General features: G+C 71.4%; 54 protein-coding genes and 1 pseudogene (2 of these 55 only partly in view). 10 read left to right on the top strand and 45 right to left on the bottom strand.

From position 1 onward, the window contains the following. Positions 1–942, top strand: a pseudogene (locus OHT74_RS31140) (AAA family ATPase); its annotated part reaches 1926 nt to the left of the window's first position; the annotation flags it as partial. 14 nt (positions 943–956) lie between these two features. Here OHT74_RS31140 and OHT74_RS31135 read toward each other — a convergent pair. Next, the gene (locus OHT74_RS31135; protein ID WP_328621991.1) at positions 957–1598 is read right to left on the bottom strand and encodes a sigma-70 family RNA polymerase sigma factor; all 642 of its coding nucleotides are present in this window, start codon (positions 1596–1598) and stop codon (positions 957–959) included. Between the two features lie 209 nt (positions 1599–1807). After that, positions 1808–3250 carry a GuaB1 family IMP dehydrogenase-related protein gene (locus OHT74_RS31130; protein WP_328621990.1) on the bottom strand — a complete coding sequence of 481 codons (1443 nt, stop codon included), beginning with the start codon at positions 3248–3250 and terminating at the stop codon, positions 1808–1810. A gap of 231 nt (positions 3251–3481) precedes the next feature. Between OHT74_RS31130 and OHT74_RS31125 the strand changes: the two genes are divergently transcribed. Continuing rightward, positions 3482–3847, top strand: a complete 366-nt coding sequence (locus OHT74_RS31125) for a hypothetical protein (protein WP_266668970.1) — start codon at positions 3482–3484, stop codon at positions 3845–3847. Between the two features lie 36 nt (positions 3848–3883). Continuing rightward, a complete protein-coding gene (locus OHT74_RS31120) occupies positions 3884–5083 on the top strand; it encodes a serine hydrolase domain-containing protein (RefSeq protein WP_328621989.1) in 1200 nt (399 codons plus the stop codon). Positions 5084–5140: 57 nt separating this feature from the next. On the opposite strand, the gene OHT74_RS31115 is transcribed toward OHT74_RS31120, so the two are convergent. The 27 genes from OHT74_RS31115 to OHT74_RS30985 form a co-directional block, all read right to left on the bottom strand. Beyond that, positions 5141–6298 carry an XdhC/CoxI family protein gene (locus tag OHT74_RS31115; RefSeq protein WP_328621988.1) on the bottom strand — a complete coding sequence of 386 codons (1158 nt, stop codon included), beginning with the start codon at positions 6296–6298 and terminating at the stop codon, positions 5141–5143. Continuing rightward, complete coding sequence (locus OHT74_RS31110; protein ID WP_266668964.1) at positions 6298–7626, bottom strand: IS701 family transposase; 1329 nt, start codon at positions 7624–7626, stop codon at positions 6298–6300. Before OHT74_RS31110 ends, OHT74_RS31115 begins: the two co-directional genes overlap by 1 nt. Positions 7627–7697: 71 nt before the next feature. After that, the gene (locus tag OHT74_RS31105) at positions 7698–8345 is read right to left on the bottom strand and encodes a TMEM175 family protein (protein ID WP_266668962.1); all 648 of its coding nucleotides are present in this window, start codon (positions 8343–8345) and stop codon (positions 7698–7700) included. Positions 8346–8462: 117 nt separating this feature from the next. After that, positions 8463–8804: a nuclear transport factor 2 family protein gene (locus tag OHT74_RS31100; RefSeq protein WP_266668960.1), complete on the bottom strand. Its 342-nt coding sequence runs from the start codon at positions 8802–8804 to the stop codon at positions 8463–8465. Positions 8805–8816: 12 nt separating this feature from the next. Continuing rightward, positions 8817–10319 (bottom strand): ATP-binding protein, encoded by a 1503-nt coding sequence (locus tag OHT74_RS31095; protein WP_328621987.1) that lies wholly within the window; start codon positions 10317–10319, stop codon positions 8817–8819. After that, positions 10316–11581 carry an MFS transporter gene (locus OHT74_RS31090; RefSeq protein WP_266668956.1) on the bottom strand — a complete coding sequence of 422 codons (1266 nt, stop codon included), beginning with the start codon at positions 11579–11581 and terminating at the stop codon, positions 10316–10318. Before OHT74_RS31090 ends, OHT74_RS31095 begins: the two co-directional genes overlap by 4 nt. A gap of 25 nt (positions 11582–11606) precedes the next feature. Beyond that, positions 11607–12431, bottom strand: coding sequence for an FAD binding domain-containing protein (locus OHT74_RS31085; protein ID WP_328621986.1), 825 nt, complete (start codon positions 12429–12431; stop codon positions 11607–11609). After that, positions 12428–14833 carry a xanthine dehydrogenase family protein molybdopterin-binding subunit gene (locus tag OHT74_RS31080; RefSeq protein ID WP_328621985.1) on the bottom strand — a complete coding sequence of 802 codons (2406 nt, stop codon included), beginning with the start codon at positions 14831–14833 and terminating at the stop codon, positions 12428–12430. Before OHT74_RS31080 ends, OHT74_RS31085 begins: the two co-directional genes overlap by 4 nt. Before the next feature lie 5 nt (positions 14834–14838). Beyond that, on the bottom strand, positions 14839–15381 hold the full coding sequence (locus OHT74_RS31075) for a (2Fe-2S)-binding protein (protein ID WP_328621984.1): 543 nt from the start codon (positions 15379–15381) through the stop codon (positions 14839–14841). 2 nt (positions 15382–15383) lie between these two features. Beyond that, positions 15384–15998, bottom strand: a complete 615-nt coding sequence (locus tag OHT74_RS31070; protein WP_267000535.1) for an NADPH-dependent F420 reductase — start codon at positions 15996–15998, stop codon at positions 15384–15386. Between the two features lie 54 nt (positions 15999–16052). Then, positions 16053–17537: an aldehyde dehydrogenase family protein gene (locus OHT74_RS31065; RefSeq protein ID WP_266668949.1), complete on the bottom strand. Its 1485-nt coding sequence runs from the start codon at positions 17535–17537 to the stop codon at positions 16053–16055. Positions 17538–17568: 31 nt separating this feature from the next. Then, positions 17569–18309, bottom strand: a complete 741-nt coding sequence (locus tag OHT74_RS31060) for a type 1 glutamine amidotransferase domain-containing protein (RefSeq protein ID WP_266668948.1) — start codon at positions 18307–18309, stop codon at positions 17569–17571. 71 nt (positions 18310–18380) lie between these two features. Beyond that, positions 18381–19124 (bottom strand): MinD/ParA family ATP-binding protein, encoded by a 744-nt coding sequence (locus OHT74_RS31055; RefSeq protein ID WP_328621983.1) that lies wholly within the window; start codon positions 19122–19124, stop codon positions 18381–18383. Next, complete coding sequence (locus OHT74_RS31050) at positions 19124–20389, bottom strand: PP2C family protein-serine/threonine phosphatase (protein ID WP_266668946.1); 1266 nt, start codon at positions 20387–20389, stop codon at positions 19124–19126. The genes OHT74_RS31055 and OHT74_RS31050 overlap by 1 nt, the downstream gene beginning before the upstream one ends. Continuing rightward, on the bottom strand, positions 20371–20835 hold the full coding sequence (locus OHT74_RS31045) for an ATP-binding protein (RefSeq protein WP_266668945.1): 465 nt from the start codon (positions 20833–20835) through the stop codon (positions 20371–20373). Before OHT74_RS31045 ends, OHT74_RS31050 begins: the two co-directional genes overlap by 19 nt. A 5-nt stretch (positions 20836–20840) precedes the next feature. Next, the gene (locus tag OHT74_RS31040; protein ID WP_266668944.1) at positions 20841–21152 is read right to left on the bottom strand and encodes an STAS domain-containing protein; all 312 of its coding nucleotides are present in this window, start codon (positions 21150–21152) and stop codon (positions 20841–20843) included. A gap of 52 nt (positions 21153–21204) precedes the next feature. Continuing rightward, entirely contained in the window at positions 21205–23340 is a 2136-nt protein-coding gene (gene glgX / locus OHT74_RS31035) for a glycogen debranching protein GlgX (protein ID WP_266668943.1), read from the bottom strand. After that, complete coding sequence (locus tag OHT74_RS31030; RefSeq protein WP_266668942.1) at positions 23337–23714, bottom strand: STAS domain-containing protein; 378 nt, start codon at positions 23712–23714, stop codon at positions 23337–23339. Before OHT74_RS31030 ends, glgX begins: the two co-directional genes overlap by 4 nt. A 37-nt stretch (positions 23715–23751) precedes the next feature. After that, complete coding sequence (locus tag OHT74_RS31025) at positions 23752–25572, bottom strand: AGE family epimerase/isomerase (protein WP_267000531.1); 1821 nt, start codon at positions 25570–25572, stop codon at positions 23752–23754. A gap of 1 nt (position 25573) precedes the next feature. After that, on the bottom strand, positions 25574–26020 hold the full coding sequence (locus OHT74_RS31020; RefSeq protein ID WP_266668940.1) for a VOC family protein: 447 nt from the start codon (positions 26018–26020) through the stop codon (positions 25574–25576). Further along, complete coding sequence (locus OHT74_RS31015; RefSeq protein WP_328621982.1) at positions 26020–26631, bottom strand: DJ-1/PfpI family protein; 612 nt, start codon at positions 26629–26631, stop codon at positions 26020–26022. Before OHT74_RS31015 ends, OHT74_RS31020 begins: the two co-directional genes overlap by 1 nt. Next, positions 26624–28237: a GMC family oxidoreductase gene (locus OHT74_RS31010; protein ID WP_328621981.1), complete on the bottom strand. Its 1614-nt coding sequence runs from the start codon at positions 28235–28237 to the stop codon at positions 26624–26626. The genes OHT74_RS31015 and OHT74_RS31010 overlap by 8 nt, the downstream gene beginning before the upstream one ends. Positions 28238–28250: 13 nt before the next feature. Then, positions 28251–28631 carry a nuclear transport factor 2 family protein gene (locus OHT74_RS31005; RefSeq protein WP_266668937.1) on the bottom strand — a complete coding sequence of 127 codons (381 nt, stop codon included), beginning with the start codon at positions 28629–28631 and terminating at the stop codon, positions 28251–28253. A gap of 13 nt (positions 28632–28644) precedes the next feature. Further along, positions 28645–29100, bottom strand: a complete 456-nt coding sequence (locus OHT74_RS31000; RefSeq protein WP_266668936.1) for a nuclear transport factor 2 family protein — start codon at positions 29098–29100, stop codon at positions 28645–28647. 29 nt (positions 29101–29129) lie between these two features. Continuing rightward, positions 29130–29561, bottom strand: a complete 432-nt coding sequence (locus OHT74_RS30995) for a nuclear transport factor 2 family protein (RefSeq protein ID WP_328621980.1) — start codon at positions 29559–29561, stop codon at positions 29130–29132. Positions 29562–29614: 53 nt separating this feature from the next. Further along, positions 29615–31258, bottom strand: coding sequence for a thiamine pyrophosphate-binding protein (locus OHT74_RS30990; RefSeq protein ID WP_328621979.1), 1644 nt, complete (start codon positions 31256–31258; stop codon positions 29615–29617). 59 nt (positions 31259–31317) lie between these two features. Further along, positions 31318–32142 (bottom strand): type 1 glutamine amidotransferase domain-containing protein, encoded by an 825-nt coding sequence (locus OHT74_RS30985; RefSeq protein WP_267000521.1) that lies wholly within the window; start codon positions 32140–32142, stop codon positions 31318–31320. 267 nt (positions 32143–32409) lie between these two features. On the opposite strand from OHT74_RS30985, the gene OHT74_RS30980 reads away from it, so the two are divergent. From OHT74_RS30980 to OHT74_RS30960, 5 genes are all read left to right on the top strand, one after another. Next, the gene (locus tag OHT74_RS30980; protein ID WP_266631123.1) at positions 32410–32682 is read left to right on the top strand and encodes a UBP-type zinc finger domain-containing protein; all 273 of its coding nucleotides are present in this window, start codon (positions 32410–32412) and stop codon (positions 32680–32682) included. Further along, a complete protein-coding gene (locus tag OHT74_RS30975; RefSeq protein WP_266668932.1) occupies positions 32679–34400 on the top strand; it encodes an FAD-dependent oxidoreductase in 1722 nt (573 codons plus the stop codon). The genes OHT74_RS30980 and OHT74_RS30975 overlap by 4 nt, the downstream gene beginning before the upstream one ends. 68 nt (positions 34401–34468) lie before the next feature. Continuing rightward, positions 34469–34996 (top strand): hypothetical protein, encoded by a 528-nt coding sequence (locus OHT74_RS30970; RefSeq protein WP_266668931.1) that lies wholly within the window; start codon positions 34469–34471, stop codon positions 34994–34996. A gap of 83 nt (positions 34997–35079) precedes the next feature. Then, positions 35080–35415 carry a putative quinol monooxygenase gene (locus OHT74_RS30965; RefSeq protein ID WP_030871660.1) on the top strand — a complete coding sequence of 112 codons (336 nt, stop codon included), beginning with the start codon at positions 35080–35082 and terminating at the stop codon, positions 35413–35415. Further along, positions 35412–35891, top strand: coding sequence for a group II truncated hemoglobin (locus tag OHT74_RS30960; protein ID WP_328621978.1), 480 nt, complete (start codon positions 35412–35414; stop codon positions 35889–35891). The genes OHT74_RS30965 and OHT74_RS30960 overlap by 4 nt, the downstream gene beginning before the upstream one ends. Before the next feature lie 52 nt (positions 35892–35943). Here OHT74_RS30960 and OHT74_RS30955 read toward each other — a convergent pair whose 3' ends face one another. From OHT74_RS30955 to rpe, 5 genes are all read right to left on the bottom strand, one after another. Further along, positions 35944–36318: a barstar family protein gene (locus OHT74_RS30955; protein ID WP_328621977.1), complete on the bottom strand. Its 375-nt coding sequence runs from the start codon at positions 36316–36318 to the stop codon at positions 35944–35946. Further along, positions 36315–36761, bottom strand: coding sequence for a ribonuclease domain-containing protein (locus tag OHT74_RS30950; protein ID WP_328621976.1), 447 nt, complete (start codon positions 36759–36761; stop codon positions 36315–36317). Before OHT74_RS30950 ends, OHT74_RS30955 begins: the two co-directional genes overlap by 4 nt. Positions 36762–36831: 70 nt before the next feature. Continuing rightward, positions 36832–37053: a CarD family transcriptional regulator gene (locus tag OHT74_RS30945; RefSeq protein WP_053788968.1), complete on the bottom strand. Its 222-nt coding sequence runs from the start codon at positions 37051–37053 to the stop codon at positions 36832–36834. Between the two features lie 115 nt (positions 37054–37168). Beyond that, positions 37169–38182, bottom strand: coding sequence for a sugar-binding transcriptional regulator (locus OHT74_RS30940; protein ID WP_443047738.1), 1014 nt, complete (start codon positions 38180–38182; stop codon positions 37169–37171). Between the two features lie 124 nt (positions 38183–38306). Further along, a complete protein-coding gene (gene rpe / locus OHT74_RS30935; protein WP_266668927.1) occupies positions 38307–38993 on the bottom strand; it encodes a ribulose-phosphate 3-epimerase in 687 nt (228 codons plus the stop codon). A gap of 133 nt (positions 38994–39126) precedes the next feature. On the opposite strand from rpe, the gene OHT74_RS30930 reads away from it, so the two are divergent. Further along, positions 39127–40374 carry an MFS transporter gene (locus tag OHT74_RS30930; RefSeq protein WP_328621975.1) on the top strand — a complete coding sequence of 416 codons (1248 nt, stop codon included), beginning with the start codon at positions 39127–39129 and terminating at the stop codon, positions 40372–40374. 1704 nt (positions 40375–42078) lie between these two features. Here OHT74_RS30930 and OHT74_RS30925 read toward each other — a convergent pair. Together OHT74_RS30925 and fmt are read right to left on the bottom strand one after the other, a co-directional pair. Then, positions 42079–43539, bottom strand: a complete 1461-nt coding sequence (locus tag OHT74_RS30925) for an RsmB/NOP family class I SAM-dependent RNA methyltransferase (RefSeq protein ID WP_266668925.1) — start codon at positions 43537–43539, stop codon at positions 42079–42081. Positions 43540–43673: 134 nt separating this feature from the next. Then, positions 43674–44618, bottom strand: a complete 945-nt coding sequence (fmt, locus tag OHT74_RS30920; protein ID WP_266631102.1) for a methionyl-tRNA formyltransferase — start codon at positions 44616–44618, stop codon at positions 43674–43676. Between the two features lie 297 nt (positions 44619–44915). Here fmt and OHT74_RS30915 point away from each other — a divergent pair, with 297 nt between their 5' ends. Next, a complete protein-coding gene (locus OHT74_RS30915; RefSeq protein ID WP_328621974.1) occupies positions 44916–45434 on the top strand; it encodes a hypothetical protein in 519 nt (172 codons plus the stop codon). A 204-nt stretch (positions 45435–45638) separates the two neighbouring features. Here the strand turns inward: OHT74_RS30915 and OHT74_RS30910 are convergent, their stop codons facing one another. The 9 genes from OHT74_RS30910 to carB all read right to left on the bottom strand — a co-directional run. After that, the gene (locus tag OHT74_RS30910; RefSeq protein WP_328621973.1) at positions 45639–47771 is read right to left on the bottom strand and encodes a primosomal protein N'; all 2133 of its coding nucleotides are present in this window, start codon (positions 47769–47771) and stop codon (positions 45639–45641) included. A gap of 93 nt (positions 47772–47864) precedes the next feature. Continuing rightward, a complete protein-coding gene (gene metK, locus OHT74_RS30905) occupies positions 47865–49073 on the bottom strand; it encodes a methionine adenosyltransferase (protein WP_266631096.1) in 1209 nt (402 codons plus the stop codon). A 195-nt stretch (positions 49074–49268) separates the two neighbouring features. Next, on the bottom strand, positions 49269–50483 hold the full coding sequence (coaBC, locus tag OHT74_RS30900; protein ID WP_328621972.1) for a bifunctional phosphopantothenoylcysteine decarboxylase/phosphopantothenate--cysteine ligase CoaBC: 1215 nt from the start codon (positions 50481–50483) through the stop codon (positions 49269–49271). Positions 50484–50582: 99 nt separating this feature from the next. Next, complete coding sequence (gene rpoZ / locus OHT74_RS30895; protein ID WP_004948662.1) at positions 50583–50855, bottom strand: DNA-directed RNA polymerase subunit omega; 273 nt, start codon at positions 50853–50855, stop codon at positions 50583–50585. Between the two features lie 61 nt (positions 50856–50916). Further along, positions 50917–51480, bottom strand: coding sequence for a guanylate kinase (gene gmk / locus OHT74_RS30890; protein ID WP_266631092.1), 564 nt, complete (start codon positions 51478–51480; stop codon positions 50917–50919). A gap of 61 nt (positions 51481–51541) precedes the next feature. Next, on the bottom strand, positions 51542–51865 hold the full coding sequence (locus tag OHT74_RS30885; RefSeq protein WP_008740406.1) for an integration host factor: 324 nt from the start codon (positions 51863–51865) through the stop codon (positions 51542–51544). A 312-nt stretch (positions 51866–52177) separates the two neighbouring features. Beyond that, positions 52178–53011, bottom strand: a complete 834-nt coding sequence (gene pyrF / locus OHT74_RS30880) for an orotidine-5'-phosphate decarboxylase (RefSeq protein WP_266673203.1) — start codon at positions 53009–53011, stop codon at positions 52178–52180. 26 nt (positions 53012–53037) lie between these two features. Next, positions 53038–54147: a quinone-dependent dihydroorotate dehydrogenase gene (locus OHT74_RS30875; protein WP_328621971.1), complete on the bottom strand. Its 1110-nt coding sequence runs from the start codon at positions 54145–54147 to the stop codon at positions 53038–53040. Positions 54148–54230: 83 nt separating this feature from the next. Beyond that, positions 54231–56577, bottom strand: the 3' portion of a protein-coding gene (carB, locus tag OHT74_RS30870) for a carbamoyl-phosphate synthase large subunit (RefSeq protein WP_328621970.1). 962 nt of this gene lie beyond the right edge of the window; the window shows 2347 of its 3309 coding nt (coding positions 963–3309); its start codon lies beyond the right edge, outside the window; the stop codon is at positions 54231–54233.

Here is a 56577-nt window from a genome sequence, read left to right as displayed (position 1 = left end):
ACGGGGCGCCTCGTGGTCACCGAGGCCCGGCTCGCCGAGTTCCACTACCGGCTCGGCGACTGGGACACGGCGCTCGCCGGGGTGGCCCGCGCGGACGGGCTGCCGGTCTCGGACGGCTGGCTGCCGGTGGTGGTGCACGGGCTGCGGGCCCTCGTACTCGGCCACCGGGACGAGCGCGAGGCGGCGCAGGCCGAGCTCGCGCTGCTCCCGCCGGACGCGTTCGCGGTCCCGGCGGCCCGCCGCTACAGCGGGCACGTGCTCCTGGCCCGCGCCCTGCTGGCGGAGCGCGCGGGCCGCCCGGCCGACGCGGTGCGCGAGCTGCTGCCGGCGCTGGCGGACAGCCCGGACGAGGCGGGGGCGTACGAGCGCCCCTGGGTGCTGTCGGAGATCGTCCGCGTGGCCCTGGACAGCGGGGACACGGCCACGGCCCGGGCGGCGGTGGCGGCCTGCGGGCGGGCGGCGGCGGCCCTGCCCGAGTATCCCGGCCCGGCGCTGGCGCTGCTGCGCTGCCAAGGGCTGTTCGCGCAGGACCCGCAGCTGCTGGCGCAGGCGCTTGAGCGGGCGGAGCGCGGCGGCTGGCCGCTGGTGCTGGGCCATGCGTGGGAGGACCTCGCGGTGGCCCGGGCCTGGCACGGCGACCTGGCGGCGGCGCGGGCGGCGCTGACGCGCGCGGTGGCCGCGTACGAGGACCTGGGCGCCCGGTGGGACACCGCCCGGGCCGACGCCCGGCTGCGGAGCCTGGGCGTCCGGCGCGGCAGCCGCTCGGCGCGGCGGCGGCCGGCCAGCGGCTGGGAGGCGCTGACTCCCGCGGAGCTGAAGGTGGCCCTGCTCGTCGCGCAGGGCCGGTCGAACCCGGAGATCGCGGGCGCCCTCTTCCTGTCCACGCGGACGGTGCAGACGCACGTGTCGCACATCCTGGCGAAGCTGCAGGTCCGCTCGCGGGCGGCGGTGGCCGCTCAGGCGGCGGCGCGGCGGTCGGCCGCGGAGCCGGTACGGGGGCCGGGAGCGGAGCCGGTACGGGGGCCGGGAGCGGAGCCGGTACGGGGGCCGGGAGCGGAGCCGGTACGGGGGCCCGGGCCGTAGCCGGGCATGGCCTCCCGGAGGGCGCGCAGGGCGTAGTAGGTACGCGACTTGACGGTCCCGGCGGGCACCCCGAGCGCCTCGGCGGCCTCGCACACCGACGCCCCGCGGAAGTAGATCTGTACGAGCACGGCGCGGTGCTCGGGGCTGAGTAATCTCAGCGCGTCGCGGACGTCGAGGACGGCGACGGCCTGCTCGGTGCGGTCGTCGGCGACGGGCATGTGGGCGTCCAGGGCGTCCGGCCCGACCTCGGCGGGCCGGACCTGGCGGGCCCGCCGGGCGTCGATGGCGAGGCGCCGGCCGACGGTGTAGAGCCAGGGCCGCATGGACGCGTGGCCGCTCTCCAGCGCCTCGGGGTGTTTCCAGGCACGGAACAGGGTCTCCTGGAGGAGGTCCTCGGCGCGGTGCCGGTCGCCGAAGGTGAGGCCGAGGAGGAACCCGTAGAGGGCTTTGCCGTGTTCGCTGTGCAGTCGCGCGAGGGCGTGCGCGTCGGTGCGGCGGCGGAGGGTACTGGCCACGGGGTGCCCCTTCCAGGTCGGATGACCCGAGCGTGACGGACCCGGCGCCCGGAGTTATCCGCCGCTTGGCGTATCCGCCCGCCACCTGCGCCGACCGGTCGAACGGCACGGCGAACGGTCCCCGGCTGCCAGGGGCCCCGGCGCCGCGAACGCCGGTGGCCCCGGGCCCGTCCGTGGGGACGGGCCCGGGGCCACCGGAAAAACGGGAACTAGCTCCAGCTGGCGTGCAGCGGCTTGCCCTCGGCGTAGCCCGCCGCCGACTGGACGCCGACCACGGCCTTCTCCTCGAACTCGGCGAGGGAGCCCGCACCGGCGTAGGTGCACGAGGACCGCACACCCGCGATGATCGAGTCGATCAGGTCCTCGACGCCCGGACGGGCCGGGTCCAGGAACATCCGCGAGGTGGAGATGCCCTCCTCGAACAGGCCCTTGCGCGCCCGGTCGTACGCCGACTCCTCCGACGTGCGGTTCTGCACGGCACGCGCCGACGCCATGCCGAACGACTCCTTGTAGAGACGGCCGTCGGCGCTCTGCTGGAGGTCGCCCGGGGACTCGTACGTCCCGGCGAACCAGGAGCCGATCATCACGTTCGCGGCGCCGGCGGCCAGCGCCATCGCCACGTCGCGCGGGTGGCGGACACCGCCGTCGGCCCACACGTGCTTGCCGTACTTCTTCGCCTCGGCCGCGCACTCCAGCACCGCGGAGAACTGCGGGCGGCCCACGCCGGTCATCATGCGGGTGGTGCACATGGCGCCGGGGCCCACACCGACCTTGATGATGTCGGCGCCGGCGTCGATGAGGTCCTTGACGCCCTCGGCGGCCACGATGTTGCCGGCCACGATCGGGACCTGCGGGTCCAGCGCGCGCACGGCCTTGATCGCGTTGATCATCGACTCCTGGTGGCCGTGGGCCGTGTCGATGACGAGCGTGTCCACGCCCGCGTCGAGCAGCTGCTTGGCCTTCTGCACGAAGTCGCCGTTGATGCCGACGGCCGCCGCGATGCGCAGCTTGCCGTTGGCGTCCGTGGCCGGGCTGTACAGGGTCGCGCGCAGCGCGCCCTTGCGGGTCAGGAGGCCGACGAGCTTGCCGTCCTTGTCGACGGCCGGGGCCAGCTTGCGGTGGCCGGCGTCGAGCTTGTTGAACGCCTCGCGGGGGTCGATGTCGGCGTCGATGAGCAGGAGCTCCTTCGACATGACCTCGGAGAGCTGGGTGAAGCGGTCCACGCCGGTCAGGTCGTGGTCGGTGACGACGCCGACCGGGCGGCCGTCGGCGTCGACGACGACACCGGCGCCGTGGGCCCGCTTGGGCAGCAGCGACAGCGCGTCGGCGACGGTCTGGGTGGGCGCCAGCGTGATCGGGGTGTCGAGCACGAGGTGGCGGGTCTTCACCCAGGCGATGACGTCGGTGACGACCTCGATCGGAATGTCCTGCGGGATGACCACGATGCCGCCGCGGCGGGCGACCGTCTCGGCCATGCGGCGGCCCGCGATGGCGGTCATGTTCGCGACGACGAGCGGAATGGTGGTGCCGGTGCCGTCGGGCGAGGAAAGGTCCACGCCCTGGCGGGAACCGACCGCGGAGCGGCTCGGCACCATGAATACGTCGTCGTACGTCAGGTCGTACGGCGGCTTCTGGTCATTGAGGAAACGCACGTGCTGAACATCCCAGTCGATCGAAGGATCCGTCTACGGCCTCGACAGGCAGGGCAGCCGAGGAAACGCACGTACTTCATTCTCCCATGACCCGGCATTAATGCCGCCCGGGCTGATCGTCCAGGACATACCGGGCCCTGTGGTCTGTTCCTACGGGACCCTGGTCCCGTAGGCGGGCGGGACGCGCCGGACGAGCGGAGAGTGGAGGAGGAGAAAGAGAGGACGGACGCCATGGCTGGAGTGACGCGCAACGAGACTCCCGTGGTCATCGAAGGCGGTGGTCTGGAGGTCCGCGCCGAGGAGATCGGCGGCGACCTCACCGTCGGCTTCTTCCGCCTGCCCGCGGGCACGGACATGACTGCGGCGGTAAAGGGGCTGCCGGACGACATGTGCCCGTGCCCGCACTGGGGCTATCTCCTCAAGGGCCGGCTGATGATGCGCTCCGAGGACGGGGACACGGTGTACGAGGAGGGGCAGGCCTTCTACTGGGCGCCGGGGCACGTCCCCGTGGCGCTCACGGACACCGAGTACGTCGACTTCTCCCCGACCGACGAGTTCCGCAAGGTCCTCGAGCACGTGAAGGCCCAGGCCGACTAGCAGCTCCCCCGCTCATCCCGAGACGAGGCGTCCGACATGCGACGCAATCCCGCCCGGGCGTTCGCCGCAGCATTGCTCCTCGTCTCGGCGCTGGCCCCGATCGCTTCTCCGGCCGCGGCCGCCCGGGCTGCGCTGCCCGTGGCGGTCTCCGACCGGTACGGGGACGACTGCCCGCCCGGCGCTCTCGCCCCCGAGCTGAGTGCCCGGCTGGACCGGGCCGTCGAGCGCACCCGGCAGGAGGCCGGCGTGCCCGGAGTGATCGTCGGGCTCTGGATGCCGGGCCGGGGCTGCTACGTCCGCGCCACGGGCGTCGCCGACACCGCCACCGGCGAGCCGATGCAGACCGGCCTCCGCATGCGGATCGCCAGCGAGACCAAGACGTTCACGGTCACCGCCGTGCTCGAACTGGTCGACGACGGCCTCGTCGGACTCGACGACCCGGTCTCCAAGTACGTCGCCGGCGTGCCCGACGGCGGCCGGATCACACTGCGGCAGCTGGCCGGGATGCGCAGCGGCCTGTTCCCGTACACCGCCGATCCCGACTTCGTGCAGGCGCTGGTCGCCGATCCGCGGCGGCAGTTCACGCCGAAGGAGCTGCTCGCCTACGGTTTCCGGCACCCCAACACCTTCGGGCCCGGAGAGAAGTTCCAGTACGCCAACACCAACACCGTCCTGCTCGGCCTGGTGGTGGAGAAGGTGAGCGGGCTCAGCCTCGCCGACTTCATCCACCAGCGGGTTGACCGTCCCTCGCAGCTGGGCCGCACGCTCTTCCCGCCGGCCGCCGAGTTCCCGTCCCCGCACGCGCACGGCTACAGCGACCTGACCCCGACCGGCAGGACCGCCGACGCCACGGACTGGAATCCGAGCTGGGGGTGGGCGGCCGCCGCGATGATCTCCGACCTGCACGACCTGCGGCGCTGGGCCCGGATCCTCGCCACCGGCACCCTCCTGTCCCCCGCCACCCAGGCCGAGCGGCTGAAGATGCTCCCCACCGGCCTCGCCGGCAACGAGTACGGGCTCGGCATCTTCGACAACCACGGATGGATCGGGCACAACGGCTCGCTGCCCGGATACGAGTGCGTGGCCGTCCACCTGCCCTCCCGGCGGGCGACCCTGGTCGTCCTCATCAACACCGACATCCATCACCGGGGCAGCGAGCCGAGCACGCTCCTCGCCAAGACGATCACCGGCATCGCGACCCCGGACCACGTGTACGACATCCCGCCCCAGGGGTAGCACCGGCGGTGGGCCGCAGCGGCCCTCTTCCGCGGGCAGGCCGGGCGCCGGGCTTGCTCATCCCCTGCCGGCCGCCCGGGCGACCAGTCCCGCTCGCGCGTGCACCGGACCCCGGCGCTGCGCCAGGGGGGTGACGGACCCGCCGTACCGGACCGCCGTGAACTCGGCGGCGATGGACAGGGCCGTCTCCTCGGGGGTGGCGCCGCCCAGGTCCAGCCCGATGGGTGAGCGCAGCCGGGCGAGCGCGGCCTGCGGCACCCCCTCCTCGCGTAGCCGCTGCTCGCGTTCGGCGTGGGTGCGCCGCGATCCCATGGCTCCCACGTAGCCCAGCGGCAGCCGGAGTGCGAGGGCCAGCAGGGGTACGTCGAACTTGGTGTCGTGGGTGAGGACGCAGACCGCCGTACGGGAGTCCAGCCGGCCCGCCTCCCATTCGGCGGCCAGGTGCCGGTGCGGCCAGTCCACGACCACCTCGTCGGCGTCGGGGAAGCGGGCCGGCGTCGCGAAGACGGGCCGGGCGTCGCAGACGGTGACCCGGTGCCCCAGGAAGGCCCCGATCCGGGCCAGGGCGGAGGCGAAGTCGATGGCCCCGTAGACGATCAGCCGGGGCGGTTCGGCGGCGGATTCGACCAGCAGGGTGAGGGGCTGCCCGCACAGCCCGCCCGCCGTGCCGAGCTCGGCGGTCCCGGTGCGCCCGGCCAGCAGCAGGTCCCGTATGTGCCCGGCGGCGGCCCGGTCCAGGGCCGGCTCGCCGCCCAGGCAGCCCTCGTAGGATCCGTCGGGGTGGACGGCGAGGGCCCGGCCGAGCTGCGGCGCCGGGCCGGAGACCACCCGGGCCAGCGCGGCCCGGGCGCCTGCGGCGGCGGCCTCGAGCACGGAGCCGAGGACGGGCCGCACCGGGTCGTGCCCGCGCACCGGGGTGACGAGCACGTCCAGGACTCCCCCGCAGGTCAGGCCGACGGCGAAGGCGTCGTCGTCGCTGTACCCGAAGCGGTGCACGCCGCCTTCGCCGGAGGCGATCGCGTCGAGGCACAGCTCGTGCACGGCGGATTCCACGCAGCCCCCGGAGAGGGAGCCGAGCGCGGTGCCGCCGGCGTCGACGGCCAGGGAGGCGCCCGGGCCGCGCGGCGCGCTCCCGCTGACGGCGACCACGGTGGCCAGGGCGAATTCGCGGTGCGCGGAGCACCACGCGCGGAGTTCCTCGGCGATGTCGAGCATCAGCGGATGTACTCGCGTCTCGCGCTCTGGCCGGGGATCAGCGGCCGCGGCGGCAGCACCGGCGGCGGGCCGGTGCGCGCCACGGAGCCGGGTGCTCCGGTACGGGACACGGGCCCGGGCGCCCCGCCGAGCGGGGGCCGAACGTGCCCGGGGAAGCCGTCGGGGATCCTGTCGCGCGCACCGAGCAGCATCGACGCGTGGGCGACACTCGCGAGCGTGGCGTGGTGGTGCCAGCCACGGAAGGAGCGGCCCTCGAAATCACGGATGCCTACGGGTTCGCAGGTCTCGGTGAAATCGAGGGATACCCGGTCGGTGAGTTTGGCGAGGAGGAAGAGCTGGGCCAGCGGCCGGTCGCCGATGTTCGTGATCCAGAACTCGGAGGGCAGCAGGGCGGCTTCGGTCCAGGCGCCGACGAGCAGCAGCGGGGTGGGCGGCAGGGGTACGGACCTGTCCTCGCCGGGGGTCGCGAGGATGGCGGCCGAGGTCAGCAGGGTCACTGCCCCTTCGGCGCGGCCGTGGCGGGTCCATTCGACAACGCGCCGCTGGGAGCGCAGGGAGTCGATGAGTTCGCGGGCGGGCGCGGTGTGCGGCCCGGGCTTGTGCCGGCCGGCGCCGCCGAAGGAGACGGGCAGCGAGCCGTCGACCTTGAAGACGAAAGGGATGTCCTGCAGGGCGAAGGACTCGATGCTCTGCGGGATGTCGGTGTTGGCGACCTCCATCACCACGGGCCGGCGCTGGAGTTGCCAGCTGGCGGCCATCCGCTGGACGGCGTGTACGGCGTCCTGGGCGGGGGTGAGCGAGCGTGCCGTGTCGGGGATGCCGGCCCGCCGGCGCCGCAGCAGCTCGCTCGTCCAGGGCCCGGGGAGGGTGAGGGTCCATTCGACGGGGAAGCTGGCCTCGCTGGAGGCGAGCCAGATGCCACTGGCCTGCTGGCAGTTGGCGGTACGGCCGAGCTGGGGGACGAACTGCCGGCCCACGCCGACCGAGCGGTCGCCGGCCTTTTCTATCACCATGGGCTGGACCACCCAAGCCAGCGGGCGCTGGGCGGTGCGTTCGAGGTACTGGGCGAGGGAGCGGCGTACGGGGGTCCAGTCCCAGGGGGACTTGCTGATGAACTGCTGGAGGCTCTGCTCGACGGAACTGGCCCCGGTTCCGGCGATGTTACGGATTGTTTTCTTCCCGCTGGTCCGCACCAGGCCGTTGAGATAAACGCGGGCCCAGTTTCGCTGGTCCCGCCGGGGTAAGGACTCGAAAAAAAGAGAGATCAGGACGTCGATCAATTCGGAGATTTCCTTCGTGGAATCCTCCGGAAGGACTACGCGAGCCATCTGGGCCTCCCCCGCGACCACTAGATCCAATACCCTACTTGACCGTGCAGAACGGCCGTAGGCCACGGCGGCTACTTCCTGAGGTCGCTGGCAGATTCGAGCCGCTCTTCCTCTACCACGAGGGGGATGGGGATCTGGTTCGCCGCATAGTAGATCGCGATGAGGAAGTGTGCGACGAGAGTGAGCGGTGCGGAGTAGAAGGACAGGAGAACGGTCAAGGGGTAGGCCACGGCGCCGAGGCCGAAGCGTACGCGGGTGGCCCGGGCGCCGTCTTTGTCCACCCGTTCGTGGAACAGGTGGCCGACGCGGGTGACGTACCACCAGAAGGCCAGGAACGCCAGCGCGTAGACGACGGTGACCGAACTGTAGAGGATCGCTGCGGCGTTGGCGGAGCCGCCCTCCTCCACGAGGTGCTCGGCGAGCACGGTGGTGGTGTACGGAATCACCGACACCACCATCAGCACCATGAGATTCAGGAACAACAGCGGCCGGTCGACCCGCTTGAGGTGACTGAAGATGGTGTGGTGGTTCACCCACATCACGCCGATGATGAGGAAACTCACCACGTATGCGGCATAGTGCGGCCACTGTTCCCAGACGCCGTGCCAGAAGTCGGATCCCGTTTCCTCCGGAACCTTTAGTTCCAGAACGAGAATCGTGATGACGATGGCGAATACCCCGTCACTGAATGCCTCGACACGCCCGGTTTCGCGTTCCATGACCTCCCCTTTGCCATTTCACCAGCCAGGCCCTCGCCGCGGTCTCCGGCGGGGCCTGCGTGTGCGGGAAGGGCGCTGCCTTCGCCCTTCCCGCACACGCTACCCAGATATCGGTGGTCAGCTGCCGAAACCGGCGGTCTGGCGCCAGATCCGGCCATCGCGGACCACAAGTGTCCCGAACGCGTGCTCCGGTTCGCCGTTCAGATTCATGATCGCGCGGTAGAAGATCGTGTCCTCGGTCTCGATGTACTCCTGGAGTTCCACCAGCGTGGGCTTCACCGTCAGGTAGCCCGTGAACGTCTCGCGCACGGCTTCGATCCCGACCGAGACCCCCTCGAAGCGCAGCAGGACGGCGTCGTCGGTGTAGTTCTTCATCACCGCCTCGATGTCCAGGGCTGCCAGCGCCTCCATCTGGCGGACGAACACCGGGTGCAGCTTGGAGATGTCGTACTTGGCCATGTCGACTCCGTTTCAGTGGGTGGAGGTGGGTTCATCAGGTGTTTCGGCGCAGGCGGCGGCCGCGGTGAGTGGCAGCCGTACGACCATCCGGGTCTCGCCGGGACGCGAGCGGGCGGTGATCGAGCCGTGGTGGCGCTGGGTCACGATGCGGTAGCTGAGGTGCAGTCCGAGGCCCGTGCCCTTCCCCACGTCCTTGGTCGTGTAGAAGGGTTCGAAGATCCGCGGCAGGGAGTCCTCGGGGATGCCCCGGCCGGTGTCGGCGATCTCCACGACGAGGCAGACGCCCTCGGCGCGGACCCGCAGCGTGAGCGTGCCGGCGCCCTCCATGGCCTCGGCCGAGTTGTCGACCAGGTTGGTCCACACCTGGTTCAACTCGCTCGGGTAGCCCGTCAGTTCGGGCAGGCCGGGTTCGTACTCACGCACGATGGTGATCCCGGAGAGCTTGGATCGCAGCACGACCAGCGTGTTCTCGATCCCGTCGGCCACTGCGAAACGCTGTTCGGGCGCCCGGTCGAGATTGGCGTAATCCCGGGTGGCGGCGACCAGTTGGGAGATCCTCGGACCGGCCGCGCGCAGTTCCGCGGCGAGCGAGCGGATCTCCAGCAGGGCCGCCAGGTGGTCCAGGGCCGCGGGCAGGGCCGGCTCCCCGACCCCTTCCAGCCGCTCCAGCAGCCAGCCCAGTTCCAGCCCGAGGTCCGAGATCCCCGAGCCGAGCAGCCCGGGCCGTTCGGTGCCCGCCTCCTCGGCCCAGTCGGCGATCTCCTCCTCGGCATCGGCCTGGGCGAGCGGATCGGTGGTGACCGGCGGCGGCAGCTTGTCGAGCTCCTCGGCCAGCCGGTCGAGTACGGAGCGCTCCGCGCCCGTCGCGGCGGCGCCCCAGGCCTGGGCGGTCCGGGTGAGCCCCTCCAGAGCCGGTGCCAGCTCCTGGGCGGCCCGGGCCACGGCGGCCGCCGGGTTGTTCAGCTCGTGCGCGAGGCCGGCGGCCAGGGTGCCGAGCGCCTCGACGGTGGCCCGCTTGCGGGCCTGCACCTCGGAGGACTTGATCCGCCAGGCCAGCACCGGGATGAGCACGGCCGCCACCCCGTGGCAGCGGGTCAGCATCTCGAAGAACACCGGCTTCGGGTACGCGACGACGGTGGTCGCCGGCCCGCTCGCGGCGGCGGTGGCCACGTACGCGCCGTCCGTCAGCAGCGGCAGCTCGCCGGTGAAGCGGTGCGCGGCGGAGGGCTTTCCGTCGTGCTCCTCGGCGGCGGCGCTCTCCTCCTCGGTGGAGTGCCGGGTGAGCACCTCCTCCCGGCCGTCCACGACCTTGGTGACGACCAGCCCGCCGGCGAGCAGGACGTGGAAGCCGGTGGCCTCCTCGCCGTCCCGGAAGAGGACCTCCCCGTCGGCGAGCACCCGGGGCTCGGAGACGGAGGCCAGCCAGTCCAGCTGGTCCTCGGTGAGACCGGCGAAGACCTCCAGCCCGAGCAGGGCCGACCGCAGCTCTGCGGCGCTCATGTCGGCAGCCTTCATGTGGTGCTCCCTTCGGCCCGGGTGCGGGCGGCGAGCCGCAGCGTGACGAACAGGGCCAGCGCGCACACCCCGGCGACGGCGGCCATGAAGCCGACGGAGGTGCGGTGCAGTCCGTGGATGTTGGTGAGCATTCCGGCGAGCACCGCCGGCACGCTCATCGCGAGGTACGCGAAGACGTAGACGGCGGCGGTCAGTTCGCCGCGGTGCGCCGGCTCGGCCAGCGCGCTCAGCGCCCGGAAGGAGCCGAGGAACGCCGCGCCCCAGCCGCTGCCGAGGACGGCCGTGGCCACGAGGAACACCGGCGCCGAGCCGAGGCCCAGCGCGAGCAGGACGAGGCCGAGCCCGGCCAGCAGGCCGCACAGGCCCAGGACTGCGGTGCGCAGCGCCTCGGTGCGGCCCAGCAGCAGCTGCGCCGCGGTGGCGGCGCCCGCGAGCAGGGCCACGGTGGCCCCGCCGACCAGGTAGTTGGTGCTGTGGAGGAGCGAGAGGGCCAGGTGCGGCCCGAGGGAGAGGTAGAAGCCGCCGACCGACCAGACGGCGACGATGGTCAGGACGAGGATCGCGAACCGGCCCCGTACGGCGGCCGGGACGTGGATCCGGCGTGCACTGATCCGCATCCGGCCGCCGGAGCGGGCCTCGGGAGCGCTCTCACGCATCCTGAACACCCCCACCAACATCACCGCGAAGGCGGCGACCAGCAGCAGGTAGCTGAGCACGGTCGGGGCGGGCGCGTACTGGACGAGCAGCCCGGCCCCGATCCCGCCGAGCCCGATCCCCACCGTCGGCCCCGCGCTGTTGACCTGGGCGCCGAGCGCCGGCCGCGAGCGGGGGGTGAGTTCGAGCAGGGCGGCGCCCATCGCCCCGGTGGCCAGGCCCACCGCGAGCCCCTGCACGGCACGGGCGGCCAGCAGCAGCCCGAGCCCCTGGGCCCCGGCGAACAGCCCCATGGAGACGATCGCCAGGACCAGGCCGACGCCCAGCACGGGGCGCCGGCCCAGGGTGTCCGAGAGGGACCCGAACAGCAGGAGCCCGATCAGCACGGTGACCGCGTACAGCGCGAACACCACCGTGATCATGCCGGAGGACAGGCCCCACCTCTCCTGGTAGAGCACGTAGAGGGCGGAGGGTACGGACGAGGAGAGCATCAGCAGGACGAGGACCGCCCCGACCACCCAGAAGCCGGAGCCTCTGGGTGCCGCGGCCGCCGCCTGGGCGGCCGGTGGTGACGGAACCCCCGTGGTCGTCCTGGACAATTCGGCCACTGCGTCAACTCCCCGTTGTGGGCGGTCAGGCGAGGGCCTGGTCTGCCCTCTGCAGCGCGCGGGCGGTGAGCACCCCCGCGAGGTGGCCGAGGTACTCGGCCGAGGTGCCGCGCCCGGGGACGAACAGCTCCCTGGGCTCGGCGCGGAAGGCCGCGAGCACGGCCTCCGTCGTGTACGGGCCCCCGCGCAGCCGGTCTTCGACCCCGCGCAGCCGCAGCGGGCGGGCGGTGGCCCCGGTGACCGCGATGCGCGGCCCGTCGGGGGTGATCCGTACGGCGGTGGCACAGACCGGGTAGCGGGTCGCCCGGTCGGCGGTCTTCTCGAAGGCGGCGGCCCGCCCGGCGGCGGGCACCAGCAGTGCGGTGACCACGGCCCCGGCGGGCACCCCGGAGGCGGTGAACTCCTCGGCGCTCACGCTCGACCGCCCGCCGGGTCCGGCCAGCTCGACCCGGGCGTCGGCCGCGATGGCCGCGACCGGCAGGTCGGTGGCGCGCCCGCCGGCGGCGAGGTTCCCGCCGGCGGTGCCGAGGTTGCGGACCTGGGGGTCCCCGTTGGCCCGGGCGGCGGCCGCCACCTCCGGGGCCTCGGCGAGGACGGCCGGATGGGCGGCGAGCTGCGCGAGCGTGGTGAGCGCACCGATCCGGATCCCGTCGGCGGTCCTCTCGATGCCGCGGAGCTCCTCGAGGTGGCGTACGTCGACGAGGAGCCGGGCGGTGTCCTCCCCGGTGCGCAGCCCGGGCAGCAGGCTCTGGCCGCCGGCCAGCACCCGGGCGCCCCGGGCGGCGGACAGCAGGGTCAGCGCTTCGGCGAGGCCGGCGGGCCGTACGTAGTCGAACTCGGTGAGGATCACTCGGCTTCTCCTCGCAGGCGGCGCCAGACCTTCTCGGGGGTGAGCGGCATGTCGATGTGCTGCACGCCCAGGTCGGACAGGGCGTCGACGACCGCGTTGACGACGGCCGCGGCGGGCGGCACGGTGGCGATCTCGCCGGCGCCCTTGGCGCCCAGCGGGTTGTGCGGGCTGGGCGTGGTGGTCTTGCCGAGGGTGAAGAACGGCACGTCCGCGGCGCGCGGCAGGGCGTACTTGGTCAGGTCGGAGCTGACGAGCAGGCCCTGTTCGTCGTAGACGGCGGCCTCCATCAGCGCCTGCCCGAGGCCGTGCGTGATGCTGCCCTCGATCTGGCCGAGGACGATCTTCGGGTTGCCGATGTTGCCGGCGTCGTCGACGGCGGTGTACGCCACCACCTCGGTCTCGCCGGTGAGTTCGTCGACCTCGACGACCGCGACGTGCGTGCCGAAGGGGTAGTTGAAGTCCGGCGGGTCGAAATGGCTGGTCTCGTCCAGGGCGGGCTCGATCTCCGGGGGCAGCCCCCAGCCGTACCACATGGACATCGCCAGCTCGGCGAACGTCTTGGTGTTCTCCTCGTTGCCCTCTTCGTAGACCTTGCCGCCCCCGTAGACGACCTTCTCCTCGGGGACGCCCAGGAACACGGCCCCGGCCTTGACCAGCTTGGCCTTGATCTTCCGGGCGGTGATGGCGACGGCGGGCGCGGCCATGCTGTAGGAGCGCGAGCCGTACGTGCCCTGCCCGTAGGGGGCCTTGAGCGTGTCCCCCTCGTACACCTGGACCAGGGCCGGGTCGATGCCGAGCTCGTCGGCGGCGACCTGCGCGAAGACCGTGTGATGGCTCTGGCCGGTGGAGGCGGAGCCGACGGTGACGGTGACCTCGCCGGTCGGGTGGACGCGGATGTTCGCGCTCTCCCAGGTGCCGCCGAGCATGCCCTCCTTGGACATCCGGGTGGAGGGGCCGACGCCGCAGATGGCCACGTAGGTGGCGAGGCCGACGCCGAGCCGCTTGCCGCGGGTGCGGGCCTCGGCCTTGCGGGCGGGCATGTCGGCGTAACCGGACAGCTCCATCGCCTTGTCGAAGTTCAGCTGGTAGTCCCCGGAGTCGTACGTCCAGCCGAGGCCGTTGTCGTACGGGAACTTCTCCTTCGGCACCAGGTTCATGCGCCGGACGGCCGCGGGGTCCATGCCGATCTCGGAGGCGTACCGGTCGACGAGCCGCTCCATCAGGAAGGCGGCCTCGGCGCGCCCGCTGCCGCGCTGGGCGCCGAGCGAGACGGTGTTGGTGAAGGCGGCGTAGACCTCGCAGAACGCGGCGGGGATGTCGTACATGCCGCTGATGGAGCGGCCCATCAGGGCGGTGGCGACACCGGGGCCGATGGTGGAGGGGTACGCGCCGAGGTTGGCGTAGCTGGTGGCGCGCAGGCCGGTGATGCGGCCGTCGCGGGTGCCGGCGAGCACCACGTGCTGGCGGTGGTCGCGGCCCTGGACGGTGGAGTTCATCAGACCGGTGCGGGTGTCCACCCATTTCACGGGCCGGCCGAGCGCCTTGGAGAGCAGCAGGACCAGCGCCATGTCGGGGTAGAGGTAGCCCTTGGTGCCGAAGCTGCCGCCGACGGTCGGGGCGATCACCCGGAGCTTGTTGAACGGGATCCCCAGGACCAGCGCGGCGAGCAGGAAGCGGTGGTTGTGCGGGCCCTGCGTGGAGGCGTAGAGCGTGTACTCGTCGGTGGCGGCGTTGTAGTCGCCGACCGCGCCGCGGGGCTCGATGGGGCTGTTGATGGTGCGCTGGTTCACCAGGTCGAGCTCGACGGTGACCTCGGCCTCGGCGATGGCCGCGTCGGTGCGGTCCTTGTCGCCGCAGGTCCAGTACGCGTTGAGGTTGCCCGGTACCGCCTCGTGCAGCTGGGGCGCGCCCTCGGCGAGTGCGTCGTCGGCCCGGGTGACCACGGGCAGCGGTTCGTACTCGACGGCGATGGCGGCCAGCGCCGCGGTGGCCTGGCGCGGGGTCTCGGCGACGACCACGGCGATCGGGTCGCCGACGTGCCGGACGGTGTCGCCGGTCAGGACCGGGCGGGCGCCGGGAAGTCCGTACGGGTGGGGCGGGAAGTGGCTCTCGACGCCGCCGGGGATCCAGATGCAGGGCAGCGGCATGACGCCGGTGTAGTCGGCGGCGGTGGCCACCTTCAGCACGCCGGGCATCTGCTCGGCGGCCTTGGTCTCGATGGAGAGGATCTTCGCGTGGGCCACCGGGCTGCCGAGGATCGCCATGTGGGCGGTGCCCGGCAGGTTGATGTCGGCCACGTACGTCGCCTCGCCGCGCAGCAGCTGCGGATCCTCGCGGCTGTCCAGCGGCTGTCCGAGCACGCCCGATCCCTGGAGGGGAACCTCCCCCGTCACTGCGGTCATCTCCCTCACACCTCCTTGCCGGACGCGGAGGCCGAGCCGGACGCGGCCGACGCGGAGACGGCGGCGCCCTCGCTGATCTCATCGGGGATCTCGGCCCGGGCGGCGGAGCAGGCGCGCTGCACGCCCCGTACGACGCTGTGGTAGCCGGTGCAGCGGCACAGGTTGCCGGTGAGCCACTCGCGGATCTCGGGCTCGGTGGGTGCCTCGCGGTCGGCGGTGTTCTCGACGAGCTCGCCGAGGGCCATCACCATGCCGGGGGTGCAGAACCCGCACTGGGTGCCGTGCTCCTGGCGCAGGGCCTCCTGGAGGCCGGTGAGTTCGCCGCCCCGCTCGGTGACGCCCTCGATGGTCGTCACCCGGGAGCCGGCCGCCGATGCGGTGAGGATCAGGCAGCTCTTGACGGACCGGCCGTCGAGCTGGACGACGCAGGTACCGCACTGGCCGGTGTCGCAGCCGACCTTGGTGCCGGTCAGCCCGAGGCCGTCACGGAGCCGTTCCACCAGCAGTTCGTTCGGCTCGGCCGAGAACTGCTCGGGTCTTCCGTTCACGTTCAGTGAGATATCCATGCCAGCGCCTGCGCTTCCGTGAGCGGCCGGTTGAAAAGGGGCCCGCCGGGCTGCTGGAGAATTCCTCCGGAGTGCAGCGGGCCGGTGTCGACGGGGGCGAATCCCAGATCCGTGATGATTCCCGCGACGATTTCCTTTGCCTTCTCGTCGTCGCCCGCCGTGAAATGGGCCAGGCGTTCGCCCCCCGCGCTGCCGGCGACGGCGAGAGTCTCGAAATGCATGGTGTTCAGGGATTTCACGACGCGGGCGCCGGGATACCACTCGGCGACCAGTTCGCTGGAACTGCGGTCGCCCAGATCGGCGGGTGCGCCCGCGCCGCCGAACGCGTTCGTGGCGTCGACCAGCACCTTGTCCTGTACGGCCGCGGGCGGAAGGAGCCCGCGGATGGTCGCGTACGGCACCATCAGCACCAGCAGTTCGGCCTGGTCGGCGACCTCGGCGGGGTGCGCCGCCGAGGCCGCCGGGCCCAGTTCGGCCAGTAACGGGCCGATGGACCGGGGGCCGCGGGCGTTGGCCAATAAGACCTCGTGCCCGGCCGCCACCAGGATCCGCGCGAGGGTGGAACCGATCCGCCCGGTGCCGATGATGCCTGTGCGCATTGCCGCTCCTACTCGGTCAGTCGGTCGCGAGTCAGTCGGTCGGTCGTCGGTCGGTCAGTCCATGCCGATCCAGACCGACTTGGTCTGGGTGTAGCTCTCGAGGGATTCCGGTCCGCACTCGCGCCCGTATCCGGAGGCCTTGTAGCCGCCGTACGGGACGGAGGGGTCGTACTGGTTGTAGCAATTCACCCAGACCGTGCCGGCCTTGATCTGCGAGGCCACCCGGTGGGCGCGCCGCAGGTCCTTGGTGTGGACGCCGGCGGCGAGGCCGTACGCACTGTCGTTCGCGATCCGGATCGCGTCGTCCTCGGTGTCGAAGGGGATGATCGACAGAACCGGCCCGAAGATCTCCTCCTGGGCGATCCGCATGCCGTTGTCGACGCCGGTGAAGATGGTCGGCAGGAAGTACAGGCCCTGGCTGGAGGCCCCCTCGGGGGTCCAGCCGGTGCCGCCGGTGCGCAGCAGGGCGCCTTCCTTCTCACCGACCTCGATGTACGAGCTGACCTTGTCGAACTGGCCGCGGTGGGCCAGCGGCCCGAACAGGGTTTCCGGGTCGCGCGGGTCGCCGGGCTTGAGGGCGGCGGCGCGCCGGACCAGGCGTTCGACCAGCTCGTCGTGGATGGGGCGCTGGAGCAGCAGCCGGGAGCCGGCGGTGCAGATCTCGCCCTTGTTGTAGTAGATGCCGAAGAAGGCGAGCTCCTCGGCGGCGTCCAGGTCGGCGTCGGCGAAGACGATGTTGGCGGACTTGCCGCCGAGCTCCATCGTCACCTTCTTCAGGGTGCCTGCCGCCTTGCGGATGATCGTCTGGCCGACCGAGGTGGAGCCGGTGAAGGCGATCTTGTCGATGTCGGGGTGGCCGGTGAGGGTCTCACCCAGTTCCACGCCCGGACCGGTGATGACGTTCAGCACGCCGTCCGGGATCTCCGCCTCCTGGAAGAGCTCGGCGATCTTCAGGGCGGTGAGCGGGGTGGCCGGGGAGGGCTTGTGGACGACCGTGTTGCCCGCCGCGAGCGCCGGTGCGATCTTCGTCATCGACAGCAGCAGCGGGAAGTTGAACGGGGTGATCGCGCAGACCACGCCCAGCGGCTCGCGCAGGGTGTACGCGAGCTGTCCGCCGGCCGGGGCCCGCGAGGAGCCGTCGACGCGGGTCACGGCGCCGGCGTAGTAGTGCATGAGCTGGGCGGCCATGGGGGCGTCGACCGTGCTGGAGAAGGCGAACGGCTTGCCCATGTCCACCGTCTCCAGCAGGGCGATCTCCTCCAGGTCGCGCTCGATGAGCTCACCGACCCGGTTCAGCCGCAGCGCGCGCTCCTGGGCGGACAGTCTGCTCCAGGGACCCTCCTCGTACGCCTGGCGGGCGGCCGCCACGGCTGCGTCCGCGTCGGCGGCGGTGGCCTGGGCCACCGGTACGATCTCCTGTCCGTCCACGGGGCTGATGTCCGGCTCGGTACGGCCGTCCTGGGCCGAGACCCATGTGCCGCCGATGAACAGCTTCCCGGGGTTGGCCAAGGGCTGGTCGCTGAGCGCGCGCTTGGTCATGGCTGCCTTCCGTGTCGGATGCGGGGGCGTTCTATCCCTTTGCGAGCTGTGTCAGGAACGTCTCGGCAAGGGCCTTGGAGGAGTACGGGTTCTGGCCGGTGGTGAGCTTGCGGTCCACGACCACGTGCGAGTCCCAGATCGCCTCGGCCTTCTCGTAGCGCGCGCCGAGCCGGGTGAGCTCGGCCTCGAGGATCAGCGGGAGCCGGCCGGCCATGTTGGTGACCATCTCCTCGCTGTGCGAGAAGGCCGTCATCCGGTAGCCCTCGAACGGCCAGTGGCCTTCGCCGTCGCGCAGGGCGAGCAGTGAGGTGTGGCCGTGGCAGACGGTGGCGAGCGGTTTGTCCGCGGCGATGGCCCACCGCAGGATCTGGGCGAGCTCGTCGGACTTGGGCAGGTCCCCGATCGCGCCGTGGCCGCCGCTCACGTAGACGCCGTCGTAGTCGGCGATGTCCTTCTCGGTGAGGGATTCCAGTGCGAGGGGGTTCTTGAGCTGGGGGGTGTTCTCGATGACTCTGACGTACTCGGCGGCGTTGGCCGCGTCCTCGTCCGGTGAGCCCTGGGGGCGGACCCACTGGAGGAACTGGGGGTCGATGCTGGTCTGGTCGACGGTGGGGGCCTGGCCGCCGATCGTCGCCACGTCCACGGTGTGGCCTGCGGCCTTGAAGAGGGTGTAGGGAACGACGAATTCCTCGGCCCAGAATCCCGAGGGGTGCTGTTCCCCGTCCAACAGATGGAGCGTTGCCTTGGCCGTCATGACGACGAGAATCTTCATGACTTCTCTCCTTGTTCTGGAATCGCTGCCGATTCAACACGCCCCCCGCAGGGGGCGTAAGGGGGGGAGCGTCAGGCGCGCGATACTTCGTGAGGTGCGTCCAACGCGGAGATGATGGTGCGGAATTCACCGACCAGGGGGTGGTCGGGATGAGCTTCGGCGAATATGCGTTCACCGCACAGGGCGGCCATTTCCGGCACATACGGAAGGATTCCGGCCAGGGGGGCGCCGTACACCTCCTCGCAACGCCGGCGGACCGTTTCTCCGTCGATGCCCTCGGGGGCCATGCTCATGACCAGGGTCCGCCGGCAGGGCAGCCGCCCGGCCAGGGCGATGGTCTCCTCGACACCGGAGAGGTCGATGCGGTCGGCCCGGGCCATGATCATCAGTACGTCGGCGCTCGCCATGGCGGTCACCGACTCGTTGTTGAGCCCGGCGTGGGTGTCGAGCAGCAGCACGTCGAGCTCGTAGTGCTCGGCCAGCCGGTCGAAGCCCTCCGGCAGCAGCCCCACGTCGTAGCCGCTCGTCATGAGCTCGCGCAGCGCCGCCGTCCCGGTCCGGGCCGGTACGACGTACAGTCCGGGCACGCCGGCCTGCTGGGCCGTGGCCTCGATCTCGCAGCGCCCGAGCAGGTAGTCGGCCAGGGAGGGGCCCGGGCCGAGCCGGAAGAGCAGGTCCAGGGTGGGCGACTGGATGTCCGTGTCGACCACCCCCACCCGGCGCCCCTCGCCCGCGATGAGCAGGGCCAGGTTCGCCAGTACCGAGGACTTCCCGGTACCGCCGCGGTGCGAGTGCACCACGATGGTCCGGGCCATCAGGCCACCGCCGTACGGGCCGTCGCAGGCCGGTCCGCATGCGGCCCCCGCGCCGCACGTGGCCGGTGCAGGGCCAGCATGGTGACATCGTCGTGCTGTTCGGCCGTGCCCGTGTGCTCCCGTACGGCGGTGTCCATCCGGTCGACCACCTCCCTGCCGCTCACCCGGGGGCCGGCGAGCAGCTCCAGCATCCGCTCGTCACCGAGGAAGCTGCCGGCCGGGCAGCGGGCCTCGGGCACCCCGTCGGTGAACGCGAAGAGCGTGTCGCCGGGGTTCAGCTGGGCGTAGCCGAGGGTGTACACGCAGTCCGGCAGCACTCCGACGGCCGGCCCGGTGACCTCCAGGGCGAGCGGGTCGCCGCCTTCGGCGCGCAGCAGCAGTGGCGCGTTGTGGCCCCCGTTGATGTACACGAGGCTCCCGGTCAGCGGGTCGAGCACACCGAAGAACAGGGTGGCGAAGTAGCCCTGTCTCAGGTGGTTGCGGGTCAGGTAGCCGTTGGTGGCGGTGACCGCGTTGAGCAGCGGTGTCGCGCCGACCACGGGGACCCGCCGGCTTCCGCCGGGCCGCCCGGCGGCCACCAGGTGCTGCAGTCCGCTGTTCTCCGCGGTGTGCCGCAGCAGCGAGCGGATGAGCGCCATGAACAGCGCGGCGCCGACCCCCTTGTCGCAGACGTCGGCGACGACGAAGGCGAGGCGGCGGCCGCGGGAGATCTCGAAGACGTCGTAGAAGTCCCCCGCGACCTGCCGGGCGGGCCGGAACCGGACGTCGATCTCCCAGCCTTCGGGGACCGGCAGCGATTCGGGCAGGAAGCCGGCCTGGATCTCCCGGCCGATCTCCAACTCCTTCTCGTATCCCATGAGTTCGGCGCGGGCGTCGGCTTCGCGCAGGGTGCGGCCGAGTCCGGCGCGCTCCGAGCAGCTGTGCAGCCGGGCCCCGACGAGGGCGGGCAGGAAGGGCGGTACGAGGTAGTCGTGGCCGAGCCGGACGTGTTCCTCCAGGGCGGCGAACTCCGTCACCGTCCAGACGACCACGATGGGGGCTCCGCCCCAGCGGCGCAGCCGCCGTACCGCGAGGCGCACCGACTCTCCGTCGGCCTCGGCCGGGGCGAGCAGCACGTCGGCGGCGGGCAGCCCCTCCAGCGGGCCGGTGCGCAGCTCCTTCAGGGTGCGGGCGACGAGTTCCGCGTCCATCGACCGCAGCGCGTCGAGCAGCTCGGGCGGAGGCGGCGGGTACTCGTCGAGGATGATCACGGTCGTGGAGGGCATCGGTCCGTCCCCTCAGCCTTCACAGTCAGCGTGCTGATGTTGCGGCCGTCCCTGCGTACGTAGCTGAATTCGTCCACGCTGGTCAGCGCCAGGTGGATGCCGAGTCCGCCGACCCGCCGCCGCTCGGGGGGAACCCCGGGGGCGGGGGGCAGGCAGCCCTCGACGGGGTCGAAAGCCGGCGCGGAGTCCGCTATGGAGATCTGCACCCGGCCGGGACCGGAGCGGCCGCGGACGGTGATCCGCCCGTCGCCGCCCCGGTACCCGTGCATCACGATGTTCGTGGCCAGCTCGTCCACGGCCAGCCGGATCCGGTACGCGGCGCCCTTGTCCAGGGCCGCCCGGCCGGCCAGCCGCAGGACGAACGAGGCGATGTCGCCCAGTGCCCCCACGGTGGCGGGCACCTCCAGTTCGGCGGGCGTCCTCGCCAGTTCGACCATGTCACTCATGCGATTCACTCATCGGAGAGCACGATGCTGCGGTCCAGCCCGGCCGTCCGGATGGTCCGGGACACGGGCTCGATCGCGCCGACCACCTTGATGGTCACGTGGTCCGCCACCTTCTGCTGGGCGAAGACCAGGGACCGCAGTCCGGCACTGGCCATGTAGCCGACGCCGGCCATCCTGATCTCGACCGTGCCGGTGCCGTGCCCGGCGGCCTTCTCGATGGTCTGGTGGAAGTCCGGCGCGGTCTTGGCGTCCAGCTCGCCCGCCAGCTCGATCACGGTGGTGTCGCCCTCGATGCTCAGGGACACGGAAAGCGGCATGTGAGGTCTCCTTCGGCCGTACGGTGGGAGCGTTCGGTCAGGGCAGGTGCGGCTAGAGCTCGGGATCGGGCGTCCGGCCGACGAGGATCACGACCGAGCGCGGACCGATCAGGTACTTCCCGGCGTTCTCCAGCTCGGGCTCACCGCCCGGGGTGCGGATGTCGTGCGGGGCCTCGGCCCCGGTGTCCGCGAACAGGTGCCAGCTGCGCCCGTGCGGCAGCGCGGGCAGCTCCAGGTCGTGCGGCTCCCAGTGCGAGTTCATGGCCACGTACACCACGTCGTCGTCCCCGGTGCCGCAGCGGGCCACCGCCAGCAGCCGGCTCTCCGCCGACCAGTCGGGCTGCCAGGCCCGCTCGCCGTGCCAGCTGATGTCCGGCAGTCCGAGGCTTTCGCGGACCTGGCCGGTGGGGTGGGAGGTGGAGCGCAGTTCGCGGTGGTGCCCGCGGAACGCGATCATCTCCCGGGTGAACCGGAGCAGTTCGGCGTTGTCGTCGACCTGGCTCCAGTCGAACCAGGACAGCTCGTTGTCCTGGCAGTACGTGTTGTTGTTGCCCTGCTGGGTGCGCGCGACCTCGTCCCCGGCCAGCAGCATCGGGATGCCCTGGCTGGTGAAGAGGATGGCCAGGGCGTTCTTCATCTGGCGCGTCCGCAGCCGGTTGATCTCGGGGTCGTCGGTCGGCCCCTCGGCCCCGCAGTTCCAGCTGGCGTTGTCGTTGCCGCCGTCGTTGTTGCCCTCGCCGTTCGCCTCGTTGTGCTTGTCGTTGTACGAGACGAGGTCGGCCAGGGTGAAACCGTCGTGGGCGGTGAGGAAGTTGACCGAGGCGGAGGTGCCGCGGCTGGAGTACAGGTCGGGCGAGCCGGCGATCCGGGTGGCGAGCTCCCCGGTCACCCCGGGGTCGCCCTTGAGGAAGCTGCGCACGGTGTCGCGGTACTTCCCGTTCCACTCCGCCCAGCGGCCGTACGCCGGGAAGTTGCCGACCTCGTAGAGGCCGCCGGCGTCCCAGGCCTCGGCGATGAGCTTGGTGTGCCGCAGGACCGGGTCGTAGGCGAGCAGCTCCAGCAGCGGCGGGTTGGGCAGCGGAGTGCCGTCCAGGGCCCGGCCGAGGATGGCCGCGAGGTCGAAGCGGAAGCCGTCGATGTGGTAGTCGGCGACCCAGTGGCGCAGGCAGTCGAGCACGAAGTTGCGCACGACGGGGTGGTTGCAGTTGACCGTGTTGCCCGTGCCGCTGAAGTTGAAGTAGTACCCCTCGGGCGTGAGCATGTAGTACGTGGCGTTGTCGAGCCCCTTGAAGGAGATCGTCGGGCCCTGCTCGTTGCCCTCGGCGGTGTGGTTGAAGACGACGTCGAGGATGACCTCGATGCCGGCCGCGTGCAGGTCCTTGATCAGGGTGCGGAACTCGTCGCCCTGCATCCCGTAGCGTCCGGTGGCCGCGTAGCCGGCCTTGGGCGCGAAGAACGAGACGGTGTTGTAGCCCCAGTAGTCGAAGAGGTGCTCGCCCGTCTCCGGGTTGGAGCGCATGTTGTCGCTCTCGTCGAACTCGAACACCGGGAGCAGCTCGATGCAGTTGATCCCGAGCTCCTTCAGGTACGGGATCTTCTCCCGCAGCCCCGCGAACGTGCCGGGGGCGGTGACCTGCGAGGACGGGTGCCGGGTGAAGCCGCGCACGTGGGTCTCGTACACGACGAGGTCCTCGGCGGGGAGCCGCAGCGGCGTGTCGTCGCCCCAGTCGAAGTCCTGGAGGCAGACGCGCGAGCGGTACTGGTAGCCGCGGCTGCGGTCCGGCTCCACGCCCCACACGTCGCGGCCGGCGATCAGCCGGGCGTACGGGTCGGAGAGGATCTGCCGGGCGTCGAAGCGGTGGCCGGTGACCGGGTCGTAGGGGCCGTCGGCCCGGTACCCGTACTCGATGTTCTCGTGGTCGAGGCCGAAGACCGTCATGGCGAAGACGCTGCCGGTGCGGAACTCCTCGGGGAATTCCAGCTCGGCCATCGGCTCGGGCTCTCCGCGCTTGAAGATGACCAGGGTCATGGAGGTCGCCTGGTCGGAGAAGACGGAGAAACTGACCCCGCCGGGGACCACGTTGGCCCCGAACGGGAACGGCTTGCCCGCGCGGACGCGGTACCCGCCCACTTCGTGGGTCGGGTACGCGTCGACGCGCAGGACCTGCTCGGACTGGGCCTCGGTCATCGCGCGACCACGTCTTGCACGGGAGCGGCCTTCAGCGCTGCCTTGGACTTGGACTCCGCGGCCGCTGCCTCGCCGGTCTCGAAGAAGTCGAGGAAGCCGGTGGCCGACATGACGAACCGGACTTCCTCGCTCACGCCGTACAGGGTGACCGCGACCCCGGCGTGCTGGGCCTCGCGGTAGACGACGAGCAGGGTGCGCAGGCCCGCGCTGGACACGTAGGTGACGGCCGTGAGGTCGATGCGCAGCGGCCGGCCCTCGCGGACCAGCGGCAGCAGGGCCTGCAGCAGCTGTCCGGAGGTCTCACTGTTGATCTCGCCGGTGGCGACGAGGACGGTACCGCCCTTGTTGCGGCGTTCCTTGACGTTCAGAGACATTGCTTTCCCCTCTAGTCGGGGCGCCCCCCGTTGAGCGCTATGAAGTCACCGGGCGCAGCCGGACCTTGACCTTGACCCGCCCCTGGACGTCGGGCAGCCGGACGGTGAGACCGTCGGCGTCGAAGTCCCGGTACGGCTTCTCGTCGATCTCGACGGACGCGATCTGCACCGAGCCCGCGGGCAGCAGGTCGGGCGAGACGCGCAGCACGCGGTCGGGCAGGTTGGTCGGGTCCGGCTTGAAGTGGAAGTCCATTTCCCGCCCGTTGATGAGCAGGTTGTTGTAGACGGCGGACAGGTAGCAGAGCTCCGCCGAGTGGTACATGGACATCGAGTGGCTGCCCTTGAGCCGCTCCGTGCCGAGCAGGTACGGCGTACCGCTGGCGAGCACGTTGAAGTAGACGGCTCCCTCGTCGTGGTCGAGGAAGAACGTGTTGTAGAAGGCCTCCGCCTGCCGGGCCTCGCGCAGGAAGGCGTCGCCGCCGACGGTGCCGTTCAGGATGAGGTAGGCGAGGATCGCCTGCTCCTGCTGCCACCAGGCCTTGCGGTCGTGCCAGGCAAAACGATACGCCTCCTGGTTCCCGTCCTTCACACGCTCCACGACGTCGTACCAGCCGCCGCGCTGGACGTCGCTGCCGACGGCCGGCATGATCTCGCCGATCTTCTTGGCGAGCTCCTCGTACGCCGGCTTGGCCTTCAGCGAGTTCATCCGCATCAGGTTCCAGGCGATCTTCAGGTTGTGCCCGACGACCGCGCGGTTCTGCTGCCAGCTGTGCGCGGTGTCGTGCGACCAGTCGCGGAAGAAGCGCTCCTGGACGAACGGGCTGTTCTTGTAGTCCGGGAACTTGTCCGCGATGGTGTCGAAGGTGTACTCGAGGAAATCGGCGTACTTCTGGTCGCCGGTCGCCAGGTACAGGTTGATGAGGTACGCGGGCGCGTGGTCGCCGACCGAGTTCCAGTTCTTGCGCTCGGCGTTCTCGCCGAGGGACTCGTGGTCCGCGCTGAACAGGATCGGGTCGATGTGCGAGTAGTAGCCGCCCTGCTCCGGGTCCTTGAAGAACTTGTCGAACAGCCGGATCGTGGCGTCCGCGTCGTTCTTGATCCGGATGTCACCGGTGACGCGGTAGGTCTGGATCGGGCCGGCCAGCGCGTAGATCTGCTCGTACATCGGGATCGCGTCGTAGTCGTCGGAGAACTCCGAGGTGAACAGCTTGCGTTCGGAGTCCCCGTCCACGCTGATGCCGTGGTACCAGAAGACCACGTCCTCCTCGCTGTCCACGACCCGCATGTGCTTGCGCAGGTACTCGGTGCCGCGCTCGGCGACCTCCAGGTACTCGTCCTTGCCGGTCAGCAGGTAGGCCGAGGCCATGCCGTAGACCAGGCGGGAGATGGTGTCGGTCTCCTGGACGTGGCTGGCGGTCTTGTCGCCGCCGAGCCGGATCTCGGTGCGGTACTCGGTGAAGTCCACCGGCCCGTCACCGAACTGCGCCCGGATGTAGAAGTCGGCCAGCGACTCGATCTGCTTGACCCACCAGCTGGCCTCCTCGAACCGGTAGTCCTCGGCGCCGCGGCCCAGGAACACCAGGCGCTTCGCCTCGAAGCGGCCCCCGTGCTCCGGATAGTGGACGCCGTAGACGAAGAGGAACCGGCCCGGCGAGAGCATCTCGTCGATGTGCCCGGAGGCGTCGATGTACGGCTCGTCCAGGTTGCGCACCAGCTCGGCACTCGGGTCCCCGGCGAGGGAGACGTCGAACTCGCGGCCGTCCGAGGTCTTCAGCCGCAGCAGGCGGGACTCGGAGTCGAAGCGGCCGACATAGCCCGCGATGGTGTCGGAGAAGGAGAAGCTCACGGCGTCCGCCATGTCATGCACCGTCCTTGTCGTGTGAGCGGTCGTCCTCGAATCCCTGGCTGACCTCGACGATCACCCCGTCGGGATCGCGGACCCACACGGTCCGCCAGCCGCAGATGAAGTCGTCGAAGTCCAGCGGGCCCAGGGTCACTTCGGCAGCGTCGCCCAGCTCGGCCAGGAACGCGTCCACGCTGTCGGTCTGAAATGCCAGGTGGCGCATCCGGCCCGGGGCCTGCGGACCGTCTTCGTTGGCCTGGCGGGCCGGTTCGGTGCCAGCCGCGAAGAGCTCCAGGTACGCGTCCCCCTTGCGCAGGAACACGATCCGGGCCTCCCCGAGATCGACCACCCTGGCCCGGGTGAAGCCGAAGTACCGGGTGTAGAACTCCTCGGTGGTCTTCTGGTCCGTGCAGTTCAGGCCCACGTGCGACCAGACCATCACGCGCTCCCCGGCGCCGGGCATCAGGCGGTCCCCCGGCCCCGCCCCGCCGCGATCAGCTCGATGATCCGGCGGGCGAAGAGGTGGTGGTGGCCGCCGGTGCGGCCGGTGACCAGGTCACCGTCGACCACCACGTCCTCGTTGACGTACTCGGCGCCCATGTTCCGGACGTCGCCGATGAGGTTGTTGTGGCAGACCACCTTGCGGCCCTGGATCTTGCCCGGGATCGAGGCGGCCAGCCACATGCCGTGGCAGATGATCCCCTTGAGGACCGTCGGCTCCTCGAAGGCCCGGCGCAGCAGCTCGGTCGCCGGCGCGAGGACGTCGACGTCCTCGGTGTAGCGCAGCCGGTCGGCCACCATGCCCGAGGGCACGATGATCGCCGCGTACCGGCGCAGGTCCTCGTCGCTCAGCCCCTCCAGGGACTTGTCGGCGGTGAACGGCGCCCGGTACTCGTGCCCGGAGAAGGTGATGGAGTCGTTGCCCCACAGCCGGGTCAGGAAGTCGACCTCGGCGCCCTCCTCGGCGAACCGGTGCTGGTAGTAGAAGATCTCCGGCTCGTAGAAGTCGCTCTCGACCAGGACCGCGATCCGGGTCCCGCTCAGCGCACCCTCGCGCAGTACGGCGTCAGGCACGGGACACCCCCTTCAGGAAGTCCGCCGCGCGCTCGGCGATCATCGCGATGGCGGTGTGGCAGTTGCCCGACGGCACCGCGGGCATCACGCTCGCGTCGACGACGCGCAGGTTGCGTACGCCGTGGACCCGCAGCTCGGGGTCGACGACCGAGAGGTCGTCGATGCCCATGCGGCAGGAGCCGGCCTGGTGGTGGTAGCTCTCCGACTTCTGCTTCGCGAAGGTCCGCAGGTCCTCGTCGGTGCCGTAGCCCGGACCGGGCTGGAGCTCCTGCTTGTACCAGGGCGAGAAGGCCGAGGTCGCGAAGATCTCCCGGGCCAGCTTGATGCCCTGCACCATCCGCTCGAGGTCCCACCGGTCGCCCAGGTAGTTCGGGTTGATCAGCGGGTGGGCCAGCGGATCGGCGCTCGCGAGCCTGATCCAGCCGCGCGAGACGGGCCGTACGACACCGGGCAGGATGCTCACCGTATTGGGGTGGTCCTTGCCGACGATCACGTCGAACGGCACGTGGACGAAGGCGATCTGCAGGTCGGGCGCGGGCAGACCGGGCTGGGACGAGAGGAACAGAGCGCTCTCCGACAGGTTCTGCGCCGGCGGCGGGAGTTCCTGGGTGACCTCGGCCATCAGCCCGGTCAGGACGTGGTTGTGGAAGTTCTCGCCGACCCCGGGCAGGGCCGCCGTCACCGCGATGCCGTGCTCGCCCAGCTGCTCGGGGTTTCCGATGCCGGAGAGCAGCAGCAGCTTCGGGGACTCGATCGCCCCGGCCGCCACGATCACCTCCCGGCGGGCCCGTACGGAGTGCAGCCCGGGCTCCGCGGTGGCGCTGTGGCCGTCGCGGACGGTCCGGCCGGGGAACCCGGCGGGCGGTGCGAGCTGCATGTACTCGACGCCCGTGCAGGTGTCGCCGTCGAAGAGCAGCCGCGTGCTCTGGGCGCTGGTGCGCAGCGTCAGGTTGGCCCGCTCCAGTGCCGGCTCCAGATAGGCGGCGAGGGTGCCCTGGCGGCGCCCGTCGGCCACGTCGATGTGGTGCCAGCCGGTGCCGAAGAGGCCGCGGCGGGGTCCGTCGGTGTTGAAGTCGGCGATCTCCTGGTGGCCGAGTTCGACGGCCGCGTCGATGAACGCGCGGGAGACCGGGTTGGGGCCGTGCTGCCCGGCGTTGGTGATGCGCTGCGGGCCGCGGGTGCCGGTGGTGGGCGCGGTGGCGTCCTCCTGGCCCTCCAGGAGGGCGAAGTACGGCAGGACGTCCTCGTAACCCCAGCCGGCGGCGCCCTGGTAGGCCCAGTTGTCGAAGTCCGAGGCGTGGCCCCGGATGTGCATCATGATGTACAGGTTGCTGCTGCCGCCGGGGGCCTTGCCGCGCGGTTCGTACGTACGGCGGCCGTCGAGCCCGGGCTGCGGGACGCTGGTGTAGCCCCAGTCGACGGGCCCGCCGAGCAGTTTGTACCAGGAGGACGGGTCGTCCACCTCGGGCGGGATGCGGTTGCCGCCCGCCTCCAGGACCAGGACGGAGACGTCCGGGTCTTCGGAGAGCCGGTTTGCGAGGACGCTGCCCGCGGTACCGGATCCCACGATGACGTAGTCGTACTCTTCTCTCTCGGCGATCGCCACGAGTCGGCCTCCCTCAGCCCTGGCTCAGCACCTGGAAGGGGACGGTGTCGTGGTAGTTCGCCATGTAGGCGATCTTTCCGTCCACGATCCGGAAGAAGTTCATGACCTCGGCCTCGATCGCCTCGCCGGAGGCGCTGACGGCGCTGAGGTGGGAGACGGCCGCGGCCTTCTCCCCGTCGACGAGGAAGTGCACGGGCTTGTTCTGGAAGACGCGGTACATCGTCCCCATGCCCTTCATCATCGAGCGCAGGACCTCCAGGCCCTCGATGTGTCCGGCGAGCTGCTCGTCCATGACCTGGTCGTCGGCGAACAGGTCGCACCAGCGGTCCCAGTCCCCGGCGTTGGCGTACTCGTAGTACTTCTCAAGGATCTGTCGTGCGTCCACAGCGCTCATCGCGCTCCTCCCCCTATCGGTCCCGGCGGGTTCCGTCGGGCGCGAACGGCGCCCAGAACTGGCTGAAGGCGGTCGCCGAGTCCCCGAAGAGCCCGTCGCGGCCCTCGACGATCCGGCCGTCCTGCCACCGCATGAAGTGGAAGACCGGGTAGTCCATGCGCTCGTACGGGGACCGGCTCCCCTGGTCCGCGCCGTCGCGCAGGGCGACGTTGCGGCAGACGTCGGCGCTGCAGTCCTCGCCGACGAGGACGGACTGGATGTCCATGCGGAAGGTGCCGCCCGTGAGCTTGTGGGTCTGCCCCATCAGCTCCAGGAAGGCGTCCAGGCTCTCGTACCAGCCGGCCAGCGGGTGGTTGCCCGGCACCAGCCAGCGCAGGTCCTCGGAGTAGTACTCGAGGATGCGGGCGCGGTCGCCGGAACCGAGGGCGGCGTACGCCGCCTCGACCCGCTCCCGTGTCACTTCGGTCATCGTCGCTTCTCCTTCGCCGGCGCCCGTGCTCAGAGCGAGCCGGAACCGGGCATCGGGGCCAGGTCGTTGACGGTGTACTGCTTGATCAGCGGTCCGTCGGGACCGGCCACGACCGTCCAGGTCTGGTCGGCGTCGAAGCCGAGCCACTGGCTGCGGGCGCCCGGCGGATCCCAGATCTTGGCCTGCCAGTTGACGAGGACCCGGACGATCGCCCGGTCGCCCTCGATGACGGGCTCCACCTTGGTGACGGTGTGGACCTCGTCGAAGAAGCGGTTCGTGACCGCCGCGTACCAGCGGCCGAAGCCCTGGTGTCCGAGGAAGGTGTCCTCGGGGACCTTGAACTCCAGGTCCTCGGTGATGAGGGGGAGCACCTGGTCCAACGGAAGGTGCTGGTCCAGGGCCACGTACCAGTTCTCCGCGAAGGTGCGGATCGCTTCCTCGGTCAGCCGCTCGGCGGGCATGCGGTCTCCTCCTGTCCGTGGTGGTGTGCTGTGCGGTCGGTCGCAGCGGTGCGTCAGATCTGTACGTCGACGAGGAACGGACCGGGGTGGTCGAGCATCCGGGCCACGGCGGCGACCGCCTCGTCCGGCTTCTCCACCCGCATCCCCTCTGCGCCGAGCGCCCGTGCCAGCCCGGCGAAGTCGATCTCGGGGTGGGAGAGGTCGAAGGAGCCCGGGAAGCCGTGCTCCGGGATGTCCCGCTCCCGCCAGTACTGGGCGATGTTGTCGTCGAGCAGCCGGTACTTGCGGTTGTTGCAGACCACGAACTTGGCGTCGATGCCGTGCCGGACCGCGGTCCACAGCGCCTGGTACGTGTACATCGACCCGCCGTCGCCCGCGAATCCGACGACGAGGCGGTCCGGACGGGCCAGCTTGGCCCCGACCGCGCCCGGGAAGCCCACGCCGAGCGAACCGCCCCGGGTGAGGTGGTAGTCGCCCGGCCGCTCCGGAGGCAGGTACCGGGTGACCAGCGGGGAGGTGGTCAGCGCCTCGTCGAAGACGATCAGGTCCCCGCCGGTGCGCTCGGCCAGGGTCCGCAGGAAGACGGCCATCGGCGTGCCGTCCTGCTCGTTCTCCCCTCCCCCGGCCGACAGCGCCCGCTCGCGGGTACGGGCGTCGAGCCGGGCGGCCGCGGCCGCCCGCCGCTGCGGGGTCAGCAGGTGTTCGAGTACGCCGGCCAGCGCGCGCAGCGCCTGCTTGGGATCGGCGGCGAGGCCCAGGTCCACCGGGTGGTTCTTGGCGATCTCGTACGCGTTCAGGTCGATGTGGACGACCTTCGCGCCGGCCCGGAAGGGGCTCTCCAGCTCGGGGAACACCTCCGGGAAGACGTAGGTGCCGACGATCAGCACACCGTCCGCGCCGGCGACGAGCTCCTTGCTGTGCGGGCCGAACATGTGGCCCGTCTGGCCGCGGCGCAGCGGGTGCGAGGCCGCGATGTTCACCTCGGACGAGTCCACCTCGTACACGTCGGCGCCCAGCAGCTCGGCGACGGCGACCAGTTCGCGCTGGGCCCCCGAGAGCGAGACCCCGTCGCCGACGAGGACCACGGGCCGCTCCGCGGAGGCGAGCAGCTCGGCCGCCCGCCCCACCGAGGCGGGCGAGGGAGCCACGTCCGTGAGGGGCACCGCGGCGGGCAGGACGGGCTCGGAGTTCAGCTCGTCCAGCACGTCCATCGGCAGCGCCACGAACACCGGGCCGCGCGGCGGGGTCAGGGCGATCTTGACCGCCCGGCGGATGGTGCGCAGTACGGAGTGCCGGTCGGTGACCCGGGTCGCGTACTTCGTCACCGGCTTCGCCATCGCCACCAGGTCGGACGCCATCTGCGCGTCCATGGCGTCGTAGCGGACCCCGGCGTCGCCGGCGACCACGACGAGCGGGGTGTGGCCGCGCAGCGACTGGTAGAGCATCCCGATGCCGTTGCCCAGCCCCACTCCGGAGTGCAGCTGGAGCAGGGCCGCGCCGCCGGTGGCCCGGGCGTAGCCGTCCGCGATGCTGGCGGCCACGGTCTCCTGGAGGGCGAGGACGTAGTGGAAGTCCTCCGCCGCGTCCACCGCGTCGAGGAATCCCTGTTCCACCGTCCCCGGATTTCCGAACATCACATTCAGGCCGTCTGCCTTGAACTGCTCGATCAGCCTTTCCCGTCCGGGAGTGGCTTCCATGAATTCCCCCTCATTCTCACGGTTTCCGGATCATGGGTTTCCGGTGGCGGATTTCCGGATCACCACCCGTAGCGGGTGAGACCCTCCTCCAGGACTTCCACGATCTTCTGCCCCGTGAGATACGAGTCGGGGGTGGAGCGGCCGGTCACGAACGGGTAGTCGACAATCACCGAGAGCGGGTGGCCGAAGTTCCCGTGGTAGGCCCCGCGCGGGCCGGTCGCGTCGCGCAGGATGTACTCCAGCGGGTACGGCGGCGGGCCCATGTTGAAGTCGGTACCGAGGAATCCGGTGCCGTCCTTGTAGTCGTACTCCTTGCAGTGGCCGGTGACGTGCTTGCCCCAGATGATGCTCTTGCGGTCGCCCCAGTCCCGGGCGAAGGCCAGGCAGGCCACGCCGTAGCACTCGGCCGCCACGACCTTGCCGGCCTTCTTGAAGGCCAGGATCAGGGCGTGCACGCGCTCGTTGTTGGCGAGGTCGACGATGGGCCCGCTGCCGCCGACGATGAGGACCGCGTCGTAGCCGGCGATGTCGGCCTCGAGCTTGTCCAGATCGCGGTGGTACTGCTCGAGCTTGGGCAGGTAGCCCTCGGCACTCGTGTACGGCCGCTCGGGGACCCACGCCTCGATGTCGAGCGGCGAGTCCAGCCGGCTCGACTGCTCGAACTCCCGGCCCAGCCGGGCGTTCTCCTCGGTGGTGACCGAGCGTCCCAGCGGAGGATCGATGAAGTTCGCATCGAGGCTCGGCGGAAGAGCGTGCGCACGCTTTCCGGTCGGCGTGGCGAATACGACTTCGTAGCCTCGCTCATCGAACTTCGATACGGGGCCTATCAGTTCTTCGGCCCAGTAACCGTGTTCGGAGACAATGACCAGAATCTTTCTGCTCACGGATTCCTCCAGGCGCCGCCTGTTGTCGTTGGCGTGACCCACACTGCTTGCGCCCGGGGCTTGCGTCAAAGCGCCCGTATGCGACTTCGTGAGGTAGGAAGGCAGGTCGCACGGGCACCTCAGGTAGTCGCTTCCGGAGGTCATGAAGTAGCCGCGGGACTTCCTGACTTCGGCCGAAACGGTGAACCATTACGGGGGCACCGCCCTATGGTCTGGACGCGCCGTGAATCAAGGGTGCGCGAAGGACCGAGGAGAGGGACGGGGACGATGACGACGGACCTGTTGTGCACACACATCGATCAGATACGTCCGGTGAAGCCGGGCACCGAGGGCTGCGAGGAGTGCCTCGCCCTCGGCGACACCTGGGTGCACCTGAGGATGTGCCTCAGCTGCGGGCACGTCGGATGCTGCGACTCCTCCAAGAACCGCCACGCCACCAAGCACTACCGCACCAGCGAGCACCCCATCGCCGCGTCGCACGAGCCCGGTGAGACCTGGGCCTGGTGCTACGCCGACAAGCTGATGCTGGACGCGGCGTGAGCGCGGCCCCGGAGAGCGCCACCGCCCCCGCCACGGCGGCCGCGGCCGAGCGCGCCGAGAGCAAGAAGCCCGTCATCCTGGCCGTGGACGACGATCCGCAGGTGCTGCGGGCCGTACGCCGCGACCTGCGCAGCGCCTACGGCGACCGCTACCGGGTGCTCGGCGCCTCCTCGGCCGCCGACGCCCTCAAGATCCTGGACTCCCTCGACGAGCGCGGCCACGACCCGGCGCTGTTCCTCGTGGACCAGCGGATGCCCGACGTGACCGGCGTCGAGTTCCTCCTCGAGGCCGTCAGCCGCTTCCCGGACGCCCGCCGGGTGCTGCTCACGGCGTACGCGGAGACGGACGCGGCGATCACCGCCATCAACCGGGTCCGGCTGGACTACTACCTGCTCAAGCCGTGGGACCCGCCGCACGAACGGCTCTTCCCGGTCCTGGACGACCTGCTCTCCGACTGGCTGGCCACCTACCGCCCCGCGTACGACGGGATCATCGTCGCCGGCCACCTCGTCTCCCCCGGCACCCACGCCGTCCGGGACTTCTTCACCCGCAACGGCCAGCCGTTCCGCTTCCTCAACGTCGAGCGCGACCCCGAGGCCCTGACCCTGATCGCCGCCCAGCCCGACGCGGCGCTGCCTCTGGTCCGCTTCCCGGACGGGGCGGTGCTCTCCGCGCCGTCCGACACCGAGCTCGCCCGGCGGCTGGGGCTGGCCACCACCGCCTCGCGCCCGCACTACGAGTGCGTCATCGTCGGCGCGGGGCCCGCGGGTCTCGCGGCCGGTGTGTACGCGGCCTCGGAGGGCCTCTCGACGCTGATGCTGGACTCCCGCGCCCCCGGCGGCCAGGCCGGCACCTCCAGCCTGATCGAGAACTACCTCGGCTTCCCCTCGGGCCTCTCCGGCGGCGACCTGACCCGCCGCGCCACCATCCAGGCCTCCCGCTTCGGCGCCGAGATCCTGCACCCGGTGGAGGTGGTCTCGCTGACCCGGGACGACCCGGCGAAGATCCTGACCCTGGCCGACGGCACGGAGATCAGCGCCGAGACGGTGCTGCTGGCCACCGGGGTCTCGTACAACCGCCTCGAGGCCCCCGGCGCGGACCGCTTCGAGGGCGCCGGGCTCTACTACGGCGCGGCCACCACCGAGAGCTCGGCGTGCATCTCCCAGCACGTGTTCATCGTGGGCGGCGCGAACTCGGCAGGCCAGGCGGCGGTGCACTTCGCCAAGTACGCGGCCAGGGTGACCATCCTGGTCCGCGCCGAGTCCCTGGACGCGAGCATGTCCCGCTACCTGATCGACGAGATCGACCGCACGCCGAACATCGAGGTCAAGGTCCGTACGACGGTGGTCCGGCTGGACGGGGACGAGCATCTGGAGATGCTGACCCTCCACGACTCGACGACGGGTGAGGACACGGCCGTCCCGGCCCGCTTCATGTTCACGTTCATCGGCGCCCGCCCGCACACCGACTGGCTGTCGGGCGTGGTCGAACGCGACGAGTACGGCTTCGTGCTCACCGGGTCCGACCTGATCGCGAACGGCGGGGAACTCCCGGCGGAGTGGAGCCTGGAGCGCGCCCCGTACCCGCTCGAGACCAGCGTCCCGGGCGTCTTCGCGGCCGGCGACGTCCGGGCCCACTCGGTCAAGCGCGTGGCGTCGGGCGTGGGCGAGGGCGCGATGGCGGTCTCGCTGATCCACCGCTACCGGTCGATGGGCTGAGAGCGCTGGGCTGAGAGCGAACGCGAATCACTTGCGATCAAGCGACCGCCGGATGCAACGTTGATTACATGATTACATCCGAGCAGAGCGAGCAGCTTCGCAAGTGGTTCGCGGACCGCCTTCCGGTGGACGTGTACGAGTCCCTGGTCGACGTGGCGGTCGACCGCGAGGAGATCACGGTCGTCGGAGCCATCCCGGCGACCGAGTCGGTCAAGGAGTTCCGCGAGCGCACCCGCGAGCAGCGCATCGAGGTCGCACGGGAAGCGGAGGAGCTCTACCGCCGCAAGGTCGCCTGGGCCGTCCAGGCCGGCGACGACCGTGTCCTGTTCACGCACCTGGCGGTCCCGGTGATGACGCGCCTGCGCCAGCCGGAGCGCCAGGTCCTCGACACCCTGGTCGCGGGCGGCGTCGCCCGCAGCCGGGCCGACGCCCTCGCCTGGTGCGTCCGCCTCGTCGGCCGCAACACGGACGAGTGGCTGACCGAGCTCCGCGACTCGCTGGCCAAGGTCCAGCAGGTCCGCGCGGCCGGCCCCGACGTCTCGGACGCGTCCGAGGCCTCCGACACCACGGACTCCCAGAAGTCTGAGTCGGAATGACGAAAGTCCTCCCCACCCGGGCATGATCACGCAAGTCTGACAGCGAGCTGACCGGCACCCGATCACAGGGAGAGGCACGCCCCATGACCACCACCGTCGAATACATCCGCTACCGGATCGCATTGGACGACCAGCAGGCCTTCGAGGACTCGTACCGCCAGGCCGCTGAGGCCCTGGCCGCGTCACCCGAGTGCATCGACTACGAGCTGGCCCGCTGCGAGGAGGAGAACGACCGGGAGCGCTACATCCTCCGCATCCGCTGGACGTCGGTCGACGCCCACCTCAACGGATTCCGCAAGGGCGAGCACTTCCCGGCGTTCTTCAGCGCGATCCGCCCGTACGTCAAGGCCATCGAGGAGATGCAGCACTACCGCGTCACCGAGGTGGCCGGCCCCGGAAAGGCCGCACCCCAGTCATGAGCAGCACACCCGGCACCACTCCCACCATCTACGAGTGGATGGGCGGAGCGGAGGCGATGAACCGCCTCACGGACGCCTTCTACGCGCACGCCCTGCAGGACGAGATCCTGGCCCCGGTCTTCGCGGGCATGGACTCGGAGCACCCCCAGCACGTCGCCGTCTGGCTGTCGGAGGTCTTCGGCGGCCCGGCGCAGTACACGGCCCACCACGGCGGCCACCAGCACATGGCCACCAAGCACCTGGGCCGCGGCATCACCGAACAGCAGCGGCGCCGCTGGGTGGACCTGCTGATGGACACGGCCGACGAGGTCGGCCTCCCGACGGACCCCGAGTTCCGAGCGGTGTTCGCCTACTACATCGAATGGGGCACCCGCATGGCCCTGATCTACTCGGGCCCCAACCCCCCACCGGTGGACGCGGCGAAAATCCCGGTCTGGTCCTGGGGCCAGACACCCCCGTGGATCCCGAAGAGCTAGTCCCTGTGGGGGCGGAGGCAGAGCCTCCGCCCCCACAGCCATGTCCGGGTCCTCACCCGGCGGGCGGCGGCTCGGCCAGAAGTACGGCCAAGGCCCCTTCCCCGGTGTCCCGCCAGTACTCCACCGCCCCCTCCAGAACCTCCTGCAGCGTCTCCCAGTCTCCCGGCCGCGCCCCCGCGTACGAGGACCACGACGTCACCGCCACCAACCGCCCCGGCGCCTCCGGCAACCACGACAAGTCGATCAGCGCATCGGCCAGCGCATCCCAGTTCCCCCCGAACCACGCCGGCACGGCCAACGCCGCCCCCCACCGCCGCATCAGCTCGGCCTTGCCGCGTACGCCGGCCAGGTCCACCCGTAGGGTCGTCCAGCCCGCCTTCTCGGCGGCGGCGACCGCCGGGGCGAGCGGCTGCGGGTGCAAGGTCATCGCAGAACCGCCTTGAAGGTGTCGTAGTGGTCGTCCGTGTAGAAGAACTCCCCACCCTCACCGGTCACGATCCGCCGGGCCCCGCGGTCGCGCTCACCCGGTGTCTTCACCGTGAACTCGTGGTAGTAGCCGCGCTTCTGCTTCGGAAGGACCTTCTCGAAGTTCCCGAAGACGGTCCCGTCCTGCCGGTACGGATACGGCCCGCCCTTGTCGACCAGTACGAGCACGTCCCGCGCCTGCGAAGGCAGCGCATCGGCCCGTACGGTGGCCATCCCCCTGGCCCAAACGGGTGCGGAGGCATCAGCCTCTGAACTCACCCCGGCCGCGGCGGACGGCGCGGCCTTCTCCCCACCGCACCCCGCCGCGCCGACCAGCGCAACGCAAAGGAACACCGCACCCACGACACAACGCAGCAACGACCGGGGCACGTCCCTGAAGATCATGCACCGATCGTGCCAAATATCCGATTCGCTCGCGAATCTCGCGGTAACGGCATCCGCGACGGCGGCACCCTCAGAGCGCGGCCATCTTGGTGTAAGGACTCAGAATTCTCTTCTGGACCGACCCGAAGTCGACCAGGACAGCGATCCCCTCCTCGATACCGACGACACGGCCGAGGCCGTGCTCATCGTGAGAAACCCGGTCGCCGACGCTGAACTGCCGGAGCGGCGGTTCCACGGGGGCCTTGAACGGGCTGGACGGCAAATGGCGGCGAGGTACTGCTGACTTTGTCATTGAGACCAGTATGCGCCCCACAGGCCGCCGCACGGCCCGCTGTTCGGATCTCAATTGCGGCACCATCCGCCTCACGGCGTCCCAGGGCGCCCGCCGCGGGACCCGCCGCCCCGGATCAGTCGTCCGGGTCGGCCCGCTCCAGCGCCGGCCGCAGCCCCGGGGCCGACTCGGTGAGCAGGTAGTCCGCGACCGCCGTGTCCGTGACCAGGCTGGTCACCAGGCCGGAACGGAGCACCGCCCCGATCGCGGAGGCCTTGCGCAGCCCGCCCGCGATCGCCACGACCTCGGGGATCCGGCGCAGCCGGTCCGCCTCGACGGTGATGCACCGTTCGCCGAGGTCCCGGCCGACGCGCCGACCCTCGGAGTCGAACAGGTGGGCGGACATTTCGGCGGCGACACCCAGCGAGGCGTAGTGCGCCCGCTCCTCGTCCGTGAGCATGTCGTGGACCGTCGAGATCCCCGGCTCCCACGACCCGATCGACACCGCCGCCACGGTCACCTTGTCGAAGTACTCGAAGGCCCGGGCGATCCCCGTCTGGTTCCGCAGCGCGGCCGCGGTCGCCGGGTCCGGGAGCAGCATCGGCGCGTAGATCGGGTGCGCGTCGCCGCCCGAGACCTGGGCGGCCCTCCGTACGGCCTCCACGGACCCGCGCTCGGCCGTACCGGCGTCGTACACGCCCGTCAGCTGCACCACGGTGCACGGCGGGAGCCGGTGCAGGGAGGCGGCCATGTGGATGGTCGACCGCCCCCAGGCCAGGCCCAGCACGTCGCCCTCGTTGACCAGCTCGCCGAGCAGGTCGGCGGCGACCGCGCCCAGGTTCTCCGGATCCGGCGCATCCTCGGTCGCATCGGCCGGGGACTCGACCACCACCGCGTGGCGGAGCCCGTACCGGGACCGCAGCGCGTCGGACCGCTCCGCATCGAGCTCGGCGGGCACCCGGATCTCGATCCGTACGAGGTCGCGCTCGAGGGCGGTCTCCAGGACCCGGGCCACCTTGAAGCGGCTCACGCCGAACTCCTCGGCGATCTGGATCTTGGACTTGCCCTCCAGGTAGAAGCGGCGGGCCATGGCCGCCGCCTGCACCAGCTCCGCGGGTCCCATCCGCAGGGCTGACCGTCCCGCCGACATTGCAGACACCGCGTTCTCCTCACTGCTGTTCACACTCTCGACTCGCCGTTCATCCTGTCAGATCCGGCGGCCGTTGATCAGCCTGGACAGCTTCCGTTCACCGAGCTGTTCACCAACCCTTGTTTCAGTGGTCGCAGGCCCAGGGCGCCGCGGCGATCGCGACGTCCGCCTGCTCCCGCAGGGTACGTACGGCGGAGGCGGGGTCGACGGCCCCGTAGACCGCGCTTCCCGCGACGAACACGTCGGCGCCGGCCTCGGCACACCGTTCGATCGTCGAGGCCGAGACCCCGCCGTCGACCTGGAGCCACAGCTCCAGGCCGTGCTTGGCGATCAGCTCCCGGGTACGGCGGATCTTGGGGAGCATGATGTCGAGAAAGGGCTGGCCGCCGAAGCCCGGCTCGACCGTCATGATCAGCAGCATGTCGAGCTCGGGGAGGATGTCCTCGTACTGCTCGATCGGCGTGGCGGGCTTGAGCGCCATCGACGCCCGCGCCCCCTTGGCCCGGATCTCCCGCGCGAGCCGCACGGGAGCGGCGGCGGCCTCGGCATGGAAGGTGACCGATCCGGCTCCCGCCTCGACGTACTGCGGGGCCCAGCGGTCCGGGTCCGCGATCATGAGGTGCAGATCCAGCGGAATGTCCGTGGCGCGGCTCAGGGACTCCACGACGGGCATACCGAGGGTGAGGTTCGGGACGAAATGGTTGTCCATGACGTCGACATGCAGCCAGTCGGCCCCTTCGACGGCCTTCACCTCCTCGGCGAGGCGCGCGAAGTCGGCGGACAGGATGCTGGGATAAATCTGAGCGGCCATGCCCCAAGCCTGCCATGCCTGCGCGCACTTCCGGCCACGACCCCGGAACTCAAGACCGTCGTAGCGATGCTTAATGAATATCGGAGAACAATTAATTTGTCCTTAGAGATCGTCTTCCGGCACGGTTCTCCGCATGACACACGCCACCGAGACCGGGACCGGGTCCGGGACCACGGACCCTTCGCCTTGGCGCACCAAGGACTTCCGCACCCTCTTTTCCGCCACCACCCTCAGCCAGCTCGGCACCAACACCGGCCACGTGGCCGTCCCGCTGCTCGCCCTCACCGCCCTCGACGCGACCGCCGGCCAGGTCGGCGCCCTCGCCGCACTGTCCACCACCGCGTTCCTCCTCATCGGGCTGCCGGCCGGCGCCTGGGTGGACCGCCTGCGCACCCGCCGGGTCCTGATCGCCGCGGACCTCGCCCGTGCGGCCCTGTTCGCCTCGCTCCCCCTCGCCTGGTGGCTGGACGTACTCACGCTCGGGCAGCTGTACGCGGTCGTGCTGTTCGGCGGCTGCGCCACCGTCTTCTCGGAGGTCGGCGCGCAGAGCGTGCTGCCCCGGCTGATCGGCCGCGCGGGGCTGGTCCGGGCCAACGCGGCCATCGTCACCCTGATGGCCGTCGCCAACATCGCCGGCCGCGGCGCGGGCGGAGCCCTGGTCGCCGCCCTCTCGGCACCCCTCGCGCTGGCCTTCGCCTCGGCCGCGTACCTCGCCTCCGCGCTCCGCCTGACCCGCATAGACGCCGCCCCGGCCCCGCCGGCCGCGGACCGGACACCGCTGCGGGCCCAGATCCGGGAGGGGCTGCGGCACGTACTGGGCCACCCCGAGCTGCGCGCCCTGGCACTCAACGCCTCCCTCAGCAACCTGGGCGGCGCGGTCATCAACACCATGCTGCCGGTGCTCTTCGTACGGGAGCTCGGGCTGTCCCCGGCCGCCCTCGGCCTCTTCTGGGCCGCGGGCGGCATGGGCCTGCTCCTGGGCGCCCGGCTGGCCCGGCCCTTCGCGGCCCGCGTGGGCTACGGCCGCGCCCTGGTCCTGAGCCTGACCCCGGCGACCCTGCTGGTACCTCTGCTCGACCGCGGAGTCTGGCTCTGGGTGGCGGGGGCCGGGTGGCTGCTGGCCATGATTAAGATCGGCTCGAACAACGTCCTGGGCGTCAGCCTCCGCCAGCACCTGACCCCGCACGCCCTGCTGGGCCGCATGAACGCCACTTTCCGCTTCATGCTGACCGGCGCCCTGGCCCTGGGCGCAGCCCTGTCGGGCCTCCTGACGGACCTCACGACCCTCCACACCACCCTCTGGACGGGAGCCACGATCATGTCCCTGGCCTGGCTCCCGCTGTCCCTGTCGCCGGTCAGGGGGCGGGTGGAGGGGGTGTGAGGCGGGGGGTGTGAGGCAGGGGGGCGAGGGGGTGGCGGTGACCGGAGGTTCGGGGACGGACGGACGGGCGGGGCCGGACGGGCGGACGGGGCCGGACGGGCGGGAGCCACCGGGCCGGGGCCGGGTGGCCGGACGGGGCACGGACGGACGGGAGACACCGGGCCGGGCCCGGATGCCCGGACGGGGAACGGACGGACGGGAGACACCGGGCCGGGCCCGGATGCCCGGACGGGGAACGGACGGACGGGAGACACCGGGCCGGCGCCGGCCCACGCATCAGGAGCGGGGTTCGGCGGGGTCTGTCGACTCGGCGTCGGGAGGTCGGTCGGGGCATCGGGGGGGCCGCGCAGTCGGCGTCGGAGGGTGGATCGGGAGGGCGGGGGCGGGGTCCGTGTACTCGGGGGCGGGAGAGGTCGGTCCGGAGGCCGGGGGCGGGGTCCGTGTACTCCGCGTCGGTGGAGTGTCCGGGGGCGTCCCGTCAGTCCACTATCCTTCCGTGTCGTGCCGGTCCCTCAAGGGCGCTCCTCCTTCGTCGTCGCGTCGCTTCGCGATGGCCTACGGCCACCCTTGACCGACCGACCCGCCGCGGAAAGACAACAGACTGCCGGGAAGCCCCCGAAGGATGGCCGGGGGGTTCGGATTCCGATGAGGGCCCATCAGAGATGCCGAGCAGGGGCTCCTGCCCATCCGCACCCAGCCCACCAGGAGCACCGATCCGGGACGGTGATAGGCGCGCGGGGAGGCCACAGCCCCCTCAAGGGCCCAGATGAAGCCTTTCCGGGTCAGGGCGGGGTCAACCCGCACCAGACAGCGGCCAGATGCCCTTCCCGGTAGGCATGGGCCCGCGGACGCCCCAGATCGCTACGCGCTTCTCTCCGCTTGGCGGCCGACGGCCGTCTGGGGCCGGACATAGGCCGCCCAGACGCCCCCCATGGGCGGCCTTTCGGGCGTCTGCACGCCGTTTGGGGCGAAAAGAGGGCGAGAAGGAGCCTGATGCCGGATTTCTCAACCCCTCACTACGGCAGGCACCCATTCAGCTCCCAACTGGGCGCCAAAACGGGACAAACGACCCACAGTCGCATGCTTAGGCCAGCCTGCGCCGGTCGTGGGCGGCCTATGCCCAGCCAAAGACCGGCTGCGGACGCCAAGCAGGGAGGAGCGCGTAGCGATTCGATGCGTCCACCGCCCAACCGGCACCGCAGCGTCATCTCATCGCTGCCGGGTGCGGCTTGACCCTGCCCGGAACCGGAAAGGGCTTCCTATGGGCCCTTCAGGGGGCCCTCCCCTCCCCGCGGCCCAATCACCGCCCCGGCTCGGTGGTCCTGGAGGACGGACCCCGGATGGACAGGGGCCGCCGGGCGGCATCTCTGATGGGCCCTCATCGGAACATGAACCCCCCGGCCATCCTTCGGGGGCTTCCCGGCAGTCTTATGGCATTCCGGGGCGGGCCGGTCGGTCAAGGGTGGCCGAAGGCCATCGCGAAGCGACGCGACGAAAGAGCGCCCTTGAGGGACCGGCACGACACGGAAGGACAGTGGACTGACGGGACGCCCCCGGACACACACCGACACCGAGTCCACAGACCCCGCCCCCCGGCCTCCCGATCCACTCTCCGACGCCGCGCACACGGACCCCGCCAAACCCCGCCCCCGGTGCGTGAGCCGACACCGAGAAGGTGGCTCCCGCCCGTCGTCCCCCGCCCAGCTACCCCGTACGCCGGATCAGTGCCAGGTACATCGCGTCCGTCCCGTGCAGGTGCGGCCACAGCTGGACGTCCGGGCCGTCGCCGAGGGCCGGGACGCCCGCCATGTACGGCCTGGCGTCGATCAGTTCGGCATCCACCGGTGAGGCGCCCGCGCCGCGGCCGCGCAGGACGTCGTCCACGACCACCCGGGTCTCGGCCAGGTGCGGGGAGCAGGTCGCGTAGCCCACGATGCCGCCCACCCGGACGGCAGACAGTGCCTCCCGCAGCAGCGCGCGCTGCAGCGGGGCGAAGCCCTCCAGGTCCTCGGGGCGGCGGCGCCACCGCGCCTCCGGGCGGCGGCGCAGCGCGCCCAGACCGGAGCACGGCACGTCCATCAGGACCCGGTCGAAGGAGCCCGGCCGCCACGGCGGCCGGGTGCCGTCCGCCGCGATGACCTGGTACGGGCCGGGGTTGCCGGCCAGGGCGCGCTCCACGAGCCGGGCCCGGTGCGGCTGCTTCTCGGAGGCCAGCAGGAACGCCCCGCGCTGGGCCGCCAGGGCCGCCAGCAGGGCCGCCTTGCCGCCGGGGCCCGCGCAGCCGTCCAGCCAGCGCTCGTCGCTGCCCTCGAGCGGCGCGGCCGCGAGGGCCATCGCCACCAGCTGGCTGCCCTCGTCCTGGACGCCGGCGCGGCCCTCGCGGACCGCCTCCAGCGCTCCGGGCTCGCCGCCCTCGGCCATCCGGACGGCGTACGGCGACCAGCGCCCCGGCAGCGCCGAGTCCTCGCCGACTGCCTCCAGCAGCTCCTCGGGCGTGGACCGCCCGGGCCGCGCCACTAGCGTGACCTCGGGCCGCTCGTTGTCGGCCTCGAGCAGGTCCTCGATGCCGGCGCGGCCGCCGCCGAGCGCGTCCCACAGGGCGCTGACGACCCACCTCGGGTGCGAGTGGTACACCGCGAGGTGCTCCTCGGCGTCCTCCTCGTACGGCGGGGCCACCCGCTCGAGCCAGCCGTCCAGGTCGTGTGCGGCGATCTTGCGCAGCACGGCGTTCACGAACTTGGCGCGCCCGTCGCCGAGCACCACCCGGGCCAGCTCCACGCTGGCCGACACCGCCGCGTGCGTGGGGATCCGGGTCCCCAGCAGCTGGTGGGCGCCGAGCGAGAGCACGTCCAGCACCGGCGGGTCCACCTCCCGCAGCGGCCGGTCGATGCAGGCCTTGATGACCGCGTCGTAGGTGCCCTGCCGGCGCAGCGTCCCGTACACGAGCTCGGTGGCCAGCGCCGCGTCCCGGGCCTCGAAGCCCTCCGTCTGGCGGGCCTTGCGCAGCAGCGGGGGCAGGACGAGGTTCGCGTACGCGTCCCGCTCGTCCACCGCCCGGAGCGCCTCGAAGGCCAGCAGCCGGACGGGGTCCTTCTTGGGGCGGCGGTACGGCTTGGCCTGCCGCTTGCCTGCGTCGCTGCGCGGGGGACGGGACTGTTCGCTCACGTGAAAGGTGCTCCGGATTTACGGGGTGTACGAGGTGTACGGGGTGTACGGGGTGCTGCTGACGGCGGGCCGCTGCCCGCATGGGTAGCCGGTCCCGGACGGAGTGTCCGTCCCGAAGGGCGTGCCGGTACGGATCAGCCTACGTCCGCGGCGCCGACGCGCTCGCCGGGAGCGATCCGCACCCCGCGCGCCCAGTCGGCGCCGCGCATCGGCTTCTTGCCCTGGGGCTGTACCCAGAGCAGCTCCACGGCGTGCGAGCCGGTGCCGACGTACACGTTGTTCTTGGCCGGGGCGAGCTCGCCGGGCGCCAGATCCGTGCGGTCGGCGACCAGGCCGACGGAGATCAGCTTGAGCCGCTCCCCGCGGAAGACGGTCCAGGCACCGGGCGCGGGCGTGCAGCCGCGCACCATGCGGTCGGCGCGCATCGCCGGGGCCTTCCAGTCGATCCGGGCGTCCTCGACGGTGATCTTGGGAGCGAGCGAGACCCCGTCGGCGGGCTGCCCGACGGCGCGCAGGGTGCCGTCCTCGATGCCGTCCATGGTGGCGGCCAGCAGGCCGGAGCCGGCGAAGGCGAGGCGGGTCAGCAGGTCGCCGCTGGTGTCGGTGGGCCGGATCTCCTCGGTCAGGTGCCCGTAGACGGGTCCGGTGTCCAGGCCCTCCTCGATGAGGAAGGTGGAGGCGCCGGTGACCTGGTCCCCCGCCATGATCGAGTGCTGGACGGGGGCGGCCCCGCGCCAGGCCGGCAGCAGCGAGAAGTGCAGGTTGACCCAGCCGTGGCGGGGGATCTCAAGGGCGCTCTTGGGGATCAGCGCGCCGTACGCGACGACCGGGCAGCAGTCGGGGTCGATCTCGCGCAGCCGGGCCTGGAATTCCGGGTCCCGGGGCCGGACCGGCTTGAGGACCTCGATGCCGGCCTCCTCGGCGCGCTCGGCGACCGGGCTGGCGATGAGCCGGCGGCCGCGGCCGGCCGGTGCGTCGGGCCGGGTGACGACGGCGGCGACCTCGTGGCGCCCGGAGGCGATCAGGGCGTCCAGGGCGGGCACGGCGACCTCGGGGGTGCCTGCGAAGACGAGCTTCACTGGGGTCCTACCTCGCTATCTCGGCTGTCAGCAGCGCACCAGTCTATGTTCCCGGCGCTGTTGGGGATGCCCGGCCCGATCGGCAGGCGCCCCCGGGGCGACGTTCGGGGTCCTGGACGCCTCGTCAGGGGGCGTGGGCACACACGCGCGCCTCTCGCATATGCCGACACGCCCCCGGTGCGTGACTTCCGTGCCGTATGACGCGTTGGTCAAGAGAGATTGACCGAAACCGGGCCGCGATGAGAACGGTGTCTGCGGCCCGATCCGCTCTTCAGCACCGGTTCGAGAGGCTTCTTCATGGCCGACCACGCCACCCACGACGCCCAAGCACGGGCCAGCCTGCATCTCCTGGTGCGGGACATCGAGCGGGTTCGCCGGCAGGTGGATGCTCTGCGTACGCTCACCGCCCAGCTCGGCAATGTGTACCGCCCGCGCCGCTCCGGTCCCTCCACGGGCTTCGTCGTCTATGGCCGGGCCCCCGCGCCCACCGTCCGTCTCGCGCAGGAGCTGCGGGACAGCGTCGAGACGCTGGTGACCGCAGCGGTGGACTTCGACCGCTCGCTCGGCTTCTCGTGGGACGCGGTGGGTTCCGCGCTCGGCGTCACCAAGCAGGCCGTGCACCGGCGGTACGGGGCCCGGCGGGCCCAGGCCGCGGAGTCCGCGGAGCCGCTGGCCGAGAGCACGGCCACCCGGACCCTGGGGCCGCTGCCCACCGTCCCGGCGGCCCGCTCGGTCCCGCCGCAGCCGGTGCGCGAGGAGACCCAGCCCGCGGCCGCCGCCCGCTCCGCGGCCTTCCCGGGACCCCGCAGCGGCTGAGCCGGCAGGGCTGCACCGCCACGGCTGCACCCCGCCGGCCGCCGGGACGCCGACCTCCGACGGCCGGCCTGACGCCGTACCCGCATCCCGCCCCCGGCGGGACGACCCCCAGGGTCGCTCCCGCCGGGGGCGTTCGGCTGCCCCCGACCAGGGCGCCCAGGGAGTGTCGGCACCGCGGGCCAGGCAGGACTTTGCCGACACCCCCTAGCCGATGTCCGGCGGGTCGATGCGGACCCGGACCGCCTCCGACGCCGGGACTCCGCGCGCCAGCCGGGCCGCCTGGGCCGACTTCAGGGCGGCAGCCAGCGCCGCCCCGCTGCCGGGCGGGACGCGGACCAGGGCCCGCTCCCCCGGCGACGGCTCCCCGCGCCGGCCCGGCACCGGGACCGGGCCCAGCACCTCCGCGTCCGGCGGCAGTCCGGCGCCGGCCAGGAAGGCCTCCACCGCCTCGCCCCGCCCGGCCACGGCCGCCATCCGGGACACCGGCGGGAAGCCGAGCTGGGCCCGCTCCGCGAGCTCCCGTACGGCATGGCCCACCGGATCCCACCGCACGAGGGCCTGGACGGGCCGCAGCGTCGGCTCGGCGACCACGACGACCTGCCCTTCCCCCCGGACCAGCGAGGCGGCCGCGATCCACCGGCGCAGCGCGTCCTCCCCGGCCCGCAGGTCGGGCCGGGTCAGCATCGCCCAGCCGTCCAGCAGCAGCGCCGCCGCGTACCCGGCGCCCGCCGCGACCGGCTCGGCTCCGGGGGTGCACACCACCAGTGCGGGCCGGTCGGGCACCTCGTCCAGGATGTGGTCGCGGCCCGACGTGCGTACGGGCACGGCCGGGAAGGACCGCCCGAGCTCCTCGGCGGTCCGCCGGGCGCCCACCACCTGGGCGCGCAGCCGGAACGATCCGCACTCCTCGCAGTGCCAGGCGGTCTCCTGCCGTCCGCACCAGCCGCAGTGCAGGTCCCGCGCGTCGGGGGCCTCCAGCGGCCCCGCGCACACCGTGCAGCGGGCGGGGGTGCGGCACCGCTCACACGCCAGCCTCGGCGCATAGCCGCGCCGGGGCACCTGGACGAGCACGGGCCCGGACTTCAGCCCCTCCCGTACGGTCTCCCAGGCCAGGCTCGGCAGCCGGGCGGCGCGGGCCGCCTCGTCGCGGGCCAGCAGTTCGTCGCCCACGGTCCGGATCCGGGGCGCGCAGGCCCGTACCGTCTCCCGGTCGGCGACGAGCGGCCGCGCCCAGCCCGTCTCGACCAGCTGGGCGGCCTCCACGGTGCAGCTCGTGCTCCCGGCGAGGAATCCGCAGCCGTCGCCGACGGCGCGCAGCTCCAGCACCTCCCGTACGTGCGGGAACGGCGCGTGGTCGTCGCTGTGGCTGGAGTCGCCGTCGTCCCAGACGGCGACCAGCCCGAGGTCCCGTACGGGCGCGAACATCGCGGCCCGGGTGCCGATGACGGCCCGCACCGCGCCGCGGTGCACGGCGAGCCATTGGCGGTAGCGCTTCTCGGGGCCCGATTCGGCGGTCAGCAGCGCATGCCGCCCCTCGCCGAGCAGCGCGGTCAGTGCGGCGTCGACCCGGGCAGCGGTGCGCCCGTCGGGCAGGACGGCGAGGGCGCCGCGGCCGGAGGCGAGGGTGGCGGCCATGGCCCGGGCCAGCTCGTCGGCCCAGCCGGGGCCGGGCAGGGCGGTCCAGACGGCGCGCGGGGCGCCGCCGGTGGCGAGGGCCCGCAGGAACGCGGGGCCGGAGCCGTACCGGGCCCAGCCGCCCGGTTCGGGCGCGGCGGGCGGGGGCAGTGGCTCGGGTGAGGGCTTGGCCTCGGCGCGCGCGTTGCGCGGGGGCAGGGCGAGCTGGAGCACGTCGGCCAGGCTGCCGGCGTACCGGTCGGCGACGGCCCGGGCCAGGGCCAGCATGCCCGGGGTGAGCACGATCTCGGGCGAGACGACGTGGGCGAGGGCGGCCAGTGCACCGTTGTAGTCGGATTCGGCGCGGCGCTCGACGATGAACCCGTCGATGAGGCCGCCGCCCTCGCGGCGGCCGCCGTGGACCTGGTGGGAGCCGGCCCCGAAGCGGACCCGGACGCGGACTCCGGGCTGCGCCGCCTCGGAGAGCTCTTCGGGGACGGCGTAGTCCCAGAGCTGGTCGAGGTGGAGGACACCCTTGTTGACGAGGATCCGGGCGACCGGCAGCTCCTTGGCGAGGGCGGCGCCCCGCCAGGTGCGCGGCTTGGCCTTGGGGGCCTTGGCCTTCGCCTCGGCGACCATCTCCCGCATCAGCGCGAGCTGCTCCGGCGGGCCGCCGGGATCCTGCTCCCCGCCCCGCTGCCCGGATTCGTTCGTGCTGCTCACACCCGCATTCTTACCAAACCCCACCGACAACGGACGGCCCCGGACCACAGGGGTCCGGGGCCGTCCGTACAGCAGGCGGGTTCTGCCTCGGTCCTACAGGCCGGCAGCCGTGCGCAGCGCGTCGACGCGGTCGGTGCGCTCCCAGGTGAAGTCCGGCAGCTCGCGGCCGAAGTGGCCGTACGCGGCGGTCTGGGCGTAGATCGGGCGCAGCAGGTCCAGGTCGCGGATGATCGCGGCCGGGCGGAGGTCGAAGACCTGGCCGATCGCGTCCTCGATCTTCTGGACCTCGACCTTGGCGGTGCCGAAGGTCTCGACGAAGAGACCCACCGGCTCGGCCTTGCCGATGGCGTACGCGACCTGGACCTCGCAGCGCGAGGCGAGGCCGGCGGCGACCACGTTCTTGGCGACCCAGCGCATCGCGTACGCGGCGGAGCGGTCGACCTTGGACGGGTCCTTGCCGGAGAAGGCGCCGCCGCCGTGGCGGGCCATGCCGCCGTACGTGTCGATGATGATCTTGCGGCCGGTCAGGCCGGCGTCGCCCATCGGGCCGCCGATCTCGAAGCGGCCGGTCGGGTTGACCAGCAGGCGGTAGCCGTCGGTGTCGAGCTTGATGCCGTCCTCGACGAGCTCCTTGAGCACGTGCTCGACGACGAACTCGCGGATGTCCGGGGCGAGCAGCGAGTCGAGGTCGATGTCCGAGGCGTGCTGCGAGGACACGACGACCGTGTCGAGGCGGACGGCCTTGTCGCCGTCGTACTCGATGGTGACCTGGGTCTTGCCGTCGGGGCGCAGGTACGGGATGGTCCCGTTCTTGCGGACCTCGGACAGGCGGCGCGAGAGCCGGTGCGCGATGTGGATCGGGAGCGGCATGAGCTCGGGGGTCTCGTCGCACGCGTAGCCGAACATCAGGCCCTGGTCGCCGGCGCCCTGCTTGTCGAGCTCGTCCTCGTCGCCCTCGACACGCTTCTCGTACGCGGTGTCGACGCCCTGCGCGATGTCCGGGGACTGCGCGCCGATGGAGACCGAGACGCCGCAGGAGGCGCCGTCGAATCCCTTCTTCGACGAGTCGTAGCCGATCTCGAGGATCTTGTCGCGGACGAGCTGCGCGATCGGCGCGTAGGCCTTCGTCGTCACCTCACCGGCGATGTGGACGAGACCGGTGGTGATGAGGGTCTCCACGGCCACACGCGAGGTCGGGTCCTCGGTGAGAAGTGCGTCGAGGATCGTGTCGCTGATCTGGTCAGCGATCTTGTCGGGGTGACCCTCGGTGACGGACTCCGAGGTGAACAGGCGACGGGACACAACGCTCCCTGGGGTTGCAGCGGCTGCTGGCTGATCATTTGGCGGAACCACACCGGGGGCTGCGCCCGATCACGTTCCGAATGCAGTTTATCGGTCGCCACCGTTTGCCGGACCACCTGTCTCGCCCTATGGGAGCCATGTGACCTGCGGCACTCCATTCTGGCTCATGGAATCGGCTACGAGAAGAGCCGTCGCTCAGGCGCGTCGTGGAGCGAGCCGCGGAGCGACCTGGTCCCAAATCACCTCGGCCAGCGCTTCCTTCGGACCATAGGGAACGGGGGCCTCGGCCCCATCGGAGGCAAGGATCACAGCCTCGTTCTCCTCGGAACCGAAGGTCTTGGATGCGCCCACCTCGTTCACGACGAGAAGATCACACCCCTTGCGGATCAGTTTGCTCCGGCCGTTCTCGAGCACATCGTGAGTTTCGGCGGCGAAACCGACCACGACCTGGCCTTCCCGGGCCCGGTCGGCCGAGATCTCCGCGAGGACGTCGGGGTTGCGGACGAGGGCCACGGGGGCCGGATCCTGCCCGTCCTTCTTCTTGATCTTGCCGTCCGCGTACTCGGCCGGCCGGAAGTCGGCCACGGCCGCGGCCATCACCACGGCGTCGGCGTCCGCCGCCGCCTTGAGGACCGCCTCGCGCAGCTGTACGGCCGTCCCGACCCGTACGACGTCCACCCCGGCCGGGTCGGCCAGCGCGGTGTTGGCCGCCACGAGGGTGACCCGGGCCCCGCGGGCGACGGCGGTGCGGGCCAGCGCGTAGCCCTGCTTGCCGGAGGAGCGGTTGCCGAGGAAGCGGACCGGGTCGAGCGGTTCCCTCGTGCCGCCTGCGCTGATCACCACGTGCCGGCCGGCCAGGTCGGGCTCGGCCACGCCGCGCGCCAGGACCCTTCGGCACACCTCGTAGATCTCCTCGGGGTCGGGCAGCCGCCCCTTGCCGGTGTCCTTGCCGGTGAGCCGGCCGACCGCGGGCTCGATGACGAGGGCCCCGCGGCGGCGCAGCGTGGCCACGTTCTCCTGGGTGGCGGGGTGCTCCCACATCTCGGTGTGCATGGCGGGGGCGAAGACCACCGGGCAGCGCGCGGTGAGCAGCGTGTTCGTGAGGAGGTCGTCGGCGATGCCGTGGGCGGCCTTGGCGAGGATGTCCGCGGTGGCCGGGGCGACGACGACGAGGTCGGCACTCTGCCCGATCCGGACGTGCGGGACCTCGTGGACGGTCTCCCAGACCTCGGTCCCGGCCGGGTTGCCGGACAGCGCGGCCCAGGTGGCCTCGCCCACGAAGTTCAGGGATGCCGCCGTGGGCACCACCCGCACGTCGTGTCCGGACTCGGTCAGCCGGCGCAGCAGCTCGCACGCCTTGTACGCGGCGATCCCGCCGCTGACTCCGAGCACGACCTTCGGCTTACCCACCACACACGCCCCTATCGCTGATCGTCGTACGTGTCTATGACACACCACAGGCCCGGCAGATGTTCTGCCGGGCCTGTGGTGAAAGGAATGCTCGGTGCCTTACTGAGCCGGGGCCTCGATGGCCTCGGAGGTCAGCAGACCCGCGTTGATCTCGCGCAGCGCGATCGAAAGCGGCTTCTCGTGGACGTGGGTGTCCACCAGCGGGCCGACGTACTCGAGCAGGCCCTCACCGAGCTGCGAGTAGTACGCGTTGATCTGACGCGCGCGCTTGGCCGCGTAGATCACGAGGCTGTACTTCGAGTCCGTGGCCTCGAGCAGCTCGTCGATCGGCGGGTTGATGATGCCCTCGGGCGCAGTGATGGAAGAGGACACGCTCTACCTTCCGAAGATGGGTGAATGATCAAGCATCAATCGACGGAACATCGATCAACGATCAAACAACTTCCATCAAGGCTAGCAGCTCACGCGCTACGTCCTCGACGGAGGTGTTCACCAGGGTGGTGTCGAACTCGGACTCGGCAGCGAGCTCGACCTTGGCGGTCTCCAGCCTGCGCTGGATGACCTCGGGCGATTCGGTGCCGCGGCCGGTGAGCCGGCGGACCAGCTCGTCCCAGCTCGGCGGCGCCAGGAAGACGAGTTGAGCTTCGGGCATCGACTCGCGGACGAGTCGCGCGCCCTGGAGGTCGATCTCCAGGAGAACGGGCTCGCCGTTCTCGAGTCGCTCCGCCACCGCGCCGCGCGGTGTGCCGTAGCGGTTGCCCGCGAACTCGGCCCACTCCAGCAGCTCGCCGTTGGCGATCAGCTTGTCGAACTCGTCGTCGTTGACGAAAAAGTAATGGACTCCGTGTCGCTCACCGGGCCGCGGCTTGCGGGTGGTGGCCGACACCGAGAGCCATACCTCGGGGTGGACCTTGCGCATATGCGCGACGACCGTGCTCTTGCCGACCCCCGAAGGGCCGGAGAGCACGGTCAGCCGCGGACGAACCTCTGCTGCCATAAAGCGATTATCCAGGTTCTCGGGACTGCCTGAGAACGCCGGGAGAACTTCAGGCAACGCGTCAGCCGGCAGGAGTGCCGAACTCACGCTCCAGAGACGCGATCTGGTTGGAACCGAGACCTCGGACACGCCGGGACTCGGAGATGCCGAGGCGCTCCATGATCTGCTTGGCGCGGACCTTGCCCACGCCAGGCAGGGACTCCAGCAGGGCGGAGACCTTCATCTTGCCGATGACGTCGTTCTCCTGGCCCGTCTTGATGACCTCTTGGAGCGAGGCGCCGGAGTGCTTGAGTCGATTCTTCACCTCGGCCCGCTCCCGGCGAGCCGCGGCGGCCTTTTCGAGCGCGGCTGCGCGCTGTTCAGGGGTAAGGGGCGGAAGAGCCACGCCTACGTCACCTCGGATGTCGAACTGTCGGATACGGACCGGTGGGGAACCCTAGGGCGCCACACCAGGCGAATGCCCGAACAGCGGTGGAACTCGTTCGCTGCTCGTTCACTCTGATCGGAGACTAGCGGCCAAGGCCGCTCCAGTCAGCGAGAACGGACGAAAAGTCCTGGTCAGCCTCCACTGAACCGTACATCACGGACAAAACACCCCGGTTTTGTCCGATGAAAGACGTTCGAATTTCGTCAGACCGTACGACCTGCGGTGCGGCCGGACCGCCCGACGGCACTCCCGAACGGGTTCCGAACGGCCTCAGACGGAGACCGCCTCGCGGATTTCGTCCGCGAACCGGGTGGCCGCGGCGCGCAGGGCCGCGGCGTCCGGACCGTGCTTCAGCACGCCCCGCGACACGTTCGGGACCACGTTGCGGACCGCCGCACCGAAGACCGCCGGCAGATCGGCCGCCGTCGCACCCTGCGCACCGATGCCGGGCGCCAGCAGCGGCCCGTTGATGTCCAGGTCGAAGGACGACAGGTCGCCCAGCGTGGCGCCGACCACGGCTCCGAAGGAGCCCATCGGCACCGCGCCCGCGTTCTCCGCCGCGAGGTGGCCCAGCATCGTCGCGCCGATCGTGCGGCCGTCCTCGCGCACCGCGCGCTGGACCTCCGCTCCCTCCGGGTTCGAGGTGAGCGCGAGGACGAAGAGACCCGCGCCCGAGCGGCGGGCGAGTTCCACCGCGGGCTGCAGCGAGCCGTAGCCCAGGTACGGGGACACCGTCAGGGCGTCGGAGAACAGCGGCGAGGACGGCGACAGGAACGTCTGCGCGTACGCGGCCATCGTCGAGCCGATGTCACCGCGCTTCGCGTCCATCACGACCAGCGTGCCCGCGGCCCGCGCATCGGCCACGGTCTGCTCCAGCACCGCGATGCCCTTCGAGCCGAAGCGCTCGAAGAAGGCCGCCTGCGGCTTGAAGACGGCCACCGAGTCGGCCAGCGCCTCGACGACCGTGCGGGAGAACTTCTCGAGGCCCGCGATGTCGTCGTTCAGGCCCCACGACGACAGGAGGGCCGCGTGCGGGTCGATGCCCACGCACAGCGGGCCGCGGGAGTCCATCGCCGCGCGCAGGCGGGTGCCGAACGGGGTCACGGCGCTCTCGGTCACGGGGGTCTCGGTCACTGGGCGGCCTTTCGGGTTTCGGCGCCGACGGCCTCGGCGAGGGTCGCGTACGGGCTGACGGCCAGGCGCGCGGCCAGGCCCTTGTGGATGGCGCGGGCGTAGAACGGGCCCTCGTAGATGAACGCGCTGTACCCCTGGATCAGGGTCGCGCCGGCCAGGATCCGCTGCCAGGCGTCCTCGGCGTTCTCGATGCCCCCGACGCCCACCAGCACCAGGCGGTCGCCCACACGGGCGTACAGGCGGCGCAGGACCTCCAGGGAGCGCTCCTTGACCGGGGCGCCGGACAGGCCTCCGGTCTCCTTCACGAGGGACGGGGCGGACTTCAGGCCCAGCCCCTCCCGCGCGATGGTGGTGTTCGTCGCGATGATGCCGTCCAGGCCCAGATCCAGGGCCAGGTCCGCGACCGCGTCCACGTCCTCGTCCGCGAGGTCCGGCGCGATCTTCACCAGGAGCGGGACCCGGCGGTCGGTCACCGTGCGGTCCGCGGCCTCCCGTACGGCCGTCAGGAGCGGCCGGAGGGACTCTGTGGCCTGGAGGTTGCGCAGGCCCGGCGTGTTCGGCGAGGAGACGTTCACGACCAGGTAGTCCGCGTGGCGGGCCAGGCGCTCGGTGGAGGCGACGTAGTCCGCCACCGCCTCCTCCTCCGGCACGGCCTTGGTCTTGCCGATGTTGACGCCCACGACCGTGTTGAAAACGGGCACGCGGGCCGCCAGGCGGGCCGCCACGGCCGCGGAGCCCTCGTTGTTGAAGCCCATCCGGTTGATCAGCGCGCGGTCCGGCACGAGCCGGAACAGCCGCTTCTTGGGGTTGCCCGGCTGCCCCTGCGCCGTGACCGTGCCGATCTCGATGTGGTCGAAGCCGAGCATGGACATGCCGTCGATGGCGACGGCGTTCTTGTCGAAGCCCGCCGCGAGGCCGAAGGGGCCGTGCATGCGCAGCCCGAGCGCCTCGGTGCGCAGCTCCTTGTGGCGCGGGGCCAGGGCCGCCGCCACGAAGGTGCGCAGCACCGGGGTGCGGGCCGCGAGCCGGATCCAGCGGAAGGCCAGGTAGTGGGCCTGCTCCGGGTCCATCCGCTTGAAGACGAGGTCGAAGAAGAGTTTGTACATGTCGAGAAGATCCCTTGTGCGCTCATGACGAGGGGGACACCGATGCGCATCGCGCATCCGTGTCCCCCTCCTCGTACGGCTTGCTAGTCGCGGGCCGCGGTCAGGTGCTCCGCGTGCTCCTGGAGCGAGCGGACACCCACGCCGCCGTGGTTGAGCGCGTCGATGCCCTGGACGGCCGCGGCGAGCGCCTGGACCGTGGTCAGGCACGGGACGCTGCGCGCCACGGCCGCCGTGCGGATCTCGTAGCCGTCGAGGCGGCCGCCGGTGCCGTACGGCGTGTTGACGATCAGGTCGACCTGGCCGTCGTGGATCAGCTGGACGATGGTCTTCTCGCCGTTCGGGCCCTCGCCCTCGCTGAGCTTGCGCACCACGGTGGCGTTGATGCCGTTGCGGCGCAGCACCTCGGCGGTACCGGAGGTGGCCATGAGCTCGAAGCCGTGGGCGACCAGCTCGCGGGCCGGGAAGATCATCGAGCGCTTGTCGCGGTTGGCGACGGAGATGAACGCGCGGCCCTTGGTGGGCAGCGGGCCGTAGGCGCCGGCCTGCGACTTGGCGTACGCCGTGCCGAAGACGGAGTCGATGCCCATGACCTCGCCGGTGGAGCGCATCTCCGGGCCGAGGACGGTGTCGACGCCGCGGCCGTGGATGTCGCGGAAGCGCGACCACGGCATGACGGCCTCCTTGACGGAGATCGGCGCGTCGAGCGGCAGGGTGCCGCCGTCGCCGGTCTTCGGCAGCATGCCCTCTTCGCGGAGCTCGGCGATGGTGGTGCCGAGCGAGATGCGGGCGGCGGCCTTCGCGAGCGGGACCGCGGTCGCCTTCGAGGTGAAGGGGACGGTCCGGGAGGCGCGCGGGTTGGCCTCCAGGACGTAGAGGATGTCACCCGCCATCGCGAACTGGATGTTGATCAGACCGCGGACGCCGACGCCCTTGGCGATGGCCTCGGTGGAGGCGCGCAGCCGCTTGATGTCGAAGCCGCCGAGGGTGATCGGGGGCAGGGCGCAGGCGGAGTCGCCGGAGTGGATGCCGGCTTCCTCGATGTGCTCCATGACGCCGCCGAGGTAGAGCTCGGTGCCGTCGTAGAGGGCGTCGACGTCGATCTCGATGGCGTCGTCGAGGAACCGGTCGACCAGCACCGGGCGGGTCGGCGAGATCTCGGTGGACTCCGCGATGTACGACTCGAGGCGGGTCTCGTCGTAGACGATCTCCATGCCGCGGCCGCCGAGCACGTACGAGGGGCGTACGAGGACCGGGTAGCCGATCTCGTCGGCGATGGCCTTCGCACCTGCGAAGGTGGTGGCGGTGCCGTGCTTGGGGGCGGGCAGGCCGGCCTCGGCGAGGACCTGGCCGAAGGCGCCGCGGTCCTCGGCGGCGTGGATGGCCTCGGGCGAGGTGCCGACGACGGGGACGCCGTTGTCCTTGAGCGCCTGGGCGAGACCGAGGGGGGTCTGGCCGCCGAGCTGGACGATGACACCGGCGATGGGGCCGGCGAGCGACTCGGCGTGGACGATCTCCAGCACGTCCTCGAGCGTCAGCGGCTCGAAGTACAGGCGGTCGGAGGTGTCGTAGTCCGTCGAGACGGTCTCCGGGTTGCAGTTGACCATCACGGTCTCGTAGCCGGCGTCGCTGAGCGCGAAGGAGGCGTGGACGCAGGAGTAGTCGAACTCGATGCCCTGGCCGATGCGGTTCGGGCCGGAGCCCAGGATGATCACCGCGGGCTTGGTGCGGGGCGCGACCTCGGACTCCTCGTCGTACGAGGAGTAGAAGTACGGGGTCTTCGCGGCGAACTCGGCGGCGCAGGTGTCGACCGTCTTGTAGACCGGGCGGACGCCGAGGGCGTGGCGGACCTCGCGGACGACGTCCTCGCGCAGGCCGCGGATCTCGGCGATCTGGGCGTCGGAGAAGCCGTGCCGCTTGGCCTCGGCGAGGAGCTCGGGCTCGAGCTTCTCGGCGCCGGCGAGCTCGTCGGCGATCTCCTTGATCAGGAAGAGCTGGTCGACGAACCAGGGGTCGATCTTCGTGGACTCGAAGACCTCTTCCTGGGTGGCGCCGGCGCGGATGGCCTGCATGACGGTGTTGATGCGGCCGTCGGTCGGGCGGACCGCGGTGGCCAGCAGCTCGGCCTTGTCGCCGGGGTCTCCGACGAAGGTGAACTGCGAGCCCTTCTTCTCCAGGGAGCGCAGGGCCTTCTGGAGGGCCTCGGTGAAGTTGCGGCCGATGGCCATGGCCTCGCCCACCGACTTCATGGTGGTGGTGAGGGTGGCGTCGGCCAGCGGGAACTTCTCGAAGGCGAAGCGCGGGGCCTTGACCACGACGTAGTCGAGGGAAGGCTCGAAGGAGGCCGGCGTCTTCTCGGTGATGTCGTTGGGGACCTCGTCGAGCGTGTAGCCGATGGCCAGCTTGGCGGCGATCTTGGCGATCGGGAAGCCG

It is taken from the genome of Streptomyces sp. NBC_00354 (assembly GCF_036106915.1).
Lineage (GTDB): Bacteria > Actinomycetota > Actinomycetes > Streptomycetales > Streptomycetaceae > Streptomyces.
This window is presented reverse-complemented; position numbering and strand designations above follow the sequence as displayed.

Bases quoted from the DNA above. Each gene is read 5' to 3' on its own strand.
- OHT74_RS31125 (WP_266668970.1), top strand. From the start codon at position 3,482: ATGGCTGGAGTGACGCGCAACGAGACTCCCGTGGTCATCGAAGGCGGT.
- OHT74_RS31120 (WP_328621989.1), top strand. From the start codon at position 3,884: ATGCGACGCAATCCCGCCCGGGCGTTCGCCGCAGCATTGCTCCTCGTC.
- OHT74_RS31115 (WP_328621988.1), bottom strand. From the start codon at position 6,298: ATGCTCGACATCGCCGAGGAACTCCGCGCGTGGTGCTCCGCGCACCGC.
- OHT74_RS31110 (WP_266668964.1), bottom strand. From the start codon at position 7,626: ATGGCTCGCGTAGTCCTTCCGGAGGATTCCACGAAGGAAATCTCCGAA.
- OHT74_RS31105 (WP_266668962.1), bottom strand. From the start codon at position 8,345: ATGGAACGCGAAACCGGGCGTGTCGAGGCATTCAGTGACGGGGTATTC.
- OHT74_RS31100 (WP_266668960.1), bottom strand. From the start codon at position 8,804: ATGGCCAAGTACGACATCTCCAAGCTGCACCCGGTGTTCGTCCGCCAG.
- OHT74_RS31095 (WP_328621987.1), bottom strand. From the start codon at position 10,319: ATGAAGGCTGCCGACATGAGCGCCGCAGAGCTGCGGTCGGCCCTGCTC.
- OHT74_RS31080 (WP_328621985.1), bottom strand. From the start codon at position 14,833: ATGACCGCAGTGACGGGGGAGGTTCCCCTCCAGGGATCGGGCGTGCTC.
- OHT74_RS31070 (WP_267000535.1), bottom strand. From the start codon at position 15,998: ATGCGCACAGGCATCATCGGCACCGGGCGGATCGGTTCCACCCTCGCG.
- OHT74_RS31065 (WP_266668949.1), bottom strand. From the start codon at position 17,537: ATGACCAAGCGCGCGCTCAGCGACCAGCCCTTGGCCAACCCCGGGAAG.
- OHT74_RS31060 (WP_266668948.1), bottom strand. From the start codon at position 18,309: ATGAAGATTCTCGTCGTCATGACGGCCAAGGCAACGCTCCATCTGTTG.
- OHT74_RS31055 (WP_328621983.1), bottom strand. From the start codon at position 19,124: ATGGCCCGGACCATCGTGGTGCACTCGCACCGCGGCGGTACCGGGAAG.
- OHT74_RS31050 (WP_266668946.1), bottom strand. From the start codon at position 20,389: ATGCCCTCCACGACCGTGATCATCCTCGACGAGTACCCGCCGCCTCCG.
- OHT74_RS31045 (WP_266668945.1), bottom strand. From the start codon at position 20,835: ATGAGTGACATGGTCGAACTGGCGAGGACGCCCGCCGAACTGGAGGTG.
- OHT74_RS31040 (WP_266668944.1), bottom strand. From the start codon at position 21,152: ATGCCGCTTTCCGTGTCCCTGAGCATCGAGGGCGACACCACCGTGATC.
- glgX (WP_266668943.1), bottom strand. From the start codon at position 23,340: ATGACCGAGGCCCAGTCCGAGCAGGTCCTGCGCGTCGACGCGTACCCG.
- OHT74_RS31030 (WP_266668942.1), bottom strand. From the start codon at position 23,714: ATGTCTCTGAACGTCAAGGAACGCCGCAACAAGGGCGGTACCGTCCTC.
- OHT74_RS31025 (WP_267000531.1), bottom strand. From the start codon at position 25,572: ATGGCGGACGCCGTGAGCTTCTCCTTCTCCGACACCATCGCGGGCTAT.
- OHT74_RS31020 (WP_266668940.1), bottom strand. From the start codon at position 26,020: ATGCCCGGCGCCGGGGAGCGCGTGATGGTCTGGTCGCACGTGGGCCTG.
- OHT74_RS31005 (WP_266668937.1), bottom strand. From the start codon at position 28,631: ATGAGCGCTGTGGACGCACGACAGATCCTTGAGAAGTACTACGAGTAC.
- OHT74_RS31000 (WP_266668936.1), bottom strand. From the start codon at position 29,100: ATGACCGAAGTGACACGGGAGCGGGTCGAGGCGGCGTACGCCGCCCTC.
- OHT74_RS30995 (WP_328621980.1), bottom strand. From the start codon at position 29,561: ATGCCCGCCGAGCGGCTGACCGAGGAAGCGATCCGCACCTTCGCGGAG.
- OHT74_RS30990 (WP_328621979.1), bottom strand. From the start codon at position 31,258: ATGGAAGCCACTCCCGGACGGGAAAGGCTGATCGAGCAGTTCAAGGCA.
- OHT74_RS30980 (WP_266631123.1), top strand. From the start codon at position 32,410: ATGACGACGGACCTGTTGTGCACACACATCGATCAGATACGTCCGGTG.
- OHT74_RS30970 (WP_266668931.1), top strand. From the start codon at position 34,469: ATGATTACATCCGAGCAGAGCGAGCAGCTTCGCAAGTGGTTCGCGGAC.
- OHT74_RS30965 (WP_030871660.1), top strand. From the start codon at position 35,080: ATGACCACCACCGTCGAATACATCCGCTACCGGATCGCATTGGACGAC.
- OHT74_RS30960 (WP_328621978.1), top strand. From the start codon at position 35,412: ATGAGCAGCACACCCGGCACCACTCCCACCATCTACGAGTGGATGGGC.
- OHT74_RS30955 (WP_328621977.1), bottom strand. From the start codon at position 36,318: ATGACCTTGCACCCGCAGCCGCTCGCCCCGGCGGTCGCCGCCGCCGAG.
- OHT74_RS30950 (WP_328621976.1), bottom strand. From the start codon at position 36,761: ATGATCTTCAGGGACGTGCCCCGGTCGTTGCTGCGTTGTGTCGTGGGT.
- OHT74_RS30945 (WP_053788968.1), bottom strand. From the start codon at position 37,053: ATGACAAAGTCAGCAGTACCTCGCCGCCATTTGCCGTCCAGCCCGTTC.
- OHT74_RS30940 (WP_443047738.1), bottom strand. From the start codon at position 38,182: ATGTCGGCGGGACGGTCAGCCCTGCGGATGGGACCCGCGGAGCTGGTG.
- rpe (WP_266668927.1), bottom strand. From the start codon at position 38,993: ATGGCCGCTCAGATTTATCCCAGCATCCTGTCCGCCGACTTCGCGCGC.
- OHT74_RS30930 (WP_328621975.1), top strand. From the start codon at position 39,127: ATGACACACGCCACCGAGACCGGGACCGGGTCCGGGACCACGGACCCT.
- OHT74_RS30915 (WP_328621974.1), top strand. From the start codon at position 44,916: ATGGCCGACCACGCCACCCACGACGCCCAAGCACGGGCCAGCCTGCAT.
- gmk (WP_266631092.1), bottom strand. From the start codon at position 51,480: ATGGCAGCAGAGGTTCGTCCGCGGCTGACCGTGCTCTCCGGCCCTTCG.
- OHT74_RS30875 (WP_328621971.1), bottom strand. From the start codon at position 54,147: ATGTACAAACTCTTCTTCGACCTCGTCTTCAAGCGGATGGACCCGGAG.